The organism is Paraburkholderia sp. RL17-373-BIF-A (assembly GCF_046030175.1).
Classification (GTDB): domain Bacteria; phylum Pseudomonadota; class Gammaproteobacteria; order Burkholderiales; family Burkholderiaceae; genus Paraburkholderia.
The window spans coordinates 1-57,671 of sequence record NZ_JARESO010000031.1 but is presented as its reverse complement, the minus strand read 5'-3'; the positions used below and the strand labels follow the sequence as shown (position 1 = coordinate 57,671).

Sequence of the window (57,671 nt, the reverse complement as noted above, 5' to 3'; positions counted from 1 at the left end):
GTGTGGCGCCGCTTTTGTCAGCAACCCGCAATCGTGGCAGGTCATCAGCCCGCTGGCCATTGCCGTGCCTGCGGCCGGTTCGGCGAGTTCTTCCGGGCCGGGTGCGGCGCGATAGTGGCCGCCTATTCGCTGCCAGAGATCGTGCGGATCGAACGCAGCACTGGCCGCCGCGAGTATCAGCATCAACGCACCGAACGTCCAGAGCGCGACGCCCGGCACGACGCTGGCGATATGCGCCAGTTTGACCAGCGCGACCAGCATCCCGAGAATCAGCACCTCCGTCATGCCCCACGGCCGCGCCAGATGCAGCACGCGAAACACGATGTCGGGCCGGTATGGCAGGCGCCGACGCCACAGCGGAAACAGCAGATACGCCATCGCGGACATCTGCATGAGCGGCATGAGGAATGTCGTCACGAACACCAGCCCCGCGATGGGCCACATGCCGTCCCTGTACAGCACGCGCACCGCGCCCAGCAAGGTGGTCTCGACAAGATCGCCATTCACCGACAGACCGACGATCGGAAACGCATTGCCGATCACGAACAGCACGATCGCCGTGACTGTGAAAGCGAGCGCACGATCGAGACTGTCCGGATGGTTACGGTACAGCTCCGCACCGCAACGGCAGCAGCGCAGCACGCTCTCGCCCGTCAACGGCGCTTCCCGTTGCAGCAGGTCGCATTCGTGGCAGGCAATGAGGCGCTCGGCGGTCATTGCGCTTGCTCCGTAGTGGGCTGCCCGGTCGTGGGCGCAGCGGGCCCGTGCTGCATGACCTGCCCCGTCATGCGCTCGGCTTCGACAACCCAGCCACCGCCCATTGCCTTATACAAACCGATCAGCGAACTGAACACGAGTCCGTTGGTTTGCGTGTAGCTCAGTTGCGCGTTAAAGAGGCTACGCTCGGCATCGAGTACCTCGATGTAGCTCGTATAGCCGCCTTCATAGCGCAAGCGCGCAAGCCGTGAATAGGTTCGCAGCGCTTCGACCTGACGGCCCTGCACAACGAGTTGCTCGCGCGACTTCTGCAGTGCGATCAGTGAGTCGTCGACTTCCTGGAAGGCCACCTGGATCGACTGCTGGTACTGGAACAGCGCCTGTTGCTGTTGCGCTTCCGCCTGGCTCACCTGGCCGCTAATGCTGCCCGCGGTAAAGATCGGCACGGTCAGCGAGCCTGCGTACGACCAGATCCGTGCCGGCCCGGTGAATAGCTTCGAGAACTGGCCGCTCGCCGTTCCGAACAGGCCCGTCAGTGAAATGGACGGAAAGTAAAGCGCGCGCGCGGCGCCGATCAATGCGTTCGCGGCGATAAGGTTCTGCTCGGCCTGACGCAGATCGGGACGGCGCTGAAGCAGATCGGAAGGCAGGCCTGCCGGCACCGGTGGCACCTCGAGCTCCGTGAGTTCACGGCCACGCAGAATCGGACCGGGATTGCGACCGAGCAACACGGACAACGCGTCTTCCTGCTGGGCGATTTGCGTCTCGATCTGCGGGATTGTCGCGAGAGAGGCTTCGTATTCCGACTCGCTCTGTGCGAGTTCCATCTGCGACACGTCGCCGCCTGCAAACCGTGCCTGAAATACTTTCACCGAGCCGGCACGGCTTTCGGTCGTTGCCTTCGCGATCGAGAGTTGCTGGTCGAGGTCGCGCAAATTGATGTACGACGACGCCACCGACGCCACCAGCGACAGGATCGTTGCGCGCCGGCCTTCTTCAGTTGCCAGCAAGCTTGCTCGCGCCGACTCGGTCTGACGTCTCACCTTGCCGAAGAAATCGATCTCCCATGCGGCCGACAGCGGCGCCTGAAATTCGTTGAATACGGGGTTGACGCCGGGTGGCAGCGTCGGCAGCCCAGCAATCGATGAGCGTTGACGCGATGCTTCAAAGCCCGCGTTGACCTGCGGAAACAGGGCCGAGCGCGTCGTCACGAACTGGCCAAGAAACTGGTCGACGCGCGCCGCAGCGATTTTCACGTCCTTGTTGTCGGCCAGCGCGGCGGCAATCAGATCGTTCAGCACGGGATCCCCGAATTGCTCCCACCACATCGCGTTGGCAACTTCGGCCGCCTCGCTTGCTTCGAAGCGGAACGTCGCCGGCGTAGGCACCGTGGGTCGCACGTAGTCGGGGCCGAGCAGACAACCGCCCAGGCCGAGACTCAGCCCCGCAAGCAGCAGGGCTGGCACCAAACGCATGATGAACGCGGAGCCGCGCATGTCAGTCGTCCTCGCGCCGGGCAGAGGGTTTAGTGGTCGGAGCGCCTGAGCCAGGCGGCGCGATAGGCGGCGTGCCGTCGCCCGCTGCTCCGCCGCTCGGATCTTTCTTCTTGCTGCTCCGTTCCGACATCGTTTCAAGCACGTAGAAGAACATCGGAATGAAGAACACCGCGATCACCGTCGCGCCGAGCATGCCGCCGATCACGCCCGTGCCGATCGAATGCCGGCTGTTGGCCGACGCACCCGTTGCAATGGCAAGCGGCACGCAGCCGAGAATGAACGCGAGCGACGTCATCACGATCGGCCGCAACCGTTCGGTCGCCGCCGTGACGGCGGAGTCGTACACCGACTCGCCGCCTTCGCGGTTCAGCACCGCGAACTCGAAGATCAGGATCGCGTTCTTCGCCGCGAGTGCGACCAGCATCGTCAGGCCGATCTGGAAGTACACATCGTTTTCGAGGCCGCGCAACAGGATGGCCAGCAGCGCGCCGAAGAGCGCGAACGGCACCGCCATCAATACGCCGAACGGCAGGCTCCATTTCTCGTATTGCGCCGCGAGAATCAGGAACACCATGATGAGACCGAACACGAACACGAGGCTCGACGTGCCCCCCGCCTGCTTCGCCTCGTATGCCTCACCGCTCCAGCCGATACCGTAATCCGACGTCGTCACTTCACCCGCGACCTCTTCCAGCGTCGAGATGACCTGCCCCGAGCTGTAGCCCGGCGCGCCGTTGGCCGTGATCTTGACAGCGGGAAAGTTGTTGAAGCGCGTGATGAGATCGGGGCCCGTCACGTACTGGGAGGTCACGACAGCCTTGAGCGGCACCATGCTGTTGGTCTTGCTGCGCACGTAGATCTGGTTCAGATCCTGCGGCGTCAACCGGTACGCCGGTTCGGCCTGGAGGATGACCTGCCACAGGCGGCTCGACCGGTTGAACTGCGATACGTATAGCGAGCCGAACATGGTCTGCATCGCGCTATACACTTCCTCGACCGGAACGCCGAGCGTTTCTGACTTGTCCCGGTCGACGTTGACGAGCAATTGCTGCGACGACGCATTGAAGGTCGATGTCACGCGCGCCAGTTCGGGTCGTTTCTTTGCCTTCTCCAGAAATTTGTCCACCACGTCCGCGAGCTGCGCGATCGTGCCGTCGCCCTTGCTCTGAATCCACATTTCGGTGCCGCCCGTCGTGCCGAGCCCCGGTATCGACGGCGGATTGACCGGCAGGATGATGCCCTCCTTTATTTTCGACAGGTTCTCGTACGCGCCGATCAGCACCGCCCGTGCGTTCTGCGTGCGGATGTTGGCCCATTTGTAGCGTTCGTCGAAACTCTTGAAGCCGATGAAGAACGTACTCGCGTTGTTCTTGTTCTGGCTGTCGAGCAGGCTGTAACCATCGACGATCGTCACGCTCCCCACGGCCTCCTGCTTCATGAAGTAGTCGGTGACGTGCTGCGATACGTCGCCCGTGCGATCGAGGCTTGCTGCGTCCGGCATGATGATCGCGCCGAGCAGATAGCCCTGGTCTTCCGGCGGCAGAAACGAAGTCGGTATCGAGCGCATCATGACGACCGCGAGCGCGATCATCCCCCCAAACAGCAACAGTGCCACGACGAACCGTTTGATGACCAGCTTGACCGCACGCGTATAGCTGTTCGTCATCCTTTCGAAGTTCTTGTCGAACCACTTGAAGAAGCCGCGCTTTTCGTGATGGCCGGGCTTGAGCAGCAATGCGGCCAGCGCCGGCGACAGCGTCAGTGCAACCAGGCCCGAGAACACCACCGAGATCGCAATCGTGATCGCGAACTGCTTGTACAGCTGGCCCGTGATGCCGCCGAGGAACGCCACCGGCACGAACACCGCGCACAGCACCAGCACGATAGCAATGACCGGGCCGGAGACTTCGTCCATTGCCCGCTTGGCGGCGTCTTTTGGACTCAGCTTGTGCACGTTCATGTTGCGCTCGACGTTCTCGATCACGACAATCGCGTCGTCCACGACGATGCCGATTGCGAGCACCATGCCGAACAGCGTCAGCATGTTGATCGAGAAACCGAGCGCCAGCATCCCCATGAAGGTGCCGACAATCGATACGGGAACCGCCAGCACCGGAATCAGCGTCGCACGCAGGCTCTGCAGGAACGCGAACACGACGATCACGACCAGCACCAGCGCTTCGAAGAAGGTATGCACGACATCCGAAATGGATGCGCGGGTGAACTCGGTTGTGTCCATCGCGACGCTGTATTCGAGCCCCTCCGGAAACGTCTTCTTCATCTCGGCGAGCGTCGCGCGCACCTGTTTCGACACGTCAAGCGCGTTCGCGCCAGGCTGCTGGTACACGGCCATGACTGTCGCCGGTTTGCCCTGATAGCGGCTGCGGATCGAATAGTCCTTCTGCCCGAGCGCCGCGCGGCCGATGTCCTTCAGGCGCACGATCGCCGCGCCGCCGCTGGCCGCGCGAATGATGATGTTTTCGAACTCGGCGGGGTCGGCGAGCCGGCCCGTAGTCGTGACCGCGAACGACTGTTCAACGGGCGAGCCGGTCGGCGACTGCCCAAGGCGGCCGACAGCAAACTGCTGGTTCTGGTTGGCGACGGCTTTCTGCACGTCGCCGGCCGTGATGCCCAGTTGCGCCATGCGATCGGGCTTCAACCATATTCGCATCGCGTAGTCGGGCGTGCCGAAGATGGCCGACTGATTGGCGCCCGGAATGCGCTTTAACGCATCGAGCACGTAAATGTTGGCGTAGTTGGCGATGTAGGTCGCGTCGTAGCGCTCGCTCGGCGAATAGATCGCGATCACCATCATGAACGCCGACGACTTCTTCTGTACCTGGATGCCTTGCGCCTGCACCGATTGCGGCAACTGCGGCAACGCGAGGTTCACACGGTTTTGCACATCGACCTGCGCGAGTTCCGGGTTGGTGCCGATCTGGAAGTACGCATTGACGGTCAGGTTGCCGGTCGATGAGCTCGACGAGCTCATGTAGATCATGTTGTCCGCGCCGTTCACCTGCTGCTCGATCGGCGCGGCCACATTGTTGGCGACCACGTCGGCGCTCGCACCTGGATAGGTCGCGGAGATCGTGATCTGCGGCGGCGTGATGTCCGGGTACTGCGCGATCGGCAGATTGACCATCGCGACGGCGCCACCAAGCGTGATGACAATCGATATCACCGACGCAAAGATCGGACGGTCGATGCAGAAGTGGGACAGGTTCATATCGCTCGCCCGTTTATTTTGCCGCGACCGTACTGGATGGGCGCGCCTTCGAACCGGTGCTTCCCTCCTCTGGCGCGTCGGCTGCCGCGGCGGGTGGGGGCGATGCCACTATCTTCAGCGGAGCATCGGCGGTAACGCGGAGCGCGCCGTCGACGACGATCCGCTCGCCGGCCTTCAATCCCTGCGTGACGAACCAGTCGTCGCCATGCCATTCGCCGACTTCGACGACACGCTGATGAGCTTTCGAGTCGTTGTCGACGACCCATACAAAGTGACTCTTCGAGCCTTGCAATACCGCGCGCTGCGGCACGAGAATCGCGTTCGGGCGCACCGCACCGGCCACGCGAGCACGCACGAACTGTCCGGGCCGCAGCGTGCCTTGAGCATTCGCAAACGACGCACGAACCAGGAACGTGCCCGTTTCCGTGCTGAACGCAGGATTGGTGAAGTTAATATGGCCCTGATCGGGAAACTGGCTGCCGTCGGCCAGCAAGACAGTCACGATGAAGTCGTTATCAGCCGGAAACCGAAGGGCGCCCTTGGTGATCTCGTCGCGGTATCTGAGCAACTCGTTCTCGGAGATGCTGAAGTTCACCCACATCGGATCGAGCTGGTAGACATACGTCAGAAGGCCGGCCTGTCCGGCCGTCACATAGCTGCCGTCCTGCTGTCTCGCGAAGCTCGACAAACCGTTGAGCGGCGATTTGATGGTTGTATAGCTGAGGTTGAGCTCCGCCGTCTGCACCTGCCCCTTGGCGGCGATCACGGCCGCTTCCGCGCTCTTCTCGTTGCCGGTCGCGTCGTCCAGATCCTTCTTGCTCAAAGCGTTCTGCGCGGCGAGCGGGATCACGCGCGCGAGATTCGCCTTCGTCACATAGAGCCGCGCCTCCTGCTGCGCGAGTTGACCCTTGGCCGTCTGCAGCGCGGCCTCGAATGGTTTCGGGTCCATCAGGAAGAGCGTCTGCCCGGCATGGACCAGTTGACCCTCGGTATAGACCCGCTTATCGAGAAAGCCGTCCACGCGGGCGCGAATCTCCACTTCGCGTGAGCTCTGTGTCTGCGCGGTGAACTCGAACTCGACCGGCGTATCGTGCGGCTCGACCTGCATCACGGTCACTTCGGCCGCGCCGGCCTGCGGCGGCGGAGCCGGCTTGTGGCACGCAGCGCACAGCGCCAACGTTGCGTAGACCAGCAACCGCGCAGGCGAGCGCGCGCGCCGCCGTCGCGAATCGCGCGACGGCAGCCTGTGCAGGAAGAAATCAGGCGTTGCTTGTTTCATGAGATCACCCGTCGCGACTACATGGCGGTGCAAGCACCGAACAGCACCAAGGCGTCTTCACGGTTGACGAGCGTCACGCCGATCGTGCCGTCCACCCTGTCGAGCACGATCGTCCATGCGAAGCTGAATTCAGTTCCTTGGAGAACAATCTGACTCTCATCGGTTTGCATGAAGCGGATCGGTGCCACGCGTTGGGGACCGGTAATGGTCTTTTTCGCAAAGTCGATGCGCATGAATTGCGGTGCGCCCAAGTCCGACGGCAAGGCGCGCAAACAGGTTTCGCCTGGATCGCAGGCGTGCGCATCGATGGTGGCGCATAGCAGCGGCTTACTGCCGTCGAATTCGGCAGCGCACAACGTGGCCGAACAGAGCCCACTCAACACCGCTATAGCCGCCAGCGGAAGACGTACGCATTTTCTGTTCATGGGTCCCTCTCATGCTGCTTGCGATCTTTACTACACCGTGTACCCACGGCCAGTCATGCACGCAGCCGTCGCGCGGTGATACGTGGCCAACGGCTGGGATACCTGAGCCTCGGAAGCCTGCTGCGCGAGCACAACAAGATCGACACCCGTGGTCTGCTTCGCCCATAACCGGCAATCGGCGGTGTCGTTCTGTTGACGCTGAGGGCTTTGGCCTTTAGCCGGGTAAATGATGGGTTGCCGGGCTGCCACTGAGCATCCCAGCGCCGACATCACAAGCCCGGGTGAAACTCGCATCAGGGGTTGCATGGCGAAACGCCTCCTGGACAATCCAGTTCCGGCACCGACTCACGGCACTCCGACGCCGATGTGAGAAAGCGCCGTAAAGTCGCGGACTCATGGCTTGATCTTGGTGATCTTCTGTCCTTGCACGCCGAGGCCCGCCATCAGGCCTTCCTGGCCATAGATGAATGCGTAGACATCGGATTGCAACGTGGTCGTTGTCATCGACTTCGCCTTGCCTTCGTCGACGACAACGACACTCGGTCCCATGCCGACGGACCAGCCGTCGCTGCTGTTCAGATAACTGAGCGCCGCCGGTGTCATCAGGAACATCGCCTGATGGAAGCTCTGTGCCCCAGCCTGCAGGCCGTATGACAGTGCCGTAGCGTTGTAATAGCCCAGCACCTTGCCGTCCGGGCCGAACATCACGCCGTCTCCTCCCTGCGCTCCGACAAGAAACCCTGCCTTCAGGATGTCCGGAAACACGAGGACGGCAGTGGCCTTGGTCCCCAGTTCCCCCGCCTTTGGCGTTGTTGCAACCAGTGACCGATATGCATCACGCGCTTTCTGTTCCAGCTCAGGACGTGATGACCCGGACGTCGACGCAGACGTGGATGAGTTCATGCTCGAGCAGGCGACCGCCGCGAGCAGAACCGGAATCATTGCCATCAGGCGGACAAGCTTGAACATGATAGGACGCTCCATTCAAAAAGAGTCACTGCGTGACCGGGTCCCGGAGCGGCGTGCACCGCGCGCTTCAGGTACCGGTAGTATTGGTAGCAGATCTGTCCGATGGCAATTGAACTTTGGTCCAATACGGGGCGAATCCGCACGTGTTCAGACTACGGCGGCTGTCCTCCTTCGAGGGCCGCGCGTACGGTCCTGATGAACAGGTCATCGTTGAACGGCTTGAGAATGTAGGCGACCGCACCGCCTGCAAAGGCTTGTTCGCGCACGCTGATGTTATCGTGGGCGGTGATGAAAATGACAGGCGTGCCACTGCCTGAAAGACGCTGCTGGACCTCGAGTCCATTGAGCCCCGGCATCTGCACATCGAGAATGACGCAGGCAGGACGATATGACGGCATGGATGACAGCACGTCGAGAAAGGCGTCGCCGCTTGCGAAGGTTTCGGCAGCGATGCCGACTGAGCGCAGAAGTCTCTTGATCGCTCGGCACACCGATTCATCGTCATCGACGACGACAACGAATGATTTGAGTTTTCCCATTGCACATAGTCCGGTGTCCGGGAATGCACGGGGCAGTGCACTCCCCCAAACCATAGACTATGAGTCAGGCGCAAATGCCGATAGTGGACCTTGGTGCAATGTGGACGCCGAAAGGCCTCATGGCATCCCCGGACGACACGCCGGTCAGGCCGCTTGCAGCCGCTCAGCGATCCGCGTGTGAATGCGCGACGCCTGAAAGGCCGACCTTGTCCGCGATGCGAATGAGTTGGGCCAGCGATGTGACTTCCATCTTGGCCATCACGCGCCTGCGATGAACCTTGATCGTCTGTTCGACCGTTCCGAGTTCGCTTGCCACCTGCTTGTTCAGAAGGCCGATCACGACGAGTGACATCACTTCGCGCTCGCGCGGCGTCAACCGCTCGACGCGATCACGAAGCGAGTCGAACTCAAGCCGGGTCGCTCGCATTCGCACCGCGCACGCGAGCGCCTGTTCAATCGCTCGCAGCAGGTCAGTATCGGACACCGGTTTGGGCAGAAAATCGGTTGCCCCCGCTTTCATCGCGCCGACACCCATCGCGATGTCACCATGCCCCGTGATGAAAATGATCGGCAGCGCCGCATTGAGTTCGCGCGCCAGTTCCAGTCCGCTCAGATCCGGCAACTCGATATCCAGCACGAGGCACGCGGGACAGGCATCGACCGGCATCCTGTCGAGAAATGCGCGTGCCGAACCGAATGTCTCCACCCGATAGCCCGCTGACCGAATCAGACGCGCCAGCGCGCCGCACACGGAGTCGTCGTCGTCGACGACGAATACAAGCGAAGCAGAATCTGTCATGGTTTCTATCGCGACTCATCCTGCTCCGTCGCATTCCCAACAGGCAATGTGACAAAGAATGTCGCGCCTCGGTCAATGTTGTTTTCAGCCCAGAGTCGCCCGTGGTGCATGTCGATGATGGTGCGGCTAATCGACAATCCCAACCCGAGACCCTGGGGTTTTGACGTAAAGAATGGCTTAAAGATCTTGTCCAGCTTGTCGACAGTCAGTCCATGGCCGCGATCCCTGATAGCGATGCAAATCGTATTGCTGCTCTCGCGCATGAGCGTCACCGACACTACGCGGTCGACGGGCGGCATATCGTTCATCGCGTCGAACGCATTGAGCAGGAGATTGAGCATGACCTGCTGCAACTGCACCTTGTCGCCACGCACGGACGGCAGATCGTCCTCGACGTCGAGCGTCACGCGCGTGCCACGCACGATCGCGTCGCCGCGCACCAGCAGGACCACGTCGCGAATGATGCCCGCGAGATCGAGTGATACGACTTCCAGATCGCCCTTCTTGACGACCGCGCGAATGCGCCGGATCACCTCGCTCGCGCGATAGTCAGCCTGTACGATGTCGTTCAGGATCTCTCGCACTTCATCCAGATCGATGGGGTCCGCCGTGAGAAAGCGCTGCGCGGCCTGCACGTTGCTCAGGATCGCCGTCAGCGGCTGGTTCAGTTCATGGGCCAGAGATGCCGTAAGCTGGCCCACTGTGGACACGCGCGTCAGATGCGCGAGATCCCGCCGGTTGCGCTCCAGCTCGTATCGCTCGGTTCTGTCGACGATGATTGCGAGCGTTACGCTGCCGTCGTCGAAGCGAAACGCATTCAGACTGATCTCCACCTGAAATTCCGTGCCATTGTTGCGCCGCGCAGACAACTCGCGCAATGGCGTTCTTTCATGAGATTCCGGCAATGCGAACAAGTCGGCTCTGAGCGGAACATCGGTGTCGGCACGCAGAGCGGGCACAAGCAGCCCAACTGGCTTGCCTATCAACTGGTCGCATTCATATCCAAACAGCCGGGCGGTTTGCGGATTGACCATCAAAATCCGGCCGCGCTCGTCGAGCATCAGAATCGAAATAGGCAAAAGCGCGAGCGCCTCGCGAAAGTACGCTTCGCCGCTTCCTTTTTCCATCACGAGCACGTGAGAATCGTTCAACCCTGTGGATCGTCCGCCACTTTCATGAGACTGGCGGCGCACCGATCGTGCGGACGCCGCGGCATGGTCCCTCTCCGTTATCGGACGCTCCCCGCGCGCACGCTGACCTGCTTCCGGCAAAATCGCTGCTTCCGCCACTTGATGCTGCTCCACACGCCTCTCTCCCGACGAACCGGCTCGTGATACGACGTCGCGCGAACCGGCACCAGCGGACATCGTGAAAACCTGCGGACGCATTGCAGCCAGACACGCCATCGCGCGCTCGACATAATCCGCAAGATTTGGCGGTTTAAGACTACGGCTCGCTAGCGCAATTCGCCGGCGACTGGCAAACACCATCAACAGCCACAGAATGATGGCGGTTTCCAGAACAATGATCGCTGGCATGACGATGCTCATGACCGGGATTCCTCTCAAGAGCTTGCGCCGAGAGATGGGCTGACGGAAAAGCTCGCTCTGGATTTCGACGAGAGATAACGCGCCTGACCCGAAGGCTGATTTCGCCGCTACGTATATGTGCAGCAGGCCGGAAAGTCAGGATCGTGATTCGCTCGCCAACGAGTTTTTTCAGGCAGCGTGTTCGCCAGATTGTGGTCCGTCACTTCTATAGCAGGTCGCTTGCGACGATTCGGTGAAATCGGCCAGCGCAGGAGACAACGCACGCATGGCCAGCCGTATGACTAGCCAGGTAACTACTACACACGACATAGAACTGCCCGGTAAATCAATCGTAGTCCTGATGCAAGCATTAGTAAATGCCGAGTTCGTGCATTCTTCAATCGATGCAATAAAATGCCGATTCGCTAACGCTGAAACAACACCTGGATTGAACCAAAGGGCAATTGTTCACGCGCGGCGTCGCTTGTAATCTGAATGACGTGAGATTCGAATCAGCAAGGACCTGTTTTGCCCCGGCATCCGCACGTTACTGGTAAACCTGCATACGTCGGAATGGGAAAAGAAAACAATTAGATTCACCATTGATGTTATGTGCAGCGACGAGGTCCCGCTAGTGGCGATTGCATCCGCACAGAGAACCGCTTGATAAACGCACGCCGAGCAGGACGAAACGGGTCGTGCTCCATTGCTCAATGGCTCTATGGCTGATTGCGAATCAGTCTGCTCGCGCATGCCCGATACTGTACGGTTGCTACAAGGTATTCCCGCCTTGGGACAGTCATGACGAAGGCCCACCCTGTTATACCTCGACGTCCCTGTCAACGATGCCGAAGTAAGTGGCTAGCGAGTATGACGGGCCGGTGACAACGCTGCGCGTCCGCCAGTCGAACCTGGCAGCGCAGCGGCGCGCATGTTCAAGCGCCTCAAAACCATTGAGTCGTGCCTGCGTGAATTGGGCATCGTGCGATTCGACGTCGGCATGTATTGCTGCGAAGCGAGTGACATCCCGATGTTTCCCCTGGCAACGCCGGCTTCGCTGAACGCACCGACCCGATCGGTCACGTTCGGGCACGTTCGGGCACGTGTGACGAGGCCGCGGATTGCGCACACACGTTAGACCAAGGTTCAATATCGGTGTCCGCACAGGTCCCCTATTCTGTCTCTTGGGCACGCGCGTTTGATTGCCCTTTCCAGAGCTCGGCCTGCGGAAATCAGGAACCAGGTCAGTGTTACGAAAGCGGTGGTCGCGACACTTTTCCTCGCTGATAACCGTTTGATGGCTATGTGAGGGCGATGTCATGAACAAGCGTCTCTTATGCTTTGCGATCGCACCGGCGCTGCTGTTCGCGGGTACCGCAGCTGCGCAATACCCGGTTCTGGATATGGTTGCCGGCAAGCTCGTTCAAAAATATCAGCAATCGTCATGCGAGCAGTTGTGGCAGGAAAAGGCCCAGCAAAAAGGCCGGCCCAAGCCGGAGAAGGAACAACAGGCCGTAGAACTGCTCCGCAGCGATCCGCAGATGCGTGCCGCGTTCATCGACAAAGTGGCTGCTCCGATTGCCAGCAAGATGTTCGAGTGCGGCATGATCCCGTGATCATCGCCGGGTATGCCGCTGAACTGGACTACTCATCGAGGCCACGATGACCTACGCGAAATTCCTGTGCTGCGTGACCGTCGCCGCGCTTGGCCTGGGCATGATCGCGAGCGGCCACACCCAGCAGCCACAGAAAACACAGCACACGGCTAAGGCAGCGGCCAGGCCCGCGAAGGCTGCCGCTCCGGCGTTCCAGCCAGGACTCGAACCACGCGCGATCGAGGTGCTCAAAGCGGCGTGCGCCCGCCTGGCCGCCGCCCGATCGATGGCATTCACGGCCGTCGTCTCCTATGAGAGTCCGAGCCGCCTCGGTCCTCCCCTCGTCTATTCGACCAGATCGGAGGTGACACTGCAGCGGCCGGACAAGCTCAAGGTCATCACCCTCGGCGACGGGCCGCCCTCTGAGTTCTATTACGACGGTAAGGCGATGATGGCGTTCGAGCCGGCGGAAAACCTGGTTGCCGTCGCCGACGCGCCACCGACGATCGACGCCGCGCTACAGCTCGCCTACGATTCCGCCGCGATTTATTTCCCGTTTACCGATGTGGTCGTCGCGGATCCCTATAAGGACATTGCCGACGGACTGAAGGTCGCTTTCTATATTGGTCAATCGCGCGTGGTCGGCGATACGACGACAGACATGGTCGCGTATATCACCGGGGATGTGTTCGTGCAGATCTGGATCGGCACGCAGGACAAACTGCCGCGGCGCATCTATGCCGTCTACCTTAACGACCGGGCCAGGCTGCGTCACGTGCTGGAACTGTCCAACTGGCAACTCGATGTGACCGTCCCCGCGGATGCCTTTGCTTCGGCCAAAGCGACCGGTGCGGCGCGCATCGCGTTCGCGCGCCCGGACGAGACCGACGCCCCAGGAATGAAGCCGCCGCCAAAGACGAAGCCGCCAGGGACCCAATAAGGACACGCATCATGAAGACCGTTGTCATCCGTCTCCTGAGTGTGCTCGTTGCGGCGCTCGTCACCGATCCAGCCGGCGCGTGGTCGCATGCGAACTATCGCGGAGGTAGCACATCGCACGCGCCCGGTTCGGATTCCACAACCCGCAGCAATGCCTGGGGTGGCAGCGAAACGCACACATACGGGCAAGGCACGACCGCAACCGGCCGCTATGGCGGTACTGCGACCCACCAGGAAGGGTCGGGGCAAACGACCGCTACCAATCGTTACGGCGGGACCGCGACCCATACATATGGTCAGGGCACCACCGCGACCAGCGCTTACGGCGGCACGGCAACCCACGCTACGGGATCCGGTTACACGACGTACACGAGCTCATCGGGCGCGACGGCCTATCACAGTCCCTACTACGGTGCGACCTATCCTGCGTACCATCCGCCGGTCGTCGTGAATAACTACGGGTCCGGCTGCTACAACTGCGGCGGCTGGTCCACAGCAGGCGCAGCCGCCGCGGGCGCAGTAGTCGGTGTAGCAGCCGGCGCCGCCATTGCTTCGGCCAACACGGCAGCCGCGACATCGAACGCATACAACGCCGGTGTCGCGGCCGGCAGCGCCAATGCGTACAACACCGCTGCGGTTGCCAGCACACAGTTCGCGATGGGTTCGGTCTACGCAGCGCTGCCCGCGGGCTGTATCTCCCCAAAGGTTCAGGGTGGCACTTACTATTTGTGCGGCAATACGTGGTTCCAACCGTCCTATGGTGCGAATGGCGTCTACTACCGAGTGATACCGCCGCCCGCATAAACTGCCGCCGCTGACCCGGTGCATTCGCTCTCGCGAAGCATCCGGATAACCCGCGCCGCCGCGGCTGTGTGGGCAGAATCGGGGGACCGGCATGCTGGTGCGCGAGCGGCGCCCATAGCATTTGCAGCCGCGTCCGTTGAGATGAGCCGCTCCGCATTCGCATCCCATTTTCTATTTTTAATTGCAACCCTGACTGTTGGCGCTGCGATAGCATGTTTTTCCACTCGGGCTCTTGTAGACACCCTTGCCGTTCTTCGTCTTGGCCTCTCCACCCTTGCTGGTTTGCGTCGTCGTCACGCCGTTCTGATTCTTTTGAGCCTTCCACGCGTTGCCCGTATTTGCGTTATAGCCGCCGGCCGCTTGTGCGTTGTTGCACGCTGTCACGCCACGAGCGTTGGTGACGCACTCCGCGAACGCAGTCGAAGACAGCACTACACATATCAACATGAACAGAATCTTCATACTCACCTCCTGATGTGACCAGCGTGAGATTCTTGCGATTTCCTCCCGACGGGACGATGCGTCCGGACTGATGCATATTCCAGTTTAGTCGCATTCACTCCCGCGCATATTGCACTTCGAGTCCTCAAGTCCTATTGCGAGCAGCGATGATTCAGCCCCTTATACGTCAACTCGCACATCACGCTGGTTCAATCGCTGGTGAGTCTTGAACAGGTGACCAGCGAACAAATACCTCCGCGATCGAGTGGTCACTGCCCAAGTATGGTGAGCGCGGCGCGCATGGGTCCAAGGGAGACTCTGACTACCCCATCGAGCGGTGTGTTCATTTCCATGATCATGAAAATTGCGCCGGCCGCCGACAGCGCGCCCATGACCAGGACAGTGATCGTTGTGCCGTTGCGAGGGGCGAACAGGCCAAATGTGCCGAAAATGATGCCCAGCCACACCACCAGAACAACCAGTAACGGCGTGGGGATGGAGGCTTTCTCCTGGAGCAATGCCAGCCAGCGCGTGGTGTAAACTTCATCGACAATCTGCAGCGCCTTGGTCTGCAATTGACTTTGCGCTGCGTTGTGCGGCGAGAGGTTTTCCACCTGGCGTTGAAACTCTTCTGTCCTGGCTATTGCCTCCGGGCCAGTCATTCGCACGACTTGTGCCGCATCACCGTCAGCGAGTAACGCGATCGACGCAGCGGTGATGTGTTTAAGCTGGGCGCGGATATCGCGTGTCTCCGGTCCATATCTGGCCAGCACGCGATCAAGACGCACGATGTTGACGGCGCTATGTACAAGCTCCCCGTTCGTCGTGTCGAAAGAGCCTTTCGCCGATGATATGAGCAGACCAAGGACTAACGCGGCAAGAGTAGCGAGAAGGCCGGTCGTCAGCTTCACCATACTGATCGATTCGTCGCTTAAGTGGTGTTGCGGCAGCACGTCGCGCAGGTAGGAACATGCTAGTGCGCTGCCGAGAACAACGATGAATACAATCAGTGCGACGACGAGGTGGCTCATCCTGCGATCCTCCGTCCCGGATAATAGGGGTAAACGCCCCGGTCTTCGAAGCGACGCGTTTCCCGCGCCCGTGCTGCCGTGGGCCGACGTTCCTCGTGTTTCATGAAAGCGCACAACTGACGAAGCTTGGCCACACCCACCCCCAGTCCGCATCTTGCGCGGAGCACCGCAGTATGCAATTGAACCAAGGTCCAATAGCATACTGCGGTGGCGCGCCTATCTTTCTAGATCTGCGTCACTGTTATGGATGACCTGAAATGCGGATGGGCGGAAACGAAATCGTTGCTCGCCAAGATGTCAAAGGTTCATGAAAATGCTTCAGGTCAGCGGCGTACCGCCTACCGCCATTTCCACGGCCTTGATCAGGATGGCGCCGTTCAATGGTTTACGCAGATACGCGACAGCGCCTGACACAAGCGCGGTCTGCCGAGCGGAAAGCTCGTCGTGTGCGGTAATCATGATGATAGGCAGTCCGATCGGCGCAAGCTGACGCTGGACCTCCAAGCCGCTGATTCCCGGCATCTGGATATCCAGAACCACACAAGAAGGCCGATATGACGGAATCGCCGAAAGCGTGTCCAAAAACTCTTCACCACTGGAGAACGTTTCTGCCTCTATACCGACAGACTGCAGTAAACGCCTGATGGCGCGGCAAACCGATTCGTCATCGTCGACCACAGCAACGATTTGGTTGGGATTGACCATATTACGATGCGACCACGCAATCGCTCTCGCTAGTAGATTTTTGCAGCTTCAGCCTACCGGGAGATAGCAAAATGAGATATAGGGCTTTGGTCCACTAGCAGCGTCGACCACAGTGGTTGAGGCCGAGCAGGCATCGTATGAGGTGTCGATCAGACCGCGCGGGGATCACTCGTCGTCGGCCGCGTGCACACCGGCCTTTTCCGCGAGCCGAACGAGTTCGACAATTGATCTCGCCTTCATCTTCTCCATCACTCGGGCCCGATGAATCTTGATCGTCTTTTCGGCTGCGCCCAGATCGCTGGCAACCTGTTTGTTCAATCGACCTGTCAATACGAGCGCCATGACTTCGCGCTCGCGGCGCGTGAGATGATTAACCCGTTCCTCGATCTCCGCCCTTTGGGTTCTTTTCGCAAACTCTATACATGCGCGCTTAAGCGCACGATCTATCGCAGCGAGCATGAGCGATTCGCTTACCGGCTTGGTTAGAAAGTCGAATGCGCCGGCTTTCATCGCATCCACACTCGAGACGACGTCGCCGTGCCCCGTCAGAAACACGATGGGAAGGAGCTGATCAAGCTTGTGCTGCACCTCCAGCCCCGTCATGCCGGGCATCTGCAAATCGAGAACGAGGCAAGCGGGTGTGCTCGCCAGATCGGTTCTATCCAGAAACGCTTCCGGACTGTCAAAGCATTCGACGTGATAGCCCGAGGCGCGCAGCAAGCGGGTGAGTGCGCATCCTACCCGTTCGTCGTCGTCCACGACGAAAACACGGGTTGTGGGCTGGCTCATGGTGACTGTGGGCCGCAGCCCTGTCGCAAGCCGGTTCCCTGGGGCAGCGTTACGTGGAACGATGCTCCCTTGCCATTGTTGTTCTCCGCCCATATCCTGCCTCCGTGACCGGTGATGATCGTGCGGCTGATGGAAAGACCCAGCCCGAGTCCTTGAAGTTTGGTAGTGAAAAAAGCCCTGAAAATCTTGTCCATCTTGTCGACGGTCAGGCCCAGCCCGTTGTCTTTCACCGTAATCCGCACTCCTCCATCCGGTTCTTCGCGCACGGTTGTCTCGACCACACGTTCCGCGGGAGCACACTCCTTGACCGCATCGAAAGCGTTCAACAGCAGGTTCAGTACGACCTGCTGAAGTTGAACCTTGTCACCCCAAACCATCGCCAGATTTTCGGAAATGTCGAAGCGGGTGCGAACGCCGCGAGTCAGGGCGTCGCTATGCACAAGAACAGCAATGTCGCGTACGACGTTGCCGACGTCCAGCGGTTGCAATTCAATATCGCCTTTCCGCGCCAATGTCCGGATCTTCTGGATGACTTCGCTCGCCCGACGGTTATCCGTGACGATATCTTCTAGCGCGCCCCGGAGCTCCGCTTTGTCGGCAGTCTCCGACTCCATGTATTTCTGTGCCGCTTGCGCGTTGAACAAAATGGCGGTGAGTGGCTGCTTCAACTCGTGTGCAAGCGATCCGGCGAGCTCCCCCAGAGACGAAACGCGCGCCAGATGTACGAGTTCCTTCCGGTTTCGATCCACTTCTTGGGAGGCACTGCGATCCGATATTGCGATGATGCGCAGTACCTGGTCGTGAACCGTGTATTTCGTGGTATTGGTTTCCGCGGGAAAACCGACTCCATCACGCCGCCGCGCGACCAGCACCTGTGTCGTTGAAACGCCGGCGATTTGGCTTGCTTCGCCACGCTCTTCGACTTCCAAATGGTCGCCACCCACGCCACGAATCGGGAATAGAATCTCCGTCGACGCGCCGGCCAGCTGTTCTCTGGTGTAGCCGAACAGTTCTATCGTTCGAGCGTTCGCAAAGGTGATCTGATTCCGATGGTCGACGGTGACGATCGGGACCGGCATCATTTCAAGCGCCTCCCGCAAAGGAATCCTTGCGTTGAGCATCCGGCGCGTACCGCGGCCGCCTCCCAGTAACCACGACACGCACGTGACAACACGCCCTCTCCATCCCGGCGCCGAATCAGGATCCTCAAGGGGGTCGGCCGTGGCCTGCATGCTCGACACGCCAATGTCACAGTGAAGGGATGGGAGTAAGACCTGCGTCGACGTCGTTGAATGAGAATCGTGTCGTTCGCGAATCGTGGCGCCACTAGTTCGGAAAGCACGTATGTCGGGGGAAAAGCTTTGAAGAAAATAGCGTTGTTGTGCGAACCAAGCTATTGACGTTGTAACTACGTCTATCACCCGGTCTCTCCCCTGCATGATCGGATTGATCATCGGTATCTCCGTACCCAGTTCGCGCTGATTCAGCCAATACGGCTGCGGCGCCTGATCTACTGGATTCAACGACCTAGTTGACTTCGCGAAAGTTGCCGCGAACATCCGGCAAGGTAATAGCTGTAATTTAGTATAGGCCGCCGCAAATTATTTACCGGGGACTTTGCGTCATTTTTCCCGATCGGCAGGATCACTATAGGCCAAGGCATCCTGCATTTTCTGACATAGATCAGCAAATAGGGTAGACCCGAACAGTTTCATTTCGTACCCAGTTAATTATCACGATGTCATCCAGGTGGTTCGATGGCGCAAGCGCCGGTGTCGCGGGATCGACAAACTTCAAATATCGACGACGCTCGCGCACAACCGTTTTCTTCCATAGCGAACAGAAGTCTCGCGGGTTACATCGCACCGCAATCACCCGGGCGCCCATACAGGCTACAGGTGAAGCGAGGATGAATGAGCGCAAAGCTGAAGCAGTTTCTTGATCCTGATGCGTTTGCCTGTCGATGTATTCGTGCACTCTGGCTTCTATATGTGCATGCAGGGTACCCGTTCATTGTCGATCAACGTGACGGTCGAGAACGCGACGACTGCCCGAAGAAGCTCAACTCGTGCGGGTCAGGCGGGAGCTGGGCAATCCGGCGGAGCCGACCAGGCATCACCCACCCAATGCAATGATTGCCATGGTCAGCGCGACGCCGAGCGCAACCATCGCGCATCCTGTTTTCCATCCGCCGTAGCCGGCGTGGCGGCCTAGCGCCACGCCACTGGCAAATAACATGGCAAGGGTGAGTGCACGCGACACGATCAAGGCAGTCGGGACATCCCTGAACAGGATGAACGGCAATGCAACCGGAAACGTCGAGAAGACCACGATCAAGAAAATGCCCACCGCGCCGATGAAGTCATTGCGCACGAGGCGCGGGCGGTGCGGCAAAGCAGTGATGGCAGCGAGGCGCGCGCGGATGAGTTCCAGTTCCGTATCGGCAATCAAGGGTTTGATCCATCTTGGCAACGCGTCGCGAAGGGCGCGAACTCCGGCGGCCGCGTCCGGCTCGCTTCTTACCGTCGACGCGAGTGTGAGCCGTCTGCCGCGATTGGTCAGCGTGCGTATGAGAAACATCACAGCATCCGCCAGGCCCCACGCGAGGTTGCAGCCAAGTGCCGTGTAGAACATTTTTCGCCCAGCGTCTTCGCCTGCTGTCACGGCCGACACGGCGCCGACGAACGTCAGCGCCATAAACAGACCAAAACACAGTTCCGACACCCGGTCGACGGTATCCAGAACCGGCTCGCGCGCTTCGACGTCTTCCTCATCCGTCGGACCAGTAGCGTACATGAACTCTCCGATTGCGGTTAGCGCGTGATCGTACTCTGATCGTACTCACTACCCTGCCGAATCGGCACGTGGCGTTCGACACCTCGCGCCGAGCGAATGCCGTTGAGCGAGGAGGCCTCCTCTCGCGGATTGGAAACGGGCAATGCGGCGTAGCGAACGGGGAGCGCGGATATTCACGCTTCATCTAGCTGTCGGATGCGTGACGCTTGTACAGGTTCATCAGGATCGGATGACTACCCCGCCCTGCGGCATTCCGCGCGCGTGGCACGAATGTGGTTCCTCACCGCCTTCATCAGTTGACCACGAGCGCAGACTTGCAGCATACGGCGTTCGACGTGGCGACGATATTAGACCAAGGTTGTATGGCATTGCTTTACGCCGAGACCTACATTGGTAAGGGATCTTCGGAAAATTACTCAGGTCAACGTGCGCATGGAGACATGGTAATGGCGAAGACACAAGCGAAAAAAGACCCGTCCGGGACAGACAAAACGCTCTCCTACAAGGAGTATCGGAAGGCGTTGTTCCAGTTGCATGTCGAACTGGTCCGGCTCCAGGAATGGGTGATTCAAACAGGCAGCAAGATCTGCATCGTTTTTGAAGGACGCGATGGCGCGGGCAAGGGCGGCACCATCAAGGCGATCACCGAACGTGTGAGTCCGCGCATTTTTCGCGTCGTCGCGCTGCCCGCGCCGAGCGAGCGCGAAAAGAGCCAGATGTACGTGCAACGCTACCTGCCGTACCTGCCCGCCGCTGGAGAAGTCGTGATCTTCGACCGCAGCTGGTACAACCGCGCGGGAGTCGAGCGGGTGATGGGTTTCTGCTCCGATGAGGACGTGCAGAGCTTCTTCAAGGCGGTGCCGCTCGTCGAGCGGGCGATCGTCGGATCCGGCGTCATCCTGCTCAAATACTGGCTCGAAGTCAGCCCCGAGGAACAGACCCGCCGTCTTGAAGCACGCATCCACGACGGGCGCAAGGTGTGGAAGCTCACGGATATGGACCTGAAATCCTATAGCCGGTGGTATGACTACTCGCGTGCGCGCGACGCAATGTTCGAGGCCTCGGACACCGAGATCGCTCCGTGGTACGTGGCGAATTCGAACGACAAACGTCGCGCGCGGCTCAACATCATCAGCGATGTGCTTCACCGGATTCCCTACGCGGCGATGCCCCGCAGGAAAGTGACGCTTCCCAGCCGGCAAAAAGCGGACGGCTATGAGGAACCGCACTATCCGTTCAAGTACATCGCTGAGCGATTCTGACCTCGGGAGCTCACTGTAGACGAAGGCCATCGTTGCCATGAAACAGGAACAGTCGTCCCGCCGGGAAAAGCAAAATGGACCTCCACCACGGCGGTCGGCCCGCAGTTGGAAGACCCGGCTGTACCGATCGTACGGCGAGCACTAGTCCAATATGTATTCCATCATCTGCGCACAGTGCAACGTAGCCGCGCGCGACCAGTCACCGGATCATCCGCCTGATCATCCGCCTCGGTGAGATTGAAGCCCACGAACAACTCGCTGCCTGACGGAACGAACGGAGAGCGGCCATGACGAGAAGGATTGCACGGCTCTTAAGCATCAGCCTCGTCGTCGTGTTGACGGGCTGCCCATCGAAGCAACAGGATCAGCAGGCTCAGACGCAGCCCGCTTCAGCACCGGCCACAGCGCCGGCCTCTGCCCCGGTTGCAGCCTCTGTTGCGGCCGCAGCGTCCGTGCCACTCCCAGCCTCGGCGCCCGAGCCTCAGGCCCAGCAATTTCCACCGGAGGAAATCGAGGCGCTGGTCGCGCCGATCGCGCTCTATCCCGACTCGCTGTTATCGCAAATCCTGATGGCGTCGACCTATCCGCTCGAAATCGTGCATGCTGCCCGCTGGGTGAAAACGCACAAGGATCTGAAGGGTGAAGCTGCTGTGGAAGCGGTGCAGGACCAAGCGTGGGACGTCAGCGTGAAGTCATTGGTGGCATTTCCACAGGTGCTGGAACCAATGAACGACAAGCTCGACTGGACCCAGAGGCTCGGAGATGCGTTCCTTGCGAATGAAAAGGACGTGCTCGACGCTGTGCAGCGATTAAGGGTGCGTGCGCAAAAAGCCGGACACCTGACGTCTAACGCGCAACAGAAGGTGGTTGTCGAAGCGCCGGCCCCGAGCGAAGGCGGCCAGCGCCCACAAGGTGGCCAGACGCCGCAAACCATCGTGCGCATCGAGCCATCCAATCCCCAGGTCGTCTACGTGCCCTCCTACAATTCAACCGTCGTCTACGGCGGCTGGAGCGCTCCCGCTTACCCGCCGACCTACTGGCCGCCGTATCCGGCTTATTACCCCGGCGCCGCTCTTGCGACCGGGTTCGCATGGGGGGTCGGCATCGCGGCTGCGGGCGCACTCTTCGGCAATTGCAACTGGAATAACAATGACGTCAACATCAACGTGAATAAGGCCGTTAACATCGACCGCAATTTCGACCGTACCAAGGTAGAGGGCGGCAAGTGGAAGCACGACGCGGGACATCGTCAGGGGGTCGCCTATCGCGACAACGCGACGCGTGACAGGTACTCGAAGGGTACGCAGGGCGCCGACGCGCGACGCGACTATCGCGGTCGCACCGGCGGCGCTACCGAGCGTGCGAGCGTCGCCAACCGCGCGGAAGCCGGAAATCGCACGGGTCGCCAGAACAACGCGACCGCCGCCAACCGTACAGGCCGAACGAATACCGCGGGTGCCGGCGATCGGGCCAACAAGTCCGATCGAGGTGCTACAGCCAGCAATCGGGCACAGACGTCCAACCGCAACGCCGCAGCCGGCAATCGCGCACAGACGTCCGATCGAAGTACGGCGGCGAGCAATCGCGCACAGGCGTCGGATCGAGGTGCGGCGGCGAGCAATCGCGCGCAAACGTCCGCTCGTGCCGCTCCGTCAAACGCACAAACCTTTGACAGAAGCGGCGGCGGTTACTCGGGAGGTGGCCGCGACTCGGCATTCCAGGGCGTCGGCGGAGGCACCGCGACGCAGCGCGACTACAATCGCGGGCAAGCGAGCGCGCAGTCCTCGAACTATAACCGTGGGGGCGGCGCAGCCCGTGGTGGTGGCGGCGGTGGCGGAGGCGCACGCGGCGGCGGCGGCGGCCGGCGCTAGTTCGTCATACGAAGGGAAGCGATCCCAGCTGAATCAACATTTGATACGGCTTTTCTGGGCCCACTGCATAAGCGGCGTTCACCCGCGCAACTGTTGGAGAATCCGTTTCCACCTGCGAAGTGGGCGCCGAAGCGCTGCCTGGCTCGAGAATGCTCGACGAATGGTAAAGACAGATCCACTCGTGCTCGCCCGCGTTCGACATGTCGGTTTCGAGCATCCAGTTGACCCCGCACTGAAGACAGCGATATCTGCACACTTCGAGCGGGCGGCGACCCAGTGGACGCAGCCTCGTCGAACAGTCTGATTTCTGCAACTGTGGATGGGGCGCAGGAATAGCGCTTTGCAGCATTCTCTCGCACGCGTCGCAAAACATGGGAGTCAGGATCGCAGAAGAATGACGGGACAACTATAGCACTGGGGATTGCGGGGTTGGGCGGCTAGTCTCGCTACGTGGCTTGCGTAGCTGGGAACACTGCGGCGGCTACTTCTCCTCAGTCGGTTCAACGCGAGAACCTGGCTCCACGGACAACGAGGGTCACGCGTCACCGGCGCGGCCAGGAAATAAACAGTCATCGCGCGCGAACTGATCGATGCGTCGACAGGGTTGCACGCGCAGTGGCTGTGAACTGCACGCGAGGCCTCGCGTACGTTGCGCGCAGATGTTCAACAAAGACGCCCGCCCCTCGAAACGATCCAGCCCAGATCCTGCGGATCCACACGCGGTGTCGAAGCCGCCCTGCCCCCATGGTCAGTTTCGCGAGTCAGTGCGAGACCCGCGCCAGCACGAGCACGTAGAGCGCAGACGCTGCGAGCTGCACAAGTGTCACAGGCAGTCCATAGCGCAGAAACGTCGCGAACGTCACGGGCCTGCCTTCGCGTGCGCAGATACCCGCCGATACGATGTTCGCGGCCGCACCGATGAGTGTGGCGTTGCCTCCGAGCGTCGCGCCGAACATCATCCCGACGAACACCGGAATGGTGACTGGCGGCCACTGGGTGAACTGGTCGGACAACGCGATGTCGGGTACGAACTCCGCCGCCACCAGGTATCCCTTGACCATCACAATGGACGCCGCTGCAACCGGTACGTTGGCGAGCAACGACGACAGCAGTCCAATTCCGGCAATCATCACCAGAGCGACGAGCGACAACTGGGTGCCGAATTGCTGATAGAGCTGGAGTGCCATGACCTGAAGCAGACCCGTCCTGGTCATCGCCTGAACCAGACAGAAAACCGCGCCGAGGAACACCAGTGTCTTCCAGTCGACCTCCCGCAGCACGCTATCGGTAGACTCGACCCTGGACGCGTAGCCGACCAGCAGCGCCAGTGCGCTGGCAATCAGTGCAACCGCCGGCGGAACGATGCGCGTAGGCAAGTCCTCGCCGAACACGAACAGCGCCATCATCGTCGCGAGCACGACGAGCGACACGCCCGCATAGATAGGCCGCTGGAGCCGCGCACGCGGCTCACGGGCCGGCAAGGTCCGCCGGATCTGCCATATGTCGCGCATCAGGAGCGGAAGCATCGGCACCACGACCCCAACGGCGACGACACCGCCCAGGCTGACGCGCCGCAGGTACTCTCCAAACGTCATGCCGATCGAACTGCCGACGAGGAACGTCGCCGGATCGCCGACCAGCGTGAGCAGTCCGGCTGAGTTGCTGACGATGGCGGTCAGCACCATCGGAGCGACGATGTCCACCTCGAGCGCCACGGCCACGCGGATGATGATGGGGGCCAGCAGGACGACCGTGGTCGCGTTCGGCAGGAACGCGCACAGCGGCGCGACAATCGCAATCAGGAGCAGCAGGAAGCGCTTACCGCTTCCGCCGGTGGCCCGCAGATACAGGTCGCCGACCAGGTCGAACAGGCCCGTGGATGACAGGATGCGCGCGACCACCATGCCGCCGAACAACAGACTGATCGGACCCGCGGCGGTTCGGGCCGCGCTCAGCATGTCCTGTTCGTCGAGTATGCGCAGCGCGATCAGAACGCTCACGCCGACAAGCGCGGCGACGGCCATATCGATCACGTTGAACGCGATCACCAGTATGACCGTCGCGAACACGCCGAGGACAATATAGACCTGCAGTTCGCTCATGACGCGCCTCGCTGGGTTCAGCGCATCGGCGGCGCATACATCAGCCCGCCATGCGTCCACGATTCGTTGATCCCGCGTTCGAGCCGCAGCGGACTGCGCGCGCCGAGGTTTCGGTCAAACATCTCTCCATAGTGACCGGCGCTTCGCAACGCCCGAAGTGTCCACTCGGGTTCGACACCGATCGCGCGGGCGACTGTATCGTCGGGAACAAGCGCCTGCCGAACAAGGGGATCGCTCATCCGTTCCTGCACGTTCTCAGAGGTCACGCCCAGTTCTTCTGCTGCGATCAGCGTGAACAGCACCCAGCGCACGAGAATCAGCCAGGAGACGTCACCGCCCTGGACAACCGGGCCAAGTGGCTGTTTCGAGATCCGCTCCGGAAGGATGACGACCGATGCCGCGCCGCCTGGCGCATGCAAGCGTATGGCAGTCAGATAGGACGCGTCGGCCGTGTATGCGCTGCAACGCCCGGCGAAGAACGCCTGTTCCAGTTCAATCGCGGATTTCAGCACGAGCGGCTTGATGTCGAGCCCGTTCGCCGCCGAGTAGGCAAGCAGATGTTCTTCGGTGGACGTGTCCTTCTGTACGCAGACCGTGGCACCCTTGAGCGAGGCAACCGACTGTGCTCCGCCCCGCCCCGGCACCATGAATGCCTGGCTGTCGTAAAACAGAACACCCGCGAACTGGACCTTGAGAGCCCCTTCACGAAGCAGGGTCCACGTTGTGTTGCGCGCGAGCAGATCGACCTCACCCGTCAAAAGCGCCGGAAAACGCGCTGACGCCGTGAGCGGAACAAATGCGACCCGTGCGGGGTCGCCGAGGGCGGCGGCCGCCACGGCGCGGCAGAAGTCGACATCGATACCCGACCAGTGTCCCGCGGCATCCCGTACGGAAAAGCCGACAATCCCCTCGCTAACGCCGCAGCGCAGCGCACCGCGCGCCTTCGCAATCATCAGGGTTTGCCCGTCCGCCGCTTCGACTCGCGACGGCAGGCACATCACAGCGAGCAGCAGCAGCCATATCGCCCTCACGATTCGGCCTCTCGTTGCCATGACGTCATCCCTCCGTCCGTGTGGCGTGATGCTGTGCGCGATGTTCTATTCACCCTCATCGTCGAACGAACGCCTGAGGTGAGGTTCAGGATGTCCTGATTTCGTTCGAAAGCGGTTGGCCCGTTTCGAACTCGGTGACGCTTCGCAGGGTTGTTTGGCAAATCGTCGTCACGGCTTCACGCGTGAGGAACGCCTGATGACCGGTAACGATGACATTCGGGAACGAGATCAGGCGTTGAAGCACATCGTCGGTAATGATGGTGCTGGAAAGGTCGCGAAAAAAAAGTTCTGCTTCCTGCTCGTACACGTCGAGCGCCGCCCCTCCCAGTTGCCCGCTTTTGAGTGCCTCGATCAGCGCTTCGGTGTCCACCAGCCCACCACGACTGGTATTGACCAGCAATGCCCCGCGCTTTGCCCTGCCCAGACTGTCGGCATTGATGATGTGAAAGGTTTCCGGAGTCAGCGGGCAGTGCAGCGAAATGATGTCTGCGCTCGAACCAATTTCCAGTGGACGCGCGTAGCTGGCACCTAACGCCTCGAATTCGGGTGACGGGAATTTGTCGTAGCCGATGACCTTGCATCCAAAACCAAGCATGATCCTGGTGAAGACACGGCCAATCTTGCCTGTACCGACCACGGCCACTGTCTTGCCGCAAAAATCAAAACCCATCAGCCCGTCCAGCGCAAAATTGGAATCTCGCGTTCGGTTATAGGCCCGGTGGATCCGCCGATTGATCGCCAGCAGCAATGCAACCGCATGCTCCGCAACCGAGTTGGGCGAGTAATCCACGACTCGAACCACCCTCACCCCGAGACGGTCGGCGGCTTTGAGATCCACGTTATTGAAGCCGGTGCAGCGCAGCGCGACGAGGCGTGTTCCCCCGCGCTTGAGTGCGTCGAGGACCGCTGCATCCGCAGTGTCGTTGACGAAGATACAGACGGCGTCATTGCCCGTGGCAAGTTCGACGGTTTCCAGTTCTAACGGGTCGTCGAAGTATTTGAGTTGATGGCCCTCGGTAACGTTCGCGGCATTGAGAAATTCGCGATCGTAGGGCTTGGCGCTGAATACGGCAATTTTCATCGCGTGTCTCCCGGTTTCATGGAGGTCCGGCTTTTCGCCAAAAGCCTGGTCGGCTATCCACCGACCAATGCAACAGCGATCTGCGCGAACAGGATTTTCACAATAGTCATCGAAGGAAAAATCATTGCGTAACCGACGTCCGGCCTGTCTGTGGGAGCAACGCGATTGGCGAAGGCCAGGATGGCCGGATTCCCCGTCGCGCCGCTGATGATTCCCACCGTCGCGTCAAACGGCAGCTTGAAAACCCACAGGCAGAAGAACGCTGTAATCAGCACCAGTGCGAGAAGAATCGCCACGCCACAGAGGAGAAACGAAATGCCGGTCGCGCCGACTGTCGCAAAGAACTTCGGCCCGGAAGCGATCCCCACCTGGGCGAGAAAGATCGTCAGGCCGAAATTGCGCAGGACCAGATTGGCCGAGAGAGGCATGGTCCAGACGAATGGTGGAGAGCGGCGAATCTTGCCGAGGTAGAGCGCAACCAGCAGCAGCGCAGCCAGCCCCAGGGTCAGCTTGCCGACCCCCGGAATAGGGATCGGGATCATGCCGATGAGTAGTCCCACGGCTGCGCCGGCGCCGATGGAGATGAAGCTTAGCTCCGCGGTGCCCTTGATAGAGTCGCCGAAGAATCTACGGATCGCCTTCATCTGAGCTCGATTGGCGAGCAGGCCGACCCGGTCGCCGAACTCGAGGATCAGGTCGGAACTGGGCAAGATGTCGGCATCACCTCTACGTACATGAGCAATCGAGCAGATCACGCCTTCAGGGAAGGCGATGTCCCGAAGCGATCGCCCCACCACGGCCCGGCTCGACGCAAATACGCGCGCATAGTCGAGATCCTCCCGGTGACTGGTCATCCTCCCCGGCTGCAGTTCTCCGACAAGAGCGGCTGCGTCCTTGAGCATCGCGGGGTCCATAGAAGTGGCAAGCAGGACATCATCCGTGTGCAGGACGAGGTCGTCCCCAGGCAGGAGATTGTGGTGTTCGCGACGCACGGCCGCGATTGCCACACCGGCCGGCAGTCGTGCCGTCAACTCGGAAAACCTGAGACCGATGAATGCGCCGTTTTTCAGCGCAATTTCAGCGGTTTCTATGAGCTTTTCCGGCGGCTGCTCGACCTTCACTTTTAGCAGTGCGCTAAGCATGTAAATGAGCAGGATGGGACCTGCAACGCCGAACGGGTAGGCTACGCTATAGCCGACAGCGGCGCCGTCGCTTTTTGTCGCTGCGATGATCGCCTGCAAGGTCGCTGTGCTGGTACCCGAGCCCGCGAACATCCCGAGTGATTCATCGAGTTTGACGCCAAACATCGGAACGAGAGCCAAAGACACGAATCCCGCGCCAACGACTCCCAGAGCGGCTGCCGCATTGGCGCGCAGTCCATCGGCGCTGGTGAGGCCCTTAAAGAACTGGGCCCCGTACTGGATGCCGATGCCATAAAGAAATAGCAGCAAACCAAGGGTTCCGAGAAGGGCAGGCGGTGACGACTTGGGTGCGAATCCTCCGATCACCAGTCCCACGAAGAGGACCGCGCCCGATCCGAGCGAGACGCCCTTTATGCTGAACTCGCCCACGACATAACCCAATCCGATAGTCAGGAACAGCGTGAACAACGGCTGAGTTTCGAGCAGAGCCCTGAGTGTATCCATAACGGCCTCGTTGTTAGACGACCGGCACGATAGCGCGACGATGCAAAGAAGAACTTACTCCCACGTGCTCAGGATTCGATCGGGCTGCCGTGTCTGCATGGCATGTGCACGCGGTGTGCTGCTCGACGGATACTGGCAGCGCCTGACACCGGTCAGGGCAAGGCCGGCTTGAGCGAATAATGTTCGATGCTGGGACCCCGCGCGACAATGGCCGCACTCTTTCGAATTTCCTCCCGAGCGCCGGGCAGGTCGATCAGCGAGTGTTGAGCACCGCACAGCACGGTCTCAAGCTGAATGGGATCGCCTGTCCAAGCCAGCCGGCGACACATGGGAAACCGTGGCGCATCCGTGAACAAGCCCGCCAACATTCCAATACGGCAACACCGGCGCCCGGTGTTCCGACAGCCGCTGGAAATGCCACATCGAGCGGCGTGTGCCTGGTGCGATGGCGGCGATCGAACCGAACCATGCCGGTGACATGGCGACCTTCGGATCGGCTGACTACGAGCAGACGCTTGCAGCATACGGCGTTCGATGTGGCGACGATATTGGACCAAGGTTGTATGGCGTTGCTTCACGCCGAAGCCTACATTGGTAGGGGATCTTCGGAAAATTACTCAGGTCAACGTGCGCATGGAGACATGGTAATGGCGAAGACACAAGCGAAAAAAGACCCGTCCGGGGCAGACAAAACGCTCTCCTACAAGGAGTATCGGAAGGCGTTGTTCCAGTTGCATGTCGAACTGGTCAGGCTCCAGGAATGGGTGATTCAAACAGGCAGCAAGATCTGCATCGTTTTCGAAGGACGCGATGGCGCGGGCAAGGGCGGCACCATCAAGGCGATCACCGAACGTGTGAGTCCGCGCATTTTTCGCGTCGTCGCGCTGCCCGCGCCGAGCGAGCGCGAAAAGAGCCAGATGTACGTGCAACGCTACCTGCCCTACCTCCCCGCCGCTGGAGAAGTCGTGATCTTCGACCGCAGCTGGTACAACCGCGCGGGAGTCGAGCGGGTGATGGGTTTCTGCTCCGATGAGGACGCGCAGAGCTTCTTCAAGGCGGTGCCGCTCGTCGAGCGGGCGATCGTCGGATCCGGCGTCATCCTGCTCAAATACTGGCTCGAAGTCAGCCCCGAGGAACAGACCCGCCGTCTTGAAGCACGCATCCACGACGGGCGCAAGGTGTGGAAGCTCACGGATATGGACCTGAAATCCTATAGCCGGTGGTATGACTACTCGCGTGCGCGCGACGCAATGTTCGAGGCCTCGGACACCGAGATCGCTCCGTGGTACGTGGCGAATTCGAATGACAAACGTCGCGCGCGGCTCAACGTCATCAGCGATGTGCTTCACCGGATTCCCTACACGGCGATGCCCCGCAGGAAAGTGACGCTTCCCAGGCGGCAAAAAGCGGACGGCTATGAGGAACCGCACTATCCGTTCAAGTACATCGCTGAGCGATTCTGACCTCGGGAGCTCACTGTAGACGAAGGCCATCGTTGCCATGAAACAGGAACAGTCGTCCCGCCGGGAAAAGCGAAATGGACCTCCACTACGGCGGTCGGCCGGCAGCGTCCGCCTGCCCTTCCCGGAATGGATTGGCGACTACAGGGCAGCGTGGCTGAGGCCCGACATCATTGCCGGCCTGACGCTAGCCGCGGTGGTGATCCCGAAGGCACTGGCGTATGCGACCATTGCCGGCCTTCCGGTTCAGGTCGGGCTATACACCGCCTTCGTTCCCATGTTGATCTACGCTTTGCTGGGATCTTCGCGTGTCCTCAGCGTGAGTACGACGACCACGATCGCAATCCTGGTCGCGGCGGCACTCGGCGGTGTGGCGTCCGCGAACGATCCGGCCAGCCTGCTGACGGCTTCGGCGACGCTGACATGCCTGGTAGGGGCGATTCTTATCGTAGCGAGACTGCTCCGGCTGGGCTTCATCGCGAATTTTATTTCCGAACCGGTGCTCATTGGCTTCAAGGCCGGCATCGGAATTGTCATCGTCGTGGACCAGGTGCCGAAGCTACTCGGCATCCATTTTCAGAAAGGCGCGCTGTTTCACAACCTGCTCGCCATCGTTCATGAGATCCCGCAAACGTCCTGGGCCACAGTGGCCGTCGGCGCGGTCATGATCGTCCTGCTGGTCGCCATGGAGCGCTTCCTCCCCCGTGCGCCCGCACCCCTGGTCGCGGTGGCGGCCGGCATTGCCGCCGTGAAACTGTTCGCCTTGCCGGCGTATGGTGTGGCGACGGTGGGCCACGTCCCCACGGGACTGCCTCCCTTTACGCCGCCGGATCTGCAGATGGTGACGATGCTTTGGCCCCCTGCGCTGGGCATAGCACTCATGAGCTTTACCGAATCCATCGCGGCAGGACGGGCGTTTGCGCAAAGCGGCGAGCCGACTCCACAGCCGAACAGGGAATTGCTGTCGACGGGACTGGCAAACCTCGGCGGCGCTTTCTTCGGCGCCATGGCCGCTGGCGGCGGGACGACGCAGACCGCGGTGAACCGGCTCTCGGGTGCGCGATCCCAACTTTCCGGACTGGTCACCTCGCTAGCCGCGCTCGGCACAATGCTCGTTCTGGCACCGCTCATCGGGTTGATGCCGGAGGCGACACTGGCAGCGGTAGTCATCGTCTATTCGATCGGACTGATCAAGCCGGCAGAATTCCGGGAGATCCTCAAGGTACGTCGCACGGAGTTCATCTGGGCGCTGGTCGCGCTGGTCGGCGTGGCCGTGGTCGGCACGCTCGAAGGGATTGTCGTCGCGATCATCGTGTCGCTGGCCGCGCTCGCTCATCAGATGTCGGACCCGCCGGTTTATGTACTGGGCAGGAAGCCCGGCACGAACGTCTTCCGTCCGCGCTCGACCGACAACCCCGCCGACGAGACCTTCCCCGGCCTACTGATGCTGAGGCCGCAGGGACGCATTTTCTTTGCCAATGCCATGCGCGTCGGAGAGAAGCTGAGACTGCTAATTGCCGAGCCCAAACCGAAAGTGGTGGTGCTCGATCTCTCTGCTGTATTCGACTTCGAATACACGGCATTAAAGATGCTGACCGATGCGGAAAGGAAAATTCGTGAGGAGCAGGGAGTCGTGCTCTGGCTAGTCGGTCTCAATCCCGACGTGCTCGCGATGGTGCGGCGCTGTCCGCTGGGAGAGGCGCTCGGAAACGACAGGATGTTCTTCAACATGGACATGGCGGTTGCCAGGTATCAGACCGACCAGGCTCACGATTAGCACCACCCATCCAAATCGGCAAAGCGACACGTTAGATTGACCGCACGTTGCGTGCATGGCGCGAGGCTTCGCCCTACCCTGGCCTCGCTCATCGTCCCATACGACGGTCGTAGCTGCGCGAGATGCGCTGAAGCAAAGTCGGGTCGCGTGCGTCACTGGAGTCGAACCGCACCTGTACGCTCCCATCGGCCTGCTGGCGCACGCCGGCCGTCACGATGACGCTGCCGAAATTTCCAACGACGGTGCCGTTCGCCGGATCCTGTACGGTAATGGCCAGGCCTTCGTCGCGCATGGCGCCTGCCGCGGCGGCAAACGAGCGATCGTAACTGGCTGGCGTCATCACCACCGTGCCGGCGGGGACCGCGTAGTAAGGGCATGCCGATAGCGCGACGAGCACGCCGCAGGCAGCCGCGAGTAGAAGAAGGCGCATCAATGTGCCACCTGCGCCCATCCGGGGCCGGGGTCGAATGACTGCATCGCCGCAGCTTTCTTCGCGCTGTCGGGGCCAAGATCACGCTCGTAGACCTGCCCGTCGTGACTGACCATGAAGCTCTTGATGCCGGTATCCCCGTAGCGAACAGGCCAGGCAACGACGGCGAAGCCGCCAAAGAGCTTGCCCTTGGCAACGTAGTCGTACGCCCCGCCAAGGGCGTGAGGGCCCTGCGACGTGAGCAGCTTGTAGTGGTAGCCGTAATAGCCTGCCTGCCCGGTGCGCGCGCCCGCCGTCACGAAGGCGGCCCCAAGCGGGCTTGGCTTGTCATCGGGGCCGGTTGGCCAGTACAGGCCGTCCTGCTTGCCGGGCGAGCTCGACAGCTTCTTCGCATAGGCGAGCACGCCACTGCCGTCATGGTCCGTCTCGGCGTATTCGCGCTGCGCATCGTAGACCGCCAGCATTGTCTGGATGACGGCAAGCTCGTTTCGGCCAATGCGGCGCAAGCGCATTTCCTCGACTCCGGCGCGCGTGTCGAAATGCCAGCCTTTGGCCGATTTCACGATGGGGATGGGCAGAGTCCAGCCATCGTTGCCCACCAGGATGTCGGCACGTTCGCTGTCCGTCGCCTGAATCGCATGCGACGTGTCCCAGGCCTTCAGAAAGCGGCTTCGGATCTCGGCGCCGACCGGCGGGATGAGTTCCCGAAAGTCGACGCCCAGCAAAGCCCTTAAACTTGCCTCGTCGTTATTGGCAACAGCGTGGCCGAACGCCGTCATCGCCTCTTCCGGCGACTTGAAGTCCGTCTGCGCGTATGCAGCAGGAGGCGCCCCGAAGCAGAGTGCCAGCGCAACCACGACTGAACCGCCGATCGCGGCGAGCCGAGCCGCAGGAAATCGTAGTAATGACTTCATGCTCGTGCCTCCCTAGCGTCTGCCACGTCCGCCACCACCCGAGCGCATCCCGCCCCCGCCGCCCGATCTGTTGAAGCCCGAAGACCGCGCGCTGGCTTGGCCCCGGTTGAAGTCTCGCTGTGAGGCGCCACCGCCACCCACACCCTGGAAGGCACTGTCGCGCCCGGCTCCGGTACCGGCCCGATCGGACACTGCCGCGCGATTGCCGGCACCGGCAGTATTCCCTCCGTCAGCACGATTGCCGACGCCTCCAGTCGGCCCTCCACCAGCGCGGTCGCCCACGCCGGCGTTGTTCGCGCCACCTGCGCGGTCGCCTACGCCGGCGTTGTTCGCGCCACCTGCGCGGTCGCCTACGCCAGCGTTGTTCGCGCCACCTGCGCGGTCGCCCACGCCGGCGTTGTTCGCGCCACCTGCGCGGTCGCCCACGCCGGCGTTGTTCCCGCCACCTGCGCGGTCGCCTACGCCGGCATTGTTCGCGCCGCCCGCGCGGTTGCCGGCGCCGGCCCGGTCGCCTGCGTCACCGGTGCGGCCACGGAAGTCACCGCGCGCGTCGGCGCCGGAGACATTATTGGCGAACTTCTCGCGGGACGCGTTATCACGGTAGGCGACGCCCTGACGATGGCTGGCATCATGCTGCCACTTGCCGCCGCCCTGAACTTTGGTGCGATCAAAGTTGCGATCGATATTGGCGGCCTTGTTGACGTTGATATTGACGTCTCCACCACCCCAGTTGCAGTTGCCGAAGATTGCTCCCGCGGCGGCAAGGCCGACGCCCCAGGCAAATCCAGTGGCGAGTGCGGCGCCGGGATAGTAAGCCGGGGACGGTGGCCAGTAGTACGGAGGATAGGTCGGATAGCTCCATGCGCCGTACACAACGGTCGGGTTGTAGGCCGGCACGTAGATCACCTCCGGGTTCGCCGGCTCGATGCGCACGATGGTCTGCGCGGCTTGCCCACCCGCCGGCGCAGGCTCCGAGATCACCTTCTGTTGCTCATTGGACTTCAGGTTGCCCGATTTCTCAGCGCGCGAGCGCAGTCGCTGTACCGCAGCGAGCACGTCGCTTTCCTGCGCGAGGAAGGCGTCGCCCAGTTTCTGGGTCCAGTCGAGCTTGTCGTTCATCGGCTCGAGTACCTGCGGAAACGCGACCAGCGATTTCACGCTGACATCCCAAGGCTGCCCCTCTACCGCCTTCACTGCGGCGTCGCCCTTTATGTTCGGATTGGACTTGACCCAGCGCGCGGCATGCACGATCTCCAGTGGATAGGTGGAGGCCATCAGTACCTGAGATAAAAGAGAGTCGGGATAGAGTGCGATTGGTGCAACCAGCGCCTCGATCTCCTCTGGCTTGAAGGTCGGCTGCTGCGGTGGATTCTGGGCGCTCACGCCATTCGAACCCATCATCACGACAGCGACGAACCATATGCAGACCGCTTGCGACAGTCTTTCACTCCACCGATTCATGGCTACTCCCTCCAACCCACAACCGCGCGAACATCGGTCGTTTGCATCGCCCATGCCTGGCACGGGGTAGTGTTATTTTTCGAAGCTGTGGACTTTTCCCCTTCGATGGATAGATGACGGGTCGCTGAGCGGCAACCGAACTGGTCTATTAATCCACGCCGCTATGGGCCGCAGCAATGGCTTCGTCGCGGACCTTTGCCGCAGCTGCCTTCTGCTCGTTGTAGACTCTTTTCGCTGCGCTGACTTTCCGGTCATACGCTCTGTTGGCTGCGGCAACCTGCTGATGCATCTTCACGATCTCATCCGTATTGCCGCCTGATGCCGCGTTCGCCGCGGGCCCACTAGCAGTCTGTGCCCAACTCGTCGTGGCAAGCACGCCGGTGCACAGCAGGAACGTTGCAATGATTTTCTTCACGGGAACCTCGAACTGGACGGGTTGCAGGGCGACGGTAGGCCGACCGGCCAAATTCGCTCCGCCAGGTGAAAACCATGACTTCGACCGCCAGAACGACGGGCGTCAGTCACCTGTATGGAAACGTAATTCCGAACCGCGTGATCTTTTTGCCTCGCGGGCCTCTCACACTTCATTATCGGACACGGGATTGTTCAGTGACAATGAGCCTTTGGTCCCATACTGGCCCGACCCAAATGTAAGGATCAGTTGGCTGCCACAGTCCGCAGCGTTGCGCACAGCCCCAGGAAACGGATCCTGCTGGAACGGCTCGTACGGCCTGCCAATCTGCGATTCTGCGTTGCGGCGAGACGTCGCCCTTCCCGGTCGATCTGCTTTTGTGATCGCCTTGGCCCACTTCGGAAATGCTGCCGCTTCTCGATGGAAGGAAACTGAAATATTCGATAAACCGTGCGACCAAAGTCTTATTGTCCGTACCCACCTCATGGTTGATCATTTAGGAATCTAAATGGATTCAACGACCATTCGGATGAACGGCATCGCGACTGTTTTTTTCATGGTAGCGAGACGCCTGTGTCATTCAGTTCGCAGGCCCCTGTCATTCAAGCGACACCAATCCGGTTAAGTATGGAAAGCCTCGACGATCAGCGTTCCGCAAGCCATTAGATCGAGTTCGAACGCAATCGTCGGGGTCAACGGGACCCGCGCTGGCCGGCATGCCGTACGTTCGCCTGAAACGCCCCGATCCGCTTGGGATGTCGAGCCGGATTCGTTCACCCGTAGCGGAGGAAAAGCCATGGCCGCGGTAGTTGTGGATGTGACGGAGCAAGTACGCTTGAACGAAGCGCGCGAGGCACAAATCCCGTGGAAAAAGTGGGGGCCTTATCTAAGTGAGAGGCAGTGGGGAACGGTCAGAGAGGACTATAGCGATAACGGCGACGCCTGGAATTACTTCACTCATGACGAGGCGCGCTCACGCGCCTACAAGTGGGGAGAGGACGGACTCGGCGGACTGTGCGACGACCAGCAACGGCTGTGCTTTGCACTGGCGCTATGGAACGAGCGCGACCCGATTCTGAAGGAGCGCCTCTTCGGCCTCACGAATGGCGAGGGCAACCATGGAGAGGACGTCAAGGAGTATTACTTCTACCTCGACAGCACGCCCACCCACTCCTACATGAAGTACCTCTACAAGTACCCGCAGCGGGAGTATCCCTACCGGGACCTGGTCGAGACCAACGGGAAGCGTTCACGGGAAGAGTTTGAGTACGAGTTGCTCGATACCGGTGTCTTCGACGATGACCGGTATTTCGATGTATTCGTCGAATACGCCAAGGCAGATCCTGACGACATCCTTGTCCGGATTTCGGTGCACAACCGCGGGCCGGAGCGCGTACCGTTAAGAGTATTGCCAACGCTATGGTTCCGCAATACCTGGTCCTGGGGAGACGATGACCGCAAGCCGTCGCTGCATGAAGATGGAGCGGGTACGATTTGCGGAACCCATCATGAACTGGGCCAGTACTGGCTCTATTGCGAGGGTGATCCGGAGTCGTTGTCTACCGAGAACGAGAGTAATGCGCAGCATCTGTGGGGCGAGCCCAACGCATCTCCTTACGTCAAGGATGCTTTTCACAACTACATTATCTCGAAGCAGACCGATGCGGTAAGTCCAGCAAAGACGGGAACGAAGGCCGCCGCTCACTATATCGTCGAGTTGGCTGGTGGGGAAAGCAGGACGATCCGCCTACGGCTGACGGCAACCAGAATGAACGAGCCCTTCGACGGTTTCGACGGGATACTCGAGAGCCGGATCGCCGACGCCGATGAGTTTTACCAACGGATTGCACCAAAATCGCTGACAGACGATCAACGCCGAGTGCACCGCCAGGCGCTGGCAGGCATGTTATGGAGCAAGCAGTATTACTACTTCGATCTGGACAAGTGGCTGCGTGAGCACAAGAGCCATCCTTTGCTCGAGGCCGCCCGTCGCGATGTGCGCAACACAGACTGGTTCCACATGTTGAACGCCGACGTGATCTCCATGCCGGACAAGTGGGAATATCCTTGGTACGCGGCCTGGGACCTGGCCTTCCACACTATCTCGCTGGCGCTGGTGGATTTCGATTTCGCCAAGGAGCAACTGCTGCTGATGCTGCGAAGCCTGTACTTCCATCCGAGCGGGCAGATTCCGGCTTACGAGTGGAACTTCAGCGACGTGAATCCGCCGGTGCACGCCGCCGCGACACTCTGGCTATACAAATACGAGAAACAGCTGGGCCGGGCTGATCCGCGGTTCCTCGAGCGATCGTTTCAGGGTTTGATGCTCAATTTCAACTGGTGGGTCAATCGCAAGGACCCCAGCGGACGCAACGTCTTCGCCGGCGGCTTTCTAGGTCTCGACAACATCGGTGTCTTTGACCGCAGCGCGCAGCTTCCGACCGGTGGGGTGCTGGAGCAGGCGGACGGCACGGCGTGGATGGCGTTTTATTGCCAGAACATGCTGGAGATGGCCATCATCCTGTCCGAGTACGATCCCATCTACGAAGAGATCGCCTTCAAGTTTGTCCGGCATTTTATGTGGATTGCCTATGCGATGGACCGCCGCGGCGAACATCACGACGAGATGTGGGACGAGGAAGACGGCTTTTTCTATGATCTACTGCGCCTCCCTGACGGCCAGGCGACCCGCTTGAAAGTGAGGTCGATGGTAGGACTGTTGCCGCTGTGCGCGTCGACGGTGTTCGAAGCGGATTCCGCCACTCGCTATCCGAAGCTGATGGAACTGATGGCTCAGTTTCGAAAACGTCACCCCGAGTTGATTGCCCAGATTGCCCCGACGGAAGCGGGTTTCATCGGCTATAAGGAAAGGCGCCTGTTGTCTATCCTCAATAAAAAGAAACTCGAGCGTGTGCTCGGTTATCTTCTCGACGAGAACGAATTTCTTGGGCCACACGGCATTCGTTCGCTCTCGCGCTATCACCTGGAGCATCCGTTCGTTCTCAATGTCGGTGGGCAGGAATACAAAGTACAGTACCTGCCTGCCGAATCGAATACCGGCATGTTCGGAGGCAATTCCAACTGGCGCGGTCCGGTCTGGATGCCGGTCAATATGCTCATCGTTCGGGCGCTGGTGAATCTGTACAGCTTCTACGGCGACGAGTTCAAGGTTCAATGTCCCACGGGTACCGGGCCACAGATGACACTGTTCGAGGTAGCCCAGGAGATTGTTCGGCGGCTCACCGGCACGTTCTTGCGAGATGAGCATGGACAAAGGCCGGTCTATGGCGGATCGGCGAAATTTCAGCACGATCCGCACTGGCGCGACCTGATCCTGTTCTACGAGTACTTCCACGGTGACAACGGCGCGGGCCTTGGCGCCAGCCACCAGACCGGATGGACGGGGCTGGCGGCCCCTCTCCTCGATCTGTTTGGACGCATCGATGCAAAGTCTCTGCTTGAAACAGAACGCGTGCAGCTAATGGCAAGAGTCGTCAAAGAACAGATTGGCGGAGAAGCCGCAAATCAAAGGTGACGGAGCAACCATTTCCGACGTACGTTTCCGGGCGTTGTCTTAGCCAGTACACGTATCTGATTCAGTGCGTTATCTCGCGCATCGTTGCTCAAAAAGGCGCTGCACAATTGTTGAAAGATTGCTAATCCACCAGGCTCGCGATCCAGTCAAAAAAATGCGGCGTCGTCTCAATCCGGAGGCCGACGCCGCTCAAAACATCACACGCTCGCGGGGGTCTAGCCGCACGAGTGAACACAAATTAGCCGGTCAGAAAATTGACCTCAAGATGAAAGAACTGCTTTTGTAACTGGCGGCCAGGTAGTTATTACGTCGGACGTAAACCGCGGCCGAATAGAAACGTTGCGCCATCTGCGCTGAAAATCGTATGAATTGAAGCGCCCGCAACTGATAATTTACATACGCAGAGGTTTTATTACAGTCGACGCGGTGCTCGCACTACGACGACGGCCTTTAATCAATTGGCCACATGTTCGGGCTTCCCTTCTCTCGTAATCACGATCAGCATCAGGCGCCGGTTTCCATGCAGCGGCGTGCCGCAACGACGCGTTCCAGCGTCACCTGCGCGTTGCCCGCCGAACCGACACCAAGCGCCTGCGCGGCGGCATACGATAGATCGATGATCCGTCCGCGCACGAACGGGCCGCGATCGTTGATGCGAACAATCACCGAGCGCGCGCCGCCGAGCGCCGTCACTCGCACGCAGGCGCCCAACGGCAGAGTGCGATGCGCCGCGGTGAGCGCGTGCATGTCGTAGCGCTCGCCACTCGCGGTGCGGCGTCCGTGGAACCGCTTGCCGTACCACGTTGCTATGCCCGTTTGCCGGAAAGTGTTGCCGCACGCGCAGACGGGCGTGGTCGATGCGGCATCGTCGTTCGCCAAAGGACCAGGTGACGATTCCTCGCTCGCAGTGTCCGATGCGCGCGATGTGTCGATGTCGCCGGTTCGTGCCGCATGTGGTGTTGTTGCACGTTGACCGTTGCGCGCGGCGGCAGCGCCGCCACTGAGCGATTCGCGACCGACGCCGGGCTGCGCACATCCGGCAAGCATGAGCAACGCGCCGAGCAGCAAGACTGTCGACGCGCGCCGGCCCGTGCCAAAGCAATGTAGATAGAAATTCATAAGCATCACGTCGCGCGGCGCACTGCATGCGGCAGGCTCCGCGTCGGGTTCGAGTTCAAGGTCAAGGTCAGATGAGCGGCGAGGCCGCGAACGCGCCGCGTTACTGGCGTTTCGGGAGGTACTTGAGCGGATCGACCGGTTTGCCGTCCGCGCGCACTTCGAAGCGCAGCGATGCCTGGCCTTTGTCGTCCGCGCCCATTTCTGCGATCACCTCGCCTGCCTTGACGTCCGTGCCTTCCTTGACGAGCAACGCGCGGTTGTTGCCGTATGCGGTCAACACATGCGCGTCGTGCTTGATGATGATCAGCTTGCCGTACGCCGCGATCCGGCCTCCCGCATAAACCACGCGGCCGCCCGATGCCGCCCGCACCGGTTCGCCGACGCGCCCGCCCATCACGATCCCCTTCGTCTTGCCCGACACGAACGGCGCGGTCACGGCGCCACTCACGGGCCACGCGAGTCGTGCCTTTGTGGACGCAGCCTCGCTCGGGCTATCCGCGAAGAGCGCGCGCGCTTGCGCGAGTGAGTTCGATGGCGCGCTGGCTGCGGGCGAGGCACCGGCACCCAGCGGCGGCGCGACGCGCAGCACCTGGCCGACACGCAGGCCGTCAGCGGGCGACAAGCGGTTCCACTGCGCGAGTGCCGAAGCCTCGCGACCGAACGCCTTGGAAACGCCGATCTGCGTGTCGCCGGGATTGACGCGGTAGAAGCCGGCAGGGACTTGCGAAATGGATGCGGGCGTAGGAAAAGGCGCAGGCGCGGACACGTGCGCCGGCGCGTCAACGGCATAGACCGGAGCGGCCGGCTGTGCTCCCGGTCTGGCCAGCGCGCAACCCGCCAACGACGCGGCCAGCAACAGCGCGAATAGCATGGAAGAGCCCGATTTGGCAAAGCGGGACGAACAGATTTTCATCGGGGAGATCCGGGTAAATCGCGTGGGTGGCTAGCCGCGCTTGCCGCGACTGCAGGCATGCGGTGTGGTGTCGGCGTGCGTTGCTATTGCGGCCAGCTATTCATTCGGTGGCGCGCGTGACGGTTCTCGCAAAGCATCGGCATCCGTGGTTCGTCGCGTGGTCCAACGGGCAACAAGCGGCGCGCGTGCAAGCGATGCGTGATTGCAGCTCGCATCGATTTGCCGCTGATCTTTCGCCTCACGCCTCGCGATTCCAACAGCGATGAAGGACGGGCCGACGACCTGCATCGGCCCGCATCCTCACATCGTCGGCCGATGCTTACGGCTTGATTGGCGCCGCGTCGTCATTCGACGCAGCCTGATGGCGATGCGCGTGCTTGTGATGCTTCTTCTTGTGGTGATGCTTCGCAGCCGGCGCCGAGGCTTCCTGCGTAGCCACGCCTGCTTGCGACGATGCGTCGACCGGCGTGGATGCCTGGGCGAATGCGCCGATAGAGAACAGACCCGCGACGGTAACGGCGAAAATGTGCTTCTTCATGGATGGTATTTCCTTAACGAACTGCGTTGACTGACCGCTTCACGGCCGCGTGTTCAACGAGTGTCAGGACAAAGCGTTGACGGCATCGCCGGGAACAGGACGTTCCTTGACCACTTGTCACGCTTTCGCTCACGGCACCATCAAAATTGGAGATATTTGAGCGCCCGCGAACGGGCGTAACGTCGCGCGGCGCGGCATGCGCGCCGGACGTTTCGAGATGGATTCTGGAACGCCCGTTCTTACCGGCCGCCTTCGATCTCAGGCATCGGCGCGAACAGCGCGTCGAGATCGTCGTCCGAGAACTTGGCGGCGCCGGCGGCGTCTTCGGAAAGAATGCTGTCCGCAAGCCCGGCCTTCTGCTCCTGTAACTCCACGATCTTTTCCTCGATGCTGCCCGCCGCAATCAGCTTGTAGACGAACACGGGCTTGTCCTGCCCGAGCCGATGCGCGCGATCGGTTGCCTGATTCTCTGCCGCCGGATTCCACCACGGGTCGTAGTGGATCACCGTGTCGGCGGCGGTCAGGTTCAGGCCGACACCGCCCGCCTTGAGGCTGATCAGGAACAGCGGCACCTCGCCCTGCTGAAAACGCTCGACCGGCGTGACGCGGTCTGTCGTGTCACCGGTGAGAATCACATAGGGAATCGCGGCTTCTTCGAGCGCTTCAGCAATCAGCGCCAACATGCCCGTGAACTGCGAGAACAGCAGCACGCGGCGCCCTTCCTCGATCAGTTCCGGCAGCATCGACAGGAGCAGGTCGAGCTTGGCCGAACGCATGGCGCGCGCGCCCTTCTCGACCCGGTCCGTTCTGTCGCGTTTCTCGCCTGCCTCACCCGCCTCGCCGGCCGCCTTGAGCGTCCGGACAAGTCGCGGATCGCAGCACACCTGGCGCAGCTTCAGCAAGGCATCGAGCACGATGATGTGGCTGCGCGCGAGACCTTGCGCGCTGACGGCGGCGCGCACTTTCTCCTGCATCGCCGTGCGCACGGTTTCGTAGAGATCGCGCTGCGCGCCTTCCAGGTCCACCGAGCACAGGATGGTGGTCTTGGCCGGCAGTTCCTTGGCGACCTCGTCCTTGCGACGGCGCAGCATGAACGGCCGGATGCGGCGAGCCAGCAACGCGCGGCGCACGCCGTCGCCATTCTTCTCGATCGGATTGCGCCAGCGTTTGGTGAAGTCTTTCTGGCTGCCGAGAAAGCCCGGCAACAGAAAATCGAACTGCGACCACAGCTCGCCGAGATGATTCTCCAGCGGCGTGCCCGTCAGACACAGCCGATGCGACGCGCGCAGCCCGCGAATCGCCTGCGCGGCTTTGGTGGTGGCGTTCTTCACGTACTGCGCTTCGTCGAGGATCAGCAAGTGATAGTCATGCTCGGCGAGCACCTTCTGATCGCGCCATAGCAGCGCGTACGTGGTCAGAATCAGTTCGTGCCCGGCGATCTGTTCGAAGCGCTCCTTGCGCTGCGGACCGTTGAGCACCAGCACCTTGAGTTCGGGTGCGAAGCGGCGCGCTTCTTCGCGCCAGTTGTGCACGAGCGTGGTCGGCACGACGATCAGCGCCGGCCGCGTGAGACGCCCCGCTTCTTTTTCCGCGAGGATATGCGCGAGCGTCTGCACGGTCTTGCCCAGACCCATGTCGTCGGCGAGCACGCCGGCGAGGTTCTGCTCGCGCAAAAACTGCATCCAGTTCAGGCCTTGGTGCTGATAGGTCCGCAGTTCGGCCTTCAGGCCGCGCGGCACCGGCACCTCGCGCAAACCCGGCCCGGCTTGCAGACGCTGCGCGAGTTGCCGGATCGAATCTTCGCCACGAAATTGCCAGCGGCCCGTGCCGTTCAACGCTTCCAGTCGACCGGCGTCGACGGATGCCACGCGCAGCGGCGCACCCTCCGCGAGCGAGCCGCCTAGCGCGTCGAACAGATCGACGAGTACACGCACCACCGGCTTCAGACGGTTGGCGCGCAAGCGCAGACGCTTGTTCTCCTCGGTCTTCAGCTCGATCGGTTCGTCGTCGGCGATGCTTTCGAGCGCGCCGCTCAGCCAGCGGCGGTCGCGCCGGAACAGGTCGGCGAGCAGCGGCTCGAGCCGCACGTTGCGCTCGCCGATGCGGATGCCCATTTCCAGATCGAACCAGCCGTCGCCGGCCTGATGCGCGGTGCCTTCGATCGCGTCGATCTCGATGACGTTGTAGCGGAATTCCGGCGCCATCGTCACGCGCCAGCCTTTGCTCACGAGGTCGGGCACGGCGTCGTTGACGAACGCGGACCACGCTTCGGCATCGGGCAGGCCGAGCATGGTGTCGGGCAGCAGGCGCGATGCGTAGACCCGGCTGGTCGGCACCTTCTGCAAACCCGTCTTGCGCAGTTCGAGCAGACGTTTTTTCTCGGCCTCGTAGCGGCGGCGGATATGAATCACGTCGCCGCCCGGCATCGGCACGAGCGTCACGCTGCTGTCCACGTTGATGCTCACGCCGTCGTAATCGAAACTCACGCCGGCCAACTCCACCGCTCCGGATTGACGCAGCCCCGCCTTGCTCGCCGACGACGGCAGCGCATGACTGTTGAGCGAGAGCACCGGCACGGGCTCGACGTCGATCACGCGGATCGCGGACGCGTCGTGTGTGGGCGGCAGCGGCAACTCGGGCGCGATCTCGCGCAGCACCGAGGCGACCAATGGCGCTTCGGCGAGCGAGATCGGCGGCATGGCGAGGTAGTCGGGCAACTGCTGGAACGGCAGCGACGACTGAACGATGCCCGCCTCATTCGCGACGCCGTCCACGTACCAGACCGGCTCGGTCGGCAGCACCATGCTGGCGCGCGGCTCGGTGCACAGCACGGGCCGCAGGCGCTCGTCGGCGAGCGGCTCCCATTCGATCCGGCCGGGCCGGTCGGCGCCGCGCGAGAGCGCGGTTGGTCCTGCTTGCCCGGGCGCGGGATTGAAGTCGACGAAGAGCCGCCCCGTCGCGATCAGTTTCTGCAGCATCTCCGCGCCGCTCGTGCCGCGCAGGATGAACTGGCCGAAGTCCTCACGGGAGCGGCCGAGCCACAGGCCGCGCAGGATCGACAGATCTTCGTCGGAGACGAATTTCGGCTGCTTGAGCAGCGCCGTCTCGACATTGCCCCAAGGTTCGTCCACTTCGACAACCGCGCCGTCCGGATTGCAGCGCGCGCGGTACAGCACCACCTCGTGGCGCATGTGGAAGTTGGACCAGTTCAGCCGGTATGCAAGTGTCTGGGTACGCGGGGCGCTCGCCTTCTGGGCGTCGGCGTCCGCAGCCTCGGCGCGGGCGCGAAAACGTTCGAGCCAACTGACCAGTTCGGGCCGCACGCCTGACGGCTGTCCCATGTGCGTCATCGGCTTCGGCGGCAGATCGCGCGCCGAGTCTCCGTCGTCCAGTTCGACATGGGTGATGTGGTCCATCTCGTCGTGATAGTCGAGCTCGGCGAGCAGCAGCGCGGCGACATGCTTGCAGTTGCGGCCGACCGGACACGTGCAGTCGCTCTGCGCCCAAGGGGAACCGCCGTCGGTGCGAAACCGTACCCGCGTTTTGTAGGGAAGCGTCCGCGTGCCCTGCACGTCGCCGCTCAGCGTGGCGCCGTGCCATTTCACATTGGAGATGGGGCCGACCGAGCGCGCCTTGGCGACGGTGTGGTCCCCCAGCCATTCTGCAATCCGTTCCCGATCAAAGAAAACTGACGACATCAGCGTCCAATCCTATTCAAGCCGGCTTGGGCAAGCGCGCGGACAGAATCAGCTCGACAGAGCGCGGCTGGCGCCGGCCGGTGAGTGTCTATACAGCATCGATTGCCTGTGATAACCGGCCATTTTACGCGTTGGACGAAATTGGCTGTGTGCCCACTTCCACATCCACCCCCGCCGCCGCGAACACCCGAGCCAATGCGGGCGCCGGTGCTTCATCCGTCACCAGCAGATCGACGGCGTCCGCGCCGAACGCGTGCACCAGCGCGCTGTGGCCGAATTTCGCGTGATCCGCCGCGACCACGCGCCGTTCGGCCTGGGCGAAGGCCGCCAGCGAAAACGCCACGTCGGCGGGCAGCGCGTCCATGAAACGTCCCTGCATGTCGATCGCGGTGACCGAGACGATCGCGTAGCGCACGTGGAACTGGCGCAGGAACGCCAGCACGCTGTCGCCAACCGCGGCGCAGTCGTCCGGCCGCAGCTCGCCGCCCGCGACGAACACCCGGTTGCCGTTGCGCGGCGCCAGCACGCGCGCGACTTCGATGGAATTGGTCACGACCGTGAGCCGCGAACGGGCAGCGAGCGCCTGTGCAATATGCAGGCACGTCGTGCCGCCTTCAAGGATCAGCGAATCGCCGTCCCGCACCAGTTCGCCGATCCGCGCGCCGATCGCCCGCTTGCCCTCGAGGCTCGCCGTCATGCGCCGCTGGAACGGCGGCTCGTCGAGACGCTCCGGCAGCATGATGCCGCCGTGAACTTTGATTAGCAGGCCGTCCGCGATCAACGGCTTGATGTTGCGGCGGATGGTCTCGTCGGAGACGGCGAAACGGCCGGCGAGATCGGTGATCGTGCAGGTGCGCTGCTCGCGGACGAGTCGCAGGATTTCGGCTTGGCGCTGGTTGGAGAACATGGCGATTGGGCGGTGAGGATTCACTGCAGTCTAGCAAAAGGCACAGTTTTACGGATTGAATAGCCACACATTTCCAACTAAAACCACATTTTTAAGGCGCACTATGAGCTTTCTCCTTCTGAAACAAGGCCGGAGCGGCCGTACCCTTCCGGAAGGCGCACGGTCGTATGACCGCCGCATGACGCCGCCCGAATCACAACAAGGCTGTGTATTCGTTGCATTTCGTGTCTTTTTACGGCAATCTACACGCACCCGATCCACGCATATCCACACATGTCCACATCCATTCCCACTCACGCTCGCGTCGTCATTGTCGGCGGCGGGATCATCGGCTGCTCGGTCGCCTACCACTTGACGAAGCTGGGTTGGACCGATGTGGTGCTGCTCGAACAGGGCCAACTGTCGTGCGGCACGACCTGGCATGCGGCCGGGCTCGTCGGCCAGTTGCGCGCCCAGGAGAGCATGACGAAGCTGATCCGCTATTCGACCGCGCTGTACGCCGAACTCGAAGCGGACACCGGCCTCGCCACCGGCTGGAAGCAATGCGGCTCGCTCTCGGTGGCCCGCACGTCCGAGCGGATGACGCAGCTCAAACGCACCGCCGCCGTCGCGCGCGCCTACGGCGTGGCCTGCGACGTGATCAGCCCGCGCGAAGCCGGCGACCTGTGGCCGGTCATGCGCACCGACGACCTGCTCGGCGCGGTCTGGCTGCCCGGCGACGGCAAGGCGAATCCCACCGATCTGACCCAGGCCCTCGCCCGCGGCGCCCGCCAGCGCGGCGCGCGCATCGTCGAAAACACCCGCGTGACGGCGATCCACACGCGCACCGCGCAAGACGGCAAAACGAGCGGCGCGCGCGAAGTCAGCGGCCTAGCGTGGCGCAACAAGGATGGCGAGGAAGGCACGCTCGGCGCGGACATCGTGGTGAATTGCGCGGGTCAGTGGGCCAAGGCCGTCGGACGCTTGTGCGGCGTGACCGTGCCGCTGCACTCGGCCGAGCACTACTACATCGTGACAGAACGGATTGCTGGCGTGCATCCGGACCTGCCGGTGATGCGCGACCCGGACGGCTTCATCTACTTCAAGGAAGAAGTGGGCGGCCTCGTGATGGGCGGTTTCGAACCGGATGCGAAGCCGTGGGGCATGAACGGCATCCCCGAGAATTTCGAGTTTCAACTGCTGCCGGACGATTGGGATCAGTTCGAAATCCTGATGGAAAATGCGCTGCAGCGCGTGCCCGCGCTCGAAACGGCTCAGGTGAAGCAGTTCTACAACGGTCCCGAATCGTTCACGCCGGACAACAACTTCATGCTCGGTGAAGCGCCCGAACTGCGGCGCTTTTTCGTCGGCGCGGGTTTCAATTCGATGGGGATCGCCTCGGCGGGCGGCGCCGGCATGGCACTCGCGGAATGGATCGTGGCGGGCGAGCCGACCATGGATCTGTGGCCGGTCGACATTCGCCGCTTCGCGCGCTTCAACGGCAACGACACGTGGCTGCACGACCGCGTGAAGGAAACGCTCGGCCTGCATTACGCGATGCCGTGGCCGAATCGCGAACTCGACAGCGCGCGGCCGTTTCGCCGCTCGCCGCTGTATTCGCTGCTGCGTGACGAAGGCGCGTGTTTCGGCAGCAAGATGGGCTGGGAGCGCGCCAACTTTTTTGCGCCTTCGCCGCAAGAGGCCAGGATCGAGTACGCATTCGGCCAGCAGAACTGGCTGCCCTGGAGCGGCGCCGAACACCGCGCGTGCCGCGAAGGCGTCGCGCTGTTCGACATGACGTCGTTCTCCAAATTTCTCGTCAAGGGACGCGACGCGCAAAGCGTGCTGCAAGGCATCGTCGCCAACGACGTGGATGTGCCGACCGGCACCACCGTCTACACCGCCATGCTCAACGAGCGCGGCGGCTACGAATCGGACTTTACGCTCACGCGCCTCGCCGACGATCAATACCTGCTCGTCACCGGCACCGCGCAAACCACGCGCGACTTCGACATGATCGACAAGGCCATTCCACACGACAAACACTGCACGCTCGTCGACGTGACCGGCCAGTATGCCGTGCTCGCCGTGATGGGCCCGCGTTCGCGCGAACTGCTGCAAAGCGTGTCGAAAGCGGATTGGAGCAACGAAGCGTTCGCGTTCGGCCAGAGCCGCGAGGTCGACCTCGGTTACGCAACGGTGCGGGCCACTCGCCTCACCTACGTCGGCGAACTCGGCTGGGAACTGTATGTGCCGGTGGAATTCGCGGTAGGCGTGTACGAGACGCTGCGCGCCGCGGGTAAAGCGTTCGGCCTCGTCAACGCGGGCTACTATGCAATCGACTCCTTGCGCATCGAAAAAGGTTATCGCGCATGGGGCCGCGAACTCACGCCGGATACGAATCCGTTCGAAGCGGGACTGTCGTTCGCGTGCAAGCTCGACAAGAACATTGCGTTTCGCGGCCGCGACGCGCTGCTGAAATTGCGCGCCGAACCGCCACGCAGACGCATGGTCGTGCTGACCGCCGACGGCGCCGCGGATCGCATGCTATGGGGCGGTGAAGCGATTCTGCGCGACGGTAAGCCGGTGGGCTTCGTGAGTTCGGCGGCGTTCGGCCACACGCTCGGCTGTCCTGTGGCGATGGGCTATGTGAACAATCCCGAGGGCGCAGCGGATGCCGCCTATCTGAACAGCGGCAGCTATGCGATCGACGTCGCCGGCGAACTGCTGCCGGCAACGCTGCATCTGAAAGCGCCTTACGATCCGCGCTCGGAACGCGTGAAGCGCTAAAGAAGAACTAACGCTCGCCGCGCGCCATGCTCGAAAACACGCCGTCGCGTCGGATCAGCCCATGAAACAGTGCCGCCGCGAGATGCAGCAGCACGGTGGCGAACAAGGCGAACGCGAGCCACGTGTGCAACGCGCGCAGCAAGGCGAACAACTCGACGTTATGCGGCGCGATCGGCGGCAAGTGCAGCGGACCGTAGAGCGTGACCGGATAACCCGCGGCGGACAGCATCGCCCAGCCGATCAACGGCATTGCCGCCATCAACACATAGAGCACCAGATGCGAAGCCTTCGCCGCGAACCGCTGCGGCGTGGGCATATCGTCGGGCAACGGCGGGCTGCCGCGTGTGAGGCGCACGCCCGCACGCAGCACCACCAGCAGCAGCAACGCAATGCCGAGCGGCCGGTGAATCGCGATCAGCGTGTTGTGCGCGCTCGAGACGGTGGCGACCATGCCCACGCCGATGAACAGCATCGCGATGATCAGGGGCGCCATCGTCCAATGCAACAGGCGCGCGAGCGGACTGAAATGGGTGCGCGTCGGCCTCATGAGTGGTCTCCGTTTGTCTGGGCTTGATGAACCGCGGGATGCGACGCTTCCTCGCGTGTGCGGCGCTTGTAGGATAGTGCGTACGCGGCCGAGCGTGCGGCCAGCAAGGGATCGTCCGACGGCTTGATGCCGGCCGGCAGGATCGTCGGATCGAAGTTGACGTCGCGGCACGTGCCGTTTGCCTGCGGCGTCGTGTGATCGATCACGAGCGTGCCGGCGTCGACTTGTTGACGATCGTCGGGCCATTGCAGCGTGGCGTCGTTGGTGGGGTCGCCGGGCTTCGCGACGGTCAGGATCAGATGCCAGCGCAGAGGGCCGTTTTGCAGGCGCTGATCGAGGTCGGCTTCGAGAAAATTCTTCTCGGCTTTTTCGGCGTCCGTGATCGGCGCGTACGGCGTCTCGGGCACCATCGCCCAGCGCACGGCATGCGTATTACCGGTGCCGTCGGTAAAGCGGAATGCGTTGATGCTGTAGTACGCGGCATTCGCCAGACTCGACGAAGGCGGATGGGCCTTCACCCACGCCTGAAACGGCTGGGTCTCGGGATTCGCCGCGTAAAACGCTTTGAGTTTCGCGGGGTCCGGTTTGCCGGTCGCCAGGTCGGGCTTGGCGGCCACCAGTTGCTGATAGAACTGCTCGGGCGTGTGCACCGCGAAAACGGGCGTCGAATTCATCCCGGTGCGCCACTGCTCGCCGTTTTGCAACTGGAACAGCAATGCGAGGCTGCGCACGGGCGAACTGGTATCCGGCGCGGACGGGTTGCCGCCGGGCACCGCGAAGCGGCCCGTGACCGGCGTGCGGCCGGGCGCGAACACGGCCGCGCTGGACAGCGCCGCGCCATCGCCGTTGCTGTCGAAATAGCCCTCGATACACAGGCCCTTGGCATGATTGCGCCGATAACCGGGATGCGGCTGGCCGGCCACGGCCTCGAATGTGTTGATGAAACGCGGCGCGGTGAGACGCGCCGGCGTCAGCCAGCCCGCCGTGAAGGCGAAGCCGCCGGCGAGCACCAGCACGGCCGCGCCGATCGCGATGAGTCGGCAGGGCACGCAGACAGGCCCGGGATTGGGAACGGATGGTTTTGCCACGAAAACTCCTCTCTCGGATAGATGCGCTTACCGGGCTAACACGCGATGCAGCGATCTATTCCATTCGATATCCGGCGCGCCCGTTCCAGTCGCGCGCCGGGGTATCGGCACTTCAATTGACGCTGCCTGCCTGCGCGTCCTGGCTCGCAACATGGTTGGCGGCCGCCGCTTCTTTGGCGAGTGCTTCCTTGTGCTGCGCGACCTGCTGCGCGAACACCGGGCTCACTTCGGGATACGATGCATCGGTGACGTAGTTCAGGCCGTTCTGCTGGGCCTGGATCAATTCCTGGTACACCTCAGCACGCGTCTTGCCTTGCGCGAAAGCGCTCGACGAAGCAGCGAGAACAGCAACGGACAATGCGGCAAAAGCGATCTTCTTCATGATGAACTCCAGTGAGTTTTGTGCGGGTTTGCATGAGGGAGAACCACAGGTCCATGGCTTTTATTCCTGCCTCGGAGCGTCAGAAAAAACATATCCGGAAGCGGGAATAAACCGGCGCGCAATCGGGTTAGCTCGTGCTTCGGCAGCGCGCTGAGGGGCGCATGAAAGTGCGCTCGCGGCCGCCCTGCGGCGTTGAAATTGGCGTGCGAACATATGGAATAAACTTGGGTGTGTGCGTGTTCGCCCCTTCGCTAGCCGAACTCCCTCGCACGCCGACATCATGACCACTGACGCCCCTTCCGATTCGCCGCTTTCCGAAGCGGACATTCAGGCCTACGCCGACGGCACGCTGACGCCTGAGCGCGCGGCATTTCTGCGGGACTATCTGGGCAAGGATCCAGCGGAGGCGCGCCGGGTGGCGTTTTACGGCAGGCTGAACGCGCAGATTCAGCAGGCTTTCCAAACAACTGACGAACCCGTGCCGGGCCGCGTCAAAGGATGGCGCCGCGTGTTGGAGCGCATCAACACAGGAAAACGGACCCGCAAGGTGGTCAACACGCTGGCGGCGCTCGCGCTGACGCTGGCGGTGGCAAGCGGCTGGCTCGCCGCGACTCAGGTGTCCGCCCAGGCGCTGAACAACGCCGCGGTGATGGCATTGGCCGAAAGCGCCGCCGGGCAGTTTTCCGCTGCGTCGCCGACGCGCGCCGATCCGTCCGCGCCGAATCTTTCGGCAATCGGGTTGCGCCTCGTGGACCAAAAAGTGGTGGCGCTGGGCCCGCTTCAGCGGGTCAGCGAATTCATCTATCTGAACGGCGACAATCAACCGGTGGTGCTGCTGTCGGCTTTGGCATTGTTCGCGCCGGCGCAGGCGCAGTGGTCCGCGAGACGCATCGGCGAGATTCGCCTGTTGCTGTGGACCGCGCAGCGGCAGCGTTTCGTGGTCGCCGGCGACGCCCGCACCCACGGCCTGATGCGCGCCGCCGACGCGATGACCATGCGATGACGGGGTGTTGAGTGCGGCACGCATTTCACGCTCTCAGACACCACGGCGGAATAAAATGCGCGCACGTGTGTTCGCATCTCGAATGCGTCTTTTCGCGCGGCAAGAGAACGCCTTCTTGCCCGCGGAAAAACTCCACGATTGGGATACAAAATGGATGTCCGTGACGAGTTGATGGAGCATGTACCGCGTTTGCGGCGCTATGCACGAGCGTTGATCAACAATCGCGACCTCGCCGACGATCTGGTGCAGGACACGCTCGAACGCGCGCTCGGCCGCACCGGCATGTTCCAGCCGGGCACCGACCTGCGCGCGTGGCTGTTTACGATCATGCACAACGTGTTCGCCAATCAGGCGCGCAAGGCTTCGGCGCGCGCCGTCCACGTGGCGGTCGACGACGAAAGCGTGTCCGAGAGCGAATTCGCCGTGCCCTCCGAGCAGACCCGCTCGCTGGAAATGCGCGACCTCGACTACGCGCTGCAGCGCCTGCCCATGGAGCAGCGTGAAGTCGTGCTGCTGGTGGGGCTCGAGGAAATGAGCTACGCCGACGTGGCGCTCGCGCTGAACATTCCGCTCGGCACGGTGATGTCGCGGCTGTCGCGCGGACGCGAACGGTTGCGGGCGTTGATGGCGGGCACGCAGCCCGGTGCAAAATTACAGGTGGTGCGATGAGCGACCAAACTATGCCGATCGGCGAAGAAGACCTGCATGCGTACGTGGACGGCACGCTGTCCGACGAACGCCGTGCCGATGTCGAGCGCGCGCTCGAACAGAACCCGGAGTTGGCCGCGCGCGTCAGCGATTATTTTTCGCTGAACAGTATGTTCCACGAGCGCTACGACCGCGTGCTGAGTGAGCCCGTGCCGAAGCGCCTGCAGGCGCCTGCGCCGCGCCGCTGGCGAATTGCCGCCAACTGGCCGCAATTCGCCGGAATGGCGGCGGCGCTGGTGATGGGCGTGGGCATCGGCGTGGGCACGCATATGGGACAGGACGTGATCGCGCCGGTTGCAAGTGGCCACTCGGACACGCGGCCTGTCAGCGCGGACAGCTCGGAAATGTTCGCGCGGCAGGCGGCGGTGGCGCATGTGGTCTACATGCCCGCCGTCGACCGGCCGACCGAGATGAGCACCGACGATCACGAACAGGATTTCGTGCAGTGGCTCTCCAACCGTCTCGGCACCAACGTGCATCCGCCGATTCTGTCGAAGAGCGGTTTCAATCTCTCGGGCGGACGGCTGCTGCCCGGCGCCGACGGACCGACCGCGCAGTTCATGTATCGCGGGCCGAACGGCGAGCGCGTCACGCTGTGCATCTCGCGTCGCCAGCAGAACTCGAACACGACCGCGTTCAAGCTGTATCAGGACGGCCCAGTGAACGTGTTCTACTGGATCGACGGCGATTTCGGCTATGCGGTGTCGGGCGGAATCGACCGCAAGCAGTTGCTGCAACTGTCGCATGACGTCTATTCGCAGTTGACGGGCGCAGCGCCGGGTTGATCGGTGCCCTGCACTACGGTGTGCGTTTCAGCTTCCCGGCGCGCGGCCTCGATCCAGTGAGGCCGCGCGCATAACGTCGTTGCGAGGGTCTAGCGCGGCGTAGCAATGCGGCGGGAATGGCTCGAATCGAACTCGACAATGCTGCCTGAGTTCGCACTCGACCTGATCAGCTCGCGCGGCGTCACACCCAACAAGCGGCCCATCCAATGCGCCATATGGCTCTGATGCGCGAAGCCCGTATCGAGCGCGATCTGACTCGCGTTGAGCTTGCCTTGCAGCAGCAGCGTTCGCGCGCGCTCCACGCGCCGCTGCACCACGTATTGATGCACCGGCATGCCGAGCGTCTCGCGAAACAGCACCTTGAAATGCGGCACGCTCAACTCGGCGAGTGCGGCCAGTTCGCTCAGCGTGAGACGCTGGTCCAGATGCGCTTCGATAAACTCGATCACGCGCGCGGCCGTTTTCGGCGCGAGCGTGCGCCGCTTGTTATCGAGCGTCGGCGCACCGCCGATCAATCGCACCACCATCGCCGTACACAGGCTTTCGGCGTAGAGCGGATCGGATGCCTCGTCCGCTTCGAGTTCGGCGCGTAAGGCCCAGGCGAGATGCTGAAAGCGCGGATCGCGCAGTTGGAATTGCGGGCGCAGTTGCGCATCGCTCGATTTCAGCGACAGTTGCTCGACGGTCCGCTGCGCGAACGCTTCGCTGATCCACACGCTGAAAATCGTGCAGGCGGCTTCATCGCTCCACTGCCCGTCGAGTCCGGCGGGAATGACGTCGGCGTCGCCATGCGCCTGGATTCGCGAGTAGCGGCGCTCGTTGCACAGGCAGCGTGCCTTGACGGGCGCGCCGACATGCACGCCCACCCGGTGATATTTGAACGCGGGAATACGGTGCAGCCCGGCCGACACGTTGACCAGCTCCGCGCCGAAGCCTTGCCAGCCGAGCAGCCTGCTCGAACGCAATACGACGCGGGAACCGCTATGCGGCTGCGGTTGCAGTCCAGGTATCGGTGTCACTGCATTCATTGCTGCCCTCGTGGATGACTTCGAGTGTGCCTGCATTGTGCGACGTTTCGCGCCGCTTCGCTCGACTCTACGAGATTCAACGCGTCTGCTGCGGCGCGGCAGGTAAAACCGTCATCCGAATCTGCGCGGTGTGATCCTTGCCCGCGCGTTTCCCCGCTGCCGCGCCTCTAAGATAAGGCCGTACCGAGCCAACAAGGAGCGCAACGTGTTCGTGATTTTTGGAGCAGCCGGCAATGTCGGCACAGTGAGCGCGGCGGCATTGCGCCGGGCGGGCCGCAACGTGCGTGCGGTGGTCCGCGATAAAAAACAGGGCGAATTCCTCGCCGGGATCGGCTACGAGATCGCCGTTGCCGATCTGCTCGACGCCGCAACGGTGGCGCGCGCAATCGAAGGTGCGCATGCCGTCCAACTGCTGTGTCCGTTGCCACGGGGACACGCCGATCCCGCACAGGCGATGCGGCGCATGATCGACGTGAGCGTCGCGGCATTGCGCGCCGATCCGCCCTCTCGCATTCTCGCGCTCTCCGACTACGGCGCGGAACATGCGGCCGGCACGGGCATCACCACGCTGTTTCACGAGCTTGAAACGCAACTGCGAACGGTGGACTCGCAGTTGACGTTTCTGCGCGCCGCCGAACACATGCATAACTGGGCACGCGTGCTGCCGATCGCGCTCGCGAAAGGCGCGCTGCCGAGTCTGCATCATCCGTTGAGCAAACGCTTTCCCACCGTCGCCGCACAGGACGTGGGCGTGCTGGCCGCCGAACTGTTGCTCGACGATCGAGTGCAGCCGGTCTCGCCGCGTGTCGTGAGCATCGAAAGCGATGAGCGCATCAGCGCATTGGACGTGGCGCGCACGATCAGCGAACTGGCAGGCCGTGCCGTTGTAGCACGCGAAGTGCCGCGCGGCGAATGGGCCACGGTGCTGCAAGGCGCGGGGCTCGGCGAAGGCCACGCGCGTTTGATCACCGATCTCTACGACGCGCACAACGCGGGTCGTATCGATGTCGAAGCGGATATCAGCGAACGTCGCTTTGGCGCGACGACGCTAGGTGAAGTATTGGCAGCGATTCTGCCGCGCGTGGCCACGGCTGCGGCAACCGCCGACGGCACCGCTCGTTAGAGAGGAGAGACCGCATGCATACCTGCCCTTTGCTACGTACATCGGTCGACGCGCGCAAGGTCGCGTCCCAACATCGAACGCGATCGACGCGCATGAACACGCGCGCGCACCGCTGGCTGGCGATATCGGCAAGTCTTGTGGGATGGCTAGGCTGGCGCGCGCTGCAAGACGTGCTCAACGCAATTCCCGACAGCAACGACGACTTCAGCCTGTTCTGATCCGCCGCGCTTCGATGTATCGAAGGCGCAAAGCAAAGCGCCCGGCATGCCGGGCGCAAGATATCGACGAATCCGCCGCTACAACGCCGGCTGCCGTTCACACACGGCGGCCGGCACAGGCACGTGGTTCATTCGTTCTCGTCGAAGTAATGACCGAACTTCACCTGCTTGGTGCGGATATAACGCTCGTTTTCCTCGCGCATCGGAATCGCCAGCGCGACCCGCTCGCACACCGGAATGCCATGCTTGGACAGCGTGTCGAACTTCTCCGGATTGTTGCTCATCAGACGCACGGACGTGACCTTCAGCGTGCGCAGAATGCCCGCGGCCGAATCGTATTCGCGCGAGTCGTCCGGCAAGCCGAGATCGAGATTGGCCTCGACGGTGTCGCGCCCCTGCTCCTGCAGCGCATACGCGCGAATCTTGTTCGACAGGCCGATGCCGCGCCCTTCGTGGCCGCGCAGATACAGCAGCACGCCGCAGCCTTCCGCCGCGATGTAGCGCAGCGCGAGGTCGAGCTGCTCGCCGCAGTCGCAGCGGTACGAGCCGAGCACGTCGCCGGTGAGGCACTCGGAATGCAGGCGCGTCAACACGGACGACTGGTTGGCGACGTCGCCCATCACGAGCGCGAGATGTTCGGCGCCGCTCTCGCATACGCGAAACACGTAGGAAGTGAACGTGCCGTAGCGCGTAGGAAGCGTGGCGGTGGCGTCGAGAATGACGCATTCGCCGTTGGGTGCGCCGTCTACTGCGGGCGACGGATCGTGAGACGTGAGCATGGCGTTAGACAATGGTGCTGACATGAACCCGATCAAACCGGGAATAAGGTACGGACTGGGAGTTTACCGCTAATCGGCCTGCCGCACCCGTATGCCCTTGCATGGAGCACGGAACCGCTGTCGCGGTGCGCCGCTACCCGAGTTAAACGCAGCGCGCGCCACAGGTATTCCCGAAGTACCCCGGTGGCGCGTCACGCCTATACTGGAATGGCCTGTCCCTCACGACAGCGCGCCGCGCCGGCGTGCTGCACTGCGAAACGGAGCCGCTCCATGACAAGCGTTGCACAGCTTCTTAAAACGAAACCGAACAACACCACTGTTTTCACTGTCGGGGCCGACGACTCAGTCTACGAAGCGATCAAGCTGATGGCCGAAAAGGGCATCGGCGCGCTGGTCGTCACGGACGGCGAGAGCATCGCCGGAATCGTCACGGAGCGCGACTATGCGCGCAAGGTCGTGCTGATGGACCGCTCGTCGAAGGCCACGCCGGTGCGCGACATCATGAGCAAGGCCGTGCGCTTTGTCCGCCCCGATCAGACCACCGACGACTGCATGGCCCTCATGACAGAGCGGCGCATGCGCCACTTGCCCGTGATCGACAATGACCGGCTGGTCGGCATGGTATCGATCGGCGACCTGGTGAAGAACATCATCGCCGAACAGCAGTTCACCATTCAGCAGCTCGAGTTCTATATTCACGGCGAGCGGCCCTGACCTGATACGCACGCCGCGGAACCGACGCGCAAAAAAAGCCCAATCCGTGAAACGGTTGGGCGAAGCTACCTTGCGGCAGCGGAGGTTCCTTGACTTGTGGGCCGCGACTCGCGCGGCCCGGCTGTCTTGTGGCGCTCGCGGCGCTGCTGCCGCGTCGCGCTCGAATCAATTCGACGATCGGAAGCGTGGGGGGGGGGCCGGGGGGGCGGCGGGGGGGGGAGGCGGGACACAGGGTGGGTGGAGGCGGCAGGAAAAAGTTTGGGGGGG

Annotated in this window: 49 protein-coding genes (1 of these 49 running past the window's edge); 15 read left to right on the top strand and 34 right to left on the bottom strand. The window is 61.8% G+C overall.

Annotated elements, in window-relative coordinates; genetic code table 11:
* The 10 genes from P0D80_RS30960 to P0D80_RS30915 all read right to left on the bottom strand — a co-directional run.
* Nucleotides 1–717 carry the 5' portion of a paraquat-inducible protein A gene (locus tag P0D80_RS30960; RefSeq protein WP_408289578.1) on the bottom strand. Its footprint begins 549 nt before the window's first position, so the window shows 717 of its 1,266 coding nt (coding positions 1–717); its start codon is at nt 715–717; the stop codon falls past the left edge of the window.
* Complete coding sequence (locus P0D80_RS30955; protein WP_408289575.1) at nt 714–2,213, bottom strand: efflux transporter outer membrane subunit; 1,500 nt, start codon at nt 2,211–2,213, stop codon at nt 714–716. Before P0D80_RS30955 ends, P0D80_RS30960 begins: the two co-directional genes overlap by 4 nt.
* 1 nt (nt 2,214) lies before the next feature.
* Nucleotides 2,215–5,442 (bottom strand): efflux RND transporter permease subunit, encoded by a 3,228-nt coding sequence (locus P0D80_RS30950; protein WP_408289572.1) that lies wholly within the window; start codon nt 5,440–5,442, stop codon nt 2,215–2,217.
* 13 nt (nt 5,443–5,455) lie between these two features.
* The gene (locus tag P0D80_RS30945; RefSeq protein ID WP_408289569.1) at nt 5,456–6,721 is read right to left on the bottom strand and encodes an efflux RND transporter periplasmic adaptor subunit; all 1,266 of its coding nucleotides are present in this window, start codon (nt 6,719–6,721) and stop codon (nt 5,456–5,458) included.
* 17 nt (nt 6,722–6,738) lie between these two features.
* Nucleotides 6,739–7,146, bottom strand: a complete 408-nt coding sequence (locus P0D80_RS30940; RefSeq protein WP_132383127.1) for a hypothetical protein — start codon at nt 7,144–7,146, stop codon at nt 6,739–6,741.
* A 30-nt stretch (nt 7,147–7,176) separates the two neighbouring features.
* Nucleotides 7,177–7,452, bottom strand: a complete 276-nt coding sequence (locus P0D80_RS30935; RefSeq protein ID WP_408289565.1) for a hypothetical protein — start codon at nt 7,450–7,452, stop codon at nt 7,177–7,179.
* Nucleotides 7,453–7,539: 87 nt separating this feature from the next.
* Entirely contained in the window at nt 7,540–8,115 is a 576-nt protein-coding gene (locus P0D80_RS30930; RefSeq protein WP_408289563.1) for a lipid-binding SYLF domain-containing protein, read from the bottom strand.
* A gap of 152 nt (nt 8,116–8,267) precedes the next feature.
* Entirely contained in the window at nt 8,268–8,654 is a 387-nt protein-coding gene (locus tag P0D80_RS30925; RefSeq protein WP_408183547.1) for a response regulator transcription factor, read from the bottom strand.
* Nucleotides 8,655–8,817: 163 nt separating this feature from the next.
* On the bottom strand, nt 8,818–9,453 hold the full coding sequence (locus P0D80_RS30920) for a response regulator transcription factor (protein ID WP_408289560.1): 636 nt from the start codon (nt 9,451–9,453) through the stop codon (nt 8,818–8,820).
* A gap of 5 nt (nt 9,454–9,458) precedes the next feature.
* Entirely contained in the window at nt 9,459–10,604 is a 1,146-nt protein-coding gene (locus P0D80_RS30915; protein WP_408289557.1) for a sensor histidine kinase, read from the bottom strand.
* Nucleotides 10,605–12,301: 1,697 nt separating this feature from the next.
* Between P0D80_RS30915 and P0D80_RS30910 the strand changes: the two genes are divergently transcribed.
* Genes P0D80_RS30910 through P0D80_RS30900 form a run of 3 tightly spaced genes read left to right on the top strand, consistent with a single transcriptional unit; the run spans nt 12,302 to nt 14,320 of the window.
* Nucleotides 12,302–12,598: a hypothetical protein gene (locus P0D80_RS30910; RefSeq protein ID WP_132383115.1), complete on the top strand. Its 297-nt coding sequence runs from the start codon at nt 12,302–12,304 to the stop codon at nt 12,596–12,598.
* A gap of 46 nt (nt 12,599–12,644) precedes the next feature.
* Nucleotides 12,645–13,517, top strand: coding sequence for a DUF2092 domain-containing protein (locus tag P0D80_RS30905; protein WP_408289554.1), 873 nt, complete (start codon nt 12,645–12,647; stop codon nt 13,515–13,517).
* A gap of 11 nt (nt 13,518–13,528) precedes the next feature.
* Nucleotides 13,529–14,320, top strand: coding sequence for a hypothetical protein (locus P0D80_RS30900; RefSeq protein ID WP_408289551.1), 792 nt, complete (start codon nt 13,529–13,531; stop codon nt 14,318–14,320).
* Nucleotides 14,321–14,497: 177 nt separating this feature from the next.
* Here the strand turns inward: P0D80_RS30900 and P0D80_RS30895 are convergent, their stop codons facing one another.
* The 6 genes from P0D80_RS30895 to P0D80_RS30870 form a co-directional block, all read right to left on the bottom strand.
* Entirely contained in the window at nt 14,498–14,782 is a 285-nt protein-coding gene (locus tag P0D80_RS30895) for a hypothetical protein (protein WP_408181868.1), read from the bottom strand.
* A 248-nt stretch (nt 14,783–15,030) separates the two neighbouring features.
* The gene (locus tag P0D80_RS30890; protein ID WP_408181870.1) at nt 15,031–15,792 is read right to left on the bottom strand and encodes a bestrophin-like domain; all 762 of its coding nucleotides are present in this window, start codon (nt 15,790–15,792) and stop codon (nt 15,031–15,033) included.
* A 318-nt stretch (nt 15,793–16,110) separates the two neighbouring features.
* Nucleotides 16,111–16,497 carry a response regulator transcription factor gene (locus tag P0D80_RS30885; RefSeq protein ID WP_408181871.1) on the bottom strand — a complete coding sequence of 129 codons (387 nt, stop codon included), beginning with the start codon at nt 16,495–16,497 and terminating at the stop codon, nt 16,111–16,113.
* Nucleotides 16,498–16,662: 165 nt separating this feature from the next.
* Nucleotides 16,663–17,286 carry a response regulator transcription factor gene (locus P0D80_RS30880; protein ID WP_342960743.1) on the bottom strand — a complete coding sequence of 208 codons (624 nt, stop codon included), beginning with the start codon at nt 17,284–17,286 and terminating at the stop codon, nt 16,663–16,665.
* Complete coding sequence (locus P0D80_RS30875) at nt 17,283–18,740, bottom strand: ATP-binding protein (protein WP_408289546.1); 1,458 nt, start codon at nt 18,738–18,740, stop codon at nt 17,283–17,285. The genes P0D80_RS30880 and P0D80_RS30875 overlap by 4 nt, the downstream gene beginning before the upstream one ends.
* A gap of 661 nt (nt 18,741–19,401) precedes the next feature.
* Entirely contained in the window at nt 19,402–20,082 is a 681-nt protein-coding gene (locus P0D80_RS30870) for a hypothetical protein (protein ID WP_408181875.1), read from the bottom strand.
* Nucleotides 20,083–20,528: 446 nt separating this feature from the next.
* On the opposite strand from P0D80_RS30870, the gene ppk2 (P0D80_RS30865) reads away from it, so the two are divergent.
* On the top strand, nt 20,529–21,344 hold the full coding sequence (ppk2, locus tag P0D80_RS30865) for a polyphosphate kinase 2 (protein ID WP_408289542.1): 816 nt from the start codon (nt 20,529–20,531) through the stop codon (nt 21,342–21,344).
* Nucleotides 21,345–21,631: 287 nt separating this feature from the next.
* A complete protein-coding gene (locus P0D80_RS30860) occupies nt 21,632–23,215 on the top strand; it encodes a DUF3300 domain-containing protein (RefSeq protein WP_408289539.1) in 1,584 nt (527 codons plus the stop codon).
* A gap of 761 nt (nt 23,216–23,976) precedes the next feature.
* Here the strand turns inward: P0D80_RS30860 and P0D80_RS30855 are convergent.
* The 4 genes from P0D80_RS30855 to P0D80_RS30840 form a co-directional block, all read right to left on the bottom strand.
* On the bottom strand, nt 23,977–25,317 hold the full coding sequence (locus P0D80_RS30855; RefSeq protein WP_408181879.1) for an ArsB/NhaD family transporter: 1,341 nt from the start codon (nt 25,315–25,317) through the stop codon (nt 23,977–23,979).
* Between the two features lie 17 nt (nt 25,318–25,334).
* The gene (locus P0D80_RS30850; RefSeq protein ID WP_408181880.1) at nt 25,335–26,369 is read right to left on the bottom strand and encodes an amino acid ABC transporter substrate-binding protein; all 1,035 of its coding nucleotides are present in this window, start codon (nt 26,367–26,369) and stop codon (nt 25,335–25,337) included.
* Between the two features lie 85 nt (nt 26,370–26,454).
* Nucleotides 26,455–27,450, bottom strand: coding sequence for a 2-hydroxyacid dehydrogenase (locus tag P0D80_RS30845; protein WP_408181882.1), 996 nt, complete (start codon nt 27,448–27,450; stop codon nt 26,455–26,457).
* Between the two features lie 53 nt (nt 27,451–27,503).
* Nucleotides 27,504–29,096, bottom strand: a complete 1,593-nt coding sequence (locus tag P0D80_RS30840; protein ID WP_408181883.1) for an aspartate:alanine exchanger family transporter — start codon at nt 29,094–29,096, stop codon at nt 27,504–27,506.
* Between the two features lie 647 nt (nt 29,097–29,743).
* Between P0D80_RS30840 and ppk2 (P0D80_RS30835) the strand changes: the two genes are divergently transcribed.
* Entirely contained in the window at nt 29,744–30,559 is an 816-nt protein-coding gene (gene ppk2 / locus P0D80_RS30835; RefSeq protein WP_408181884.1) for a polyphosphate kinase 2, read from the top strand.
* A 37-nt stretch (nt 30,560–30,596) separates the two neighbouring features.
* On the top strand, nt 30,597–32,333 hold the full coding sequence (locus P0D80_RS30830) for a SulP family inorganic anion transporter (protein ID WP_408289533.1): 1,737 nt from the start codon (nt 30,597–30,599) through the stop codon (nt 32,331–32,333).
* Nucleotides 32,334–32,421: 88 nt separating this feature from the next.
* Here P0D80_RS30830 and P0D80_RS30825 read toward each other — a convergent pair whose 3' ends face one another.
* From P0D80_RS30825 to P0D80_RS30810, 4 genes are all read right to left on the bottom strand, one after another.
* The gene (locus tag P0D80_RS30825) at nt 32,422–32,763 is read right to left on the bottom strand and encodes a hypothetical protein (protein WP_408181887.1); all 342 of its coding nucleotides are present in this window, start codon (nt 32,761–32,763) and stop codon (nt 32,422–32,424) included.
* On the bottom strand, nt 32,763–33,677 hold the full coding sequence (locus P0D80_RS30820; protein ID WP_408289529.1) for a DUF2950 domain-containing protein: 915 nt from the start codon (nt 33,675–33,677) through the stop codon (nt 32,763–32,765). Before P0D80_RS30820 ends, P0D80_RS30825 begins: the two co-directional genes overlap by 1 nt.
* A 12-nt stretch (nt 33,678–33,689) precedes the next feature.
* Nucleotides 33,690–35,138 (bottom strand): DUF3300 domain-containing protein, encoded by a 1,449-nt coding sequence (locus P0D80_RS30815; RefSeq protein WP_408289526.1) that lies wholly within the window; start codon nt 35,136–35,138, stop codon nt 33,690–33,692.
* A 148-nt stretch (nt 35,139–35,286) separates the two neighbouring features.
* Nucleotides 35,287–35,553, bottom strand: a complete 267-nt coding sequence (locus P0D80_RS30810; RefSeq protein ID WP_408181890.1) for a hypothetical protein — start codon at nt 35,551–35,553, stop codon at nt 35,287–35,289.
* A gap of 793 nt (nt 35,554–36,346) precedes the next feature.
* Here P0D80_RS30810 and P0D80_RS30805 point away from each other — a divergent pair.
* The gene (locus tag P0D80_RS30805; protein WP_408289522.1) at nt 36,347–39,085 is read left to right on the top strand and encodes an MGH1-like glycoside hydrolase domain-containing protein; all 2,739 of its coding nucleotides are present in this window, start codon (nt 36,347–36,349) and stop codon (nt 39,083–39,085) included.
* 504 nt (nt 39,086–39,589) lie between these two features.
* Here P0D80_RS30805 and P0D80_RS30800 read toward each other — a convergent pair.
* The 5 genes from P0D80_RS30800 to P0D80_RS30780 form a co-directional block, all read right to left on the bottom strand.
* On the bottom strand, nt 39,590–40,204 hold the full coding sequence (locus P0D80_RS30800) for a septal ring lytic transglycosylase RlpA family protein (protein ID WP_408289519.1): 615 nt from the start codon (nt 40,202–40,204) through the stop codon (nt 39,590–39,592).
* 100 nt (nt 40,205–40,304) lie between these two features.
* On the bottom strand, nt 40,305–41,117 hold the full coding sequence (locus P0D80_RS30795) for a peptidoglycan DD-metalloendopeptidase family protein (RefSeq protein ID WP_408289516.1): 813 nt from the start codon (nt 41,115–41,117) through the stop codon (nt 40,305–40,307).
* 319 nt (nt 41,118–41,436) lie between these two features.
* A complete protein-coding gene (locus tag P0D80_RS30790; RefSeq protein ID WP_408289513.1) occupies nt 41,437–41,655 on the bottom strand; it encodes a hypothetical protein in 219 nt (72 codons plus the stop codon).
* Nucleotides 41,656–41,894: 239 nt separating this feature from the next.
* Nucleotides 41,895–45,353 (bottom strand): DEAD/DEAH box helicase, encoded by a 3,459-nt coding sequence (locus P0D80_RS30785; RefSeq protein ID WP_408289510.1) that lies wholly within the window; start codon nt 45,351–45,353, stop codon nt 41,895–41,897.
* Between the two features lie 124 nt (nt 45,354–45,477).
* Nucleotides 45,478–46,260: a DeoR/GlpR family DNA-binding transcription regulator gene (locus P0D80_RS30780; protein WP_408289507.1), complete on the bottom strand. Its 783-nt coding sequence runs from the start codon at nt 46,258–46,260 to the stop codon at nt 45,478–45,480.
* A 273-nt stretch (nt 46,261–46,533) separates the two neighbouring features.
* Between P0D80_RS30780 and P0D80_RS30775 the strand changes: the two genes are divergently transcribed.
* A complete protein-coding gene (locus P0D80_RS30775; RefSeq protein WP_408289504.1) occupies nt 46,534–49,029 on the top strand; it encodes a GcvT family protein in 2,496 nt (831 codons plus the stop codon).
* A 7-nt stretch (nt 49,030–49,036) separates the two neighbouring features.
* On the opposite strand, the gene P0D80_RS30770 is transcribed toward P0D80_RS30775, so the two are convergent.
* The 3 genes from P0D80_RS30770 to P0D80_RS30760 all read right to left on the bottom strand — a co-directional run bounded on the left by P0D80_RS30770 (nt 49,037) and on the right by P0D80_RS30760 (nt 51,046).
* Entirely contained in the window at nt 49,037–49,576 is a 540-nt protein-coding gene (locus tag P0D80_RS30770) for a cytochrome b (RefSeq protein WP_408289501.1), read from the bottom strand.
* Nucleotides 49,573–50,664, bottom strand: a complete 1,092-nt coding sequence (locus P0D80_RS30765) for a catalase family peroxidase (RefSeq protein WP_408289498.1) — start codon at nt 50,662–50,664, stop codon at nt 49,573–49,575. Before P0D80_RS30765 ends, P0D80_RS30770 begins: the two co-directional genes overlap by 4 nt.
* Nucleotides 50,665–50,776: 112 nt before the next feature.
* The gene (locus P0D80_RS30760; RefSeq protein WP_408181903.1) at nt 50,777–51,046 is read right to left on the bottom strand and encodes a DUF4148 domain-containing protein; all 270 of its coding nucleotides are present in this window, start codon (nt 51,044–51,046) and stop codon (nt 50,777–50,779) included.
* Nucleotides 51,047–51,326: 280 nt separating this feature from the next.
* Here P0D80_RS30760 and P0D80_RS30755 point away from each other — a divergent pair, with 280 nt between their 5' ends.
* From P0D80_RS30755 to P0D80_RS30745, 3 genes are all read left to right on the top strand, one after another.
* Nucleotides 51,327–52,049 carry an anti-sigma factor family protein gene (locus tag P0D80_RS30755; protein ID WP_408181905.1) on the top strand — a complete coding sequence of 241 codons (723 nt, stop codon included), beginning with the start codon at nt 51,327–51,329 and terminating at the stop codon, nt 52,047–52,049.
* A 150-nt stretch (nt 52,050–52,199) separates the two neighbouring features.
* Nucleotides 52,200–52,718 (top strand): sigma-70 family RNA polymerase sigma factor, encoded by a 519-nt coding sequence (locus P0D80_RS30750; protein WP_012426855.1) that lies wholly within the window; start codon nt 52,200–52,202, stop codon nt 52,716–52,718.
* Nucleotides 52,715–53,542: an anti-sigma factor family protein gene (locus P0D80_RS30745; RefSeq protein WP_408181906.1), complete on the top strand. Its 828-nt coding sequence runs from the start codon at nt 52,715–52,717 to the stop codon at nt 53,540–53,542. Before P0D80_RS30750 ends, P0D80_RS30745 begins: the two co-directional genes overlap by 4 nt.
* A gap of 89 nt (nt 53,543–53,631) precedes the next feature.
* Here the strand turns inward: P0D80_RS30745 and P0D80_RS30740 are convergent, their stop codons facing one another.
* Complete coding sequence (locus tag P0D80_RS30740; protein ID WP_408289493.1) at nt 53,632–54,570, bottom strand: helix-turn-helix domain-containing protein; 939 nt, start codon at nt 54,568–54,570, stop codon at nt 53,632–53,634.
* Nucleotides 54,571–54,775: 205 nt separating this feature from the next.
* Between P0D80_RS30740 and P0D80_RS30735 the strand changes: the two genes are divergently transcribed.
* Both P0D80_RS30735 and P0D80_RS30730 read left to right on the top strand, forming a co-directional pair.
* Nucleotides 54,776–55,693 (top strand): NmrA family NAD(P)-binding protein, encoded by a 918-nt coding sequence (locus P0D80_RS30735; RefSeq protein WP_408289490.1) that lies wholly within the window; start codon nt 54,776–54,778, stop codon nt 55,691–55,693.
* A gap of 14 nt (nt 55,694–55,707) precedes the next feature.
* A complete protein-coding gene (locus P0D80_RS30730; protein ID WP_408289487.1) occupies nt 55,708–55,911 on the top strand; it encodes a hypothetical protein in 204 nt (67 codons plus the stop codon).
* 128 nt (nt 55,912–56,039) lie between these two features.
* Here the strand turns inward: P0D80_RS30730 and ribA are convergent, their stop codons facing one another.
* Nucleotides 56,040–56,690 carry a GTP cyclohydrolase II gene (gene ribA / locus P0D80_RS30725; protein ID WP_116121574.1) on the bottom strand — a complete coding sequence of 217 codons (651 nt, stop codon included), beginning with the start codon at nt 56,688–56,690 and terminating at the stop codon, nt 56,040–56,042.
* Between the two features lie 270 nt (nt 56,691–56,960).
* On the opposite strand from ribA, the gene P0D80_RS30720 reads away from it, so the two are divergent.
* Entirely contained in the window at nt 56,961–57,404 is a 444-nt protein-coding gene (locus P0D80_RS30720; protein ID WP_408289484.1) for a CBS domain-containing protein, read from the top strand.
* The last annotated feature ends 267 nt before the right edge of the window (nt 57,405–57,671 follow it).

What these genes read in the sequence shown, in the direction of transcription:
- P0D80_RS30955 (WP_408289575.1), bottom strand. Translation starts at nt 2,213, where the DNA reads ATGCGCGGCTCCGCGTTCATCATGCGTTTGGTGCCAGCCCTGCTGCTT.
- P0D80_RS30950 (WP_408289572.1), bottom strand. Translation starts at nt 5,442, where the DNA reads ATGAACCTGTCCCACTTCTGCATCGACCGTCCGATCTTTGCGTCGGTG.
- P0D80_RS30945 (WP_408289569.1), bottom strand. Translation starts at nt 6,721, where the DNA reads ATGAAACAAGCAACGCCTGATTTCTTCCTGCACAGGCTGCCGTCGCGC.
- P0D80_RS30940 (WP_132383127.1), bottom strand. Translation starts at nt 7,146, where the DNA reads ATGAACAGAAAATGCGTACGTCTTCCGCTGGCGGCTATAGCGGTGTTG.
- P0D80_RS30935 (WP_408289565.1), bottom strand. Translation starts at nt 7,452, where the DNA reads ATGCAACCCCTGATGCGAGTTTCACCCGGGCTTGTGATGTCGGCGCTG.
- P0D80_RS30930 (WP_408289563.1), bottom strand. Translation starts at nt 8,115, where the DNA reads ATGTTCAAGCTTGTCCGCCTGATGGCAATGATTCCGGTTCTGCTCGCG.
- P0D80_RS30925 (WP_408183547.1), bottom strand. Translation starts at nt 8,654, where the DNA reads ATGGGAAAACTCAAATCATTCGTTGTCGTCGTCGATGACGATGAATCG.
- P0D80_RS30920 (WP_408289560.1), bottom strand. Translation starts at nt 9,453, where the DNA reads ATGACAGATTCTGCTTCGCTTGTATTCGTCGTCGACGACGACGACTCC.
- P0D80_RS30910 (WP_132383115.1), top strand. Translation starts at nt 12,302, where the DNA reads ATGAACAAGCGTCTCTTATGCTTTGCGATCGCACCGGCGCTGCTGTTC.
- P0D80_RS30905 (WP_408289554.1), top strand. Translation starts at nt 12,645, where the DNA reads ATGACCTACGCGAAATTCCTGTGCTGCGTGACCGTCGCCGCGCTTGGC.
- P0D80_RS30900 (WP_408289551.1), top strand. Translation starts at nt 13,529, where the DNA reads ATGAAGACCGTTGTCATCCGTCTCCTGAGTGTGCTCGTTGCGGCGCTC.
- P0D80_RS30895 (WP_408181868.1), bottom strand. Translation starts at nt 14,782, where the DNA reads ATGAAGATTCTGTTCATGTTGATATGTGTAGTGCTGTCTTCGACTGCG.
- P0D80_RS30890 (WP_408181870.1), bottom strand. Translation starts at nt 15,792, where the DNA reads ATGAGCCACCTCGTCGTCGCACTGATTGTATTCATCGTTGTTCTCGGC.
- P0D80_RS30885 (WP_408181871.1), bottom strand. Translation starts at nt 16,497, where the DNA reads ATGGTCAATCCCAACCAAATCGTTGCTGTGGTCGACGATGACGAATCG.
- P0D80_RS30880 (WP_342960743.1), bottom strand. Translation starts at nt 17,286, where the DNA reads ATGAGCCAGCCCACAACCCGTGTTTTCGTCGTGGACGACGACGAACGG.
- P0D80_RS30875 (WP_408289546.1), bottom strand. Translation starts at nt 18,740, where the DNA reads ATGATCAATCCGATCATGCAGGGGAGAGACCGGGTGATAGACGTAGTT.
- P0D80_RS30870 (WP_408181875.1), bottom strand. Translation starts at nt 20,082, where the DNA reads ATGTACGCTACTGGTCCGACGGATGAGGAAGACGTCGAAGCGCGCGAG.
- ppk2 (WP_408289542.1), top strand. Translation starts at nt 20,529, where the DNA reads ATGGCGAAGACACAAGCGAAAAAAGACCCGTCCGGGACAGACAAAACG.
- P0D80_RS30860 (WP_408289539.1), top strand. Translation starts at nt 21,632, where the DNA reads ATGACGAGAAGGATTGCACGGCTCTTAAGCATCAGCCTCGTCGTCGTG.
- P0D80_RS30855 (WP_408181879.1), bottom strand. Translation starts at nt 25,317, where the DNA reads ATGAGCGAACTGCAGGTCTATATTGTCCTCGGCGTGTTCGCGACGGTC.
- P0D80_RS30850 (WP_408181880.1), bottom strand. Translation starts at nt 26,369, where the DNA reads ATGGCAACGAGAGGCCGAATCGTGAGGGCGATATGGCTGCTGCTGCTC.
- P0D80_RS30845 (WP_408181882.1), bottom strand. Translation starts at nt 27,450, where the DNA reads ATGAAAATTGCCGTATTCAGCGCCAAGCCCTACGATCGCGAATTTCTC.
- P0D80_RS30840 (WP_408181883.1), bottom strand. Translation starts at nt 29,096, where the DNA reads ATGGATACACTCAGGGCTCTGCTCGAAACTCAGCCGTTGTTCACGCTG.
- ppk2 (WP_408181884.1), top strand. Translation starts at nt 29,744, where the DNA reads ATGGCGAAGACACAAGCGAAAAAAGACCCGTCCGGGGCAGACAAAACG.
- P0D80_RS30830 (WP_408289533.1), top strand. Translation starts at nt 30,597, where the DNA reads ATGAAACAGGAACAGTCGTCCCGCCGGGAAAAGCGAAATGGACCTCCA.
- P0D80_RS30825 (WP_408181887.1), bottom strand. Translation starts at nt 32,763, where the DNA reads ATGCGCCTTCTTCTACTCGCGGCTGCCTGCGGCGTGCTCGTCGCGCTA.
- P0D80_RS30820 (WP_408289529.1), bottom strand. Translation starts at nt 33,677, where the DNA reads ATGAAGTCATTACTACGATTTCCTGCGGCTCGGCTCGCCGCGATCGGC.
- P0D80_RS30815 (WP_408289526.1), bottom strand. Translation starts at nt 35,138, where the DNA reads ATGAATCGGTGGAGTGAAAGACTGTCGCAAGCGGTCTGCATATGGTTC.
- P0D80_RS30805 (WP_408289522.1), top strand. Translation starts at nt 36,347, where the DNA reads ATGGCCGCGGTAGTTGTGGATGTGACGGAGCAAGTACGCTTGAACGAA.
- P0D80_RS30800 (WP_408289519.1), bottom strand. Translation starts at nt 40,204, where the DNA reads ATGAATTTCTATCTACATTGCTTTGGCACGGGCCGGCGCGCGTCGACA.
- P0D80_RS30795 (WP_408289516.1), bottom strand. Translation starts at nt 41,117, where the DNA reads ATGAAAATCTGTTCGTCCCGCTTTGCCAAATCGGGCTCTTCCATGCTA.
- P0D80_RS30790 (WP_408289513.1), bottom strand. Translation starts at nt 41,655, where the DNA reads ATGAAGAAGCACATTTTCGCCGTTACCGTCGCGGGTCTGTTCTCTATC.
- P0D80_RS30785 (WP_408289510.1), bottom strand. Translation starts at nt 45,353, where the DNA reads ATGTCGTCAGTTTTCTTTGATCGGGAACGGATTGCAGAATGGCTGGGG.
- P0D80_RS30780 (WP_408289507.1), bottom strand. Translation starts at nt 46,260, where the DNA reads ATGTTCTCCAACCAGCGCCAAGCCGAAATCCTGCGACTCGTCCGCGAG.
- P0D80_RS30775 (WP_408289504.1), top strand. Translation starts at nt 46,534, where the DNA reads ATGTCCACATCCATTCCCACTCACGCTCGCGTCGTCATTGTCGGCGGC.
- P0D80_RS30770 (WP_408289501.1), bottom strand. Translation starts at nt 49,576, where the DNA reads ATGAGGCCGACGCGCACCCATTTCAGTCCGCTCGCGCGCCTGTTGCAT.
- P0D80_RS30760 (WP_408181903.1), bottom strand. Translation starts at nt 51,046, where the DNA reads ATGAAGAAGATCGCTTTTGCCGCATTGTCCGTTGCTGTTCTCGCTGCT.
- P0D80_RS30755 (WP_408181905.1), top strand. Translation starts at nt 51,327, where the DNA reads ATGACCACTGACGCCCCTTCCGATTCGCCGCTTTCCGAAGCGGACATT.
- P0D80_RS30750 (WP_012426855.1), top strand. Translation starts at nt 52,200, where the DNA reads ATGGATGTCCGTGACGAGTTGATGGAGCATGTACCGCGTTTGCGGCGC.
- P0D80_RS30745 (WP_408181906.1), top strand. Translation starts at nt 52,715, where the DNA reads ATGAGCGACCAAACTATGCCGATCGGCGAAGAAGACCTGCATGCGTAC.
- P0D80_RS30740 (WP_408289493.1), bottom strand. Translation starts at nt 54,570, where the DNA reads ATGAATGCAGTGACACCGATACCTGGACTGCAACCGCAGCCGCATAGC.
- P0D80_RS30730 (WP_408289487.1), top strand. Translation starts at nt 55,708, where the DNA reads ATGCATACCTGCCCTTTGCTACGTACATCGGTCGACGCGCGCAAGGTC.
- ribA (WP_116121574.1), bottom strand. Translation starts at nt 56,690, where the DNA reads ATGCTCACGTCTCACGATCCGTCGCCCGCAGTAGACGGCGCACCCAAC.
- P0D80_RS30720 (WP_408289484.1), top strand. Translation starts at nt 56,961, where the DNA reads ATGACAAGCGTTGCACAGCTTCTTAAAACGAAACCGAACAACACCACT.